This is a genomic window from Dactylosporangium sp. NPDC051541 (assembly GCF_044454505.1).
GTDB lineage: Bacteria > Actinomycetota > Actinomycetes > Mycobacteriales > Micromonosporaceae > Dactylosporangium.
Genome location: NZ_JBITDU010000001.1, coordinates 1146125 through 1202575 on the forward strand (window position 1 = coordinate 1146125; position 56451 = coordinate 1202575).

52 protein-coding genes (2 of these 52 only partly in view) are annotated in these 56451 nt (G+C 72.2%); 33 read left to right on the forward strand and 19 right to left on the reverse strand.

Going from position 1 to position 56451, the window contains the following annotated elements:
* Together ACIA8L_RS05245 and ACIA8L_RS05250 are read left to right on the forward strand one after the other, a co-directional pair.
* A protein-coding gene (locus tag ACIA8L_RS05245) for a M48 family metallopeptidase (RefSeq protein WP_395900596.1) crosses the window boundary here: on the forward strand, nucleotides 1–512 show its 3' portion. The gene continues 571 nt to the left of window position 1, outside the view; 512 of the gene's 1083 nt are visible here — the last part of the coding sequence; its start codon lies off the left edge, out of view; it ends in the stop codon at nucleotides 510–512.
* A 576-nt stretch (nucleotides 513–1088) separates the two neighbouring features.
* On the forward strand, nucleotides 1089–2444 hold the full coding sequence (locus tag ACIA8L_RS05250; protein ID WP_395900598.1) for a dipeptidase: 1356 nt from the start codon (nucleotides 1089–1091) through the stop codon (nucleotides 2442–2444).
* 671 nt (nucleotides 2445–3115) lie between these two features.
* Here ACIA8L_RS05250 and ACIA8L_RS05255 read toward each other — a convergent pair.
* Genes ACIA8L_RS05255 through ACIA8L_RS05265 form a run of 3 tightly spaced genes read right to left on the reverse strand, consistent with a single transcriptional unit; the run spans nucleotide 3116 to nucleotide 6374 of the window.
* Nucleotides 3116–3568, reverse strand: a complete 453-nt coding sequence (locus ACIA8L_RS05255; RefSeq protein ID WP_395900600.1) for a response regulator — start codon at nucleotides 3566–3568, stop codon at nucleotides 3116–3118.
* Nucleotides 3565–5139, reverse strand: coding sequence for an ATP-binding protein (locus ACIA8L_RS05260; protein WP_395900602.1), 1575 nt, complete (start codon nucleotides 5137–5139; stop codon nucleotides 3565–3567). Before ACIA8L_RS05260 ends, ACIA8L_RS05255 begins: the two co-directional genes overlap by 4 nt.
* Nucleotides 5136–6374 (reverse strand): PP2C family protein-serine/threonine phosphatase, encoded by a 1239-nt coding sequence (locus ACIA8L_RS05265; protein ID WP_395901736.1) that lies wholly within the window; start codon nucleotides 6372–6374, stop codon nucleotides 5136–5138. The genes ACIA8L_RS05260 and ACIA8L_RS05265 overlap by 4 nt, the downstream gene beginning before the upstream one ends.
* A gap of 246 nt (nucleotides 6375–6620) precedes the next feature.
* On the opposite strand from ACIA8L_RS05265, the gene ACIA8L_RS05270 reads away from it, so the two are divergent.
* The 3 genes from ACIA8L_RS05270 (at nucleotide 6621) to ACIA8L_RS05280 (ending at nucleotide 9454) form a co-directional block, all read left to right on the forward strand.
* The gene (locus ACIA8L_RS05270) at nucleotides 6621–8192 is read left to right on the forward strand and encodes a Na+/H+ antiporter (RefSeq protein ID WP_395900604.1); all 1572 of its coding nucleotides are present in this window, start codon (nucleotides 6621–6623) and stop codon (nucleotides 8190–8192) included.
* Nucleotides 8189–8446: a UBP-type zinc finger domain-containing protein gene (locus tag ACIA8L_RS05275; protein WP_395900606.1), complete on the forward strand. Its 258-nt coding sequence runs from the start codon at nucleotides 8189–8191 to the stop codon at nucleotides 8444–8446. Before ACIA8L_RS05270 ends, ACIA8L_RS05275 begins: the two co-directional genes overlap by 4 nt.
* 168 nt (nucleotides 8447–8614) lie before the next feature.
* On the forward strand, nucleotides 8615–9454 hold the full coding sequence (locus ACIA8L_RS05280; RefSeq protein ID WP_395900608.1) for a DedA family protein: 840 nt from the start codon (nucleotides 8615–8617) through the stop codon (nucleotides 9452–9454).
* Between the two features lie 509 nt (nucleotides 9455–9963).
* Here ACIA8L_RS05280 and ACIA8L_RS05285 read toward each other — a convergent pair.
* Nucleotides 9964–10887, reverse strand: a complete 924-nt coding sequence (locus tag ACIA8L_RS05285; protein ID WP_395900610.1) for an AAA family ATPase — start codon at nucleotides 10885–10887, stop codon at nucleotides 9964–9966.
* Nucleotides 10888–11068: 181 nt separating this feature from the next.
* Between ACIA8L_RS05285 and ACIA8L_RS05290 the strand changes: the two genes are divergently transcribed.
* The 6 genes from ACIA8L_RS05290 to ACIA8L_RS05315 are packed head-to-tail and all read left to right on the forward strand — an operon-like array spanning nucleotide 11069 to nucleotide 15398.
* Complete coding sequence (locus ACIA8L_RS05290) at nucleotides 11069–11371, forward strand: urease subunit gamma (protein ID WP_395900612.1); 303 nt, start codon at nucleotides 11069–11071, stop codon at nucleotides 11369–11371.
* Nucleotides 11368–11673, forward strand: a complete 306-nt coding sequence (locus ACIA8L_RS05295; protein ID WP_395900614.1) for an urease subunit beta — start codon at nucleotides 11368–11370, stop codon at nucleotides 11671–11673. Before ACIA8L_RS05290 ends, ACIA8L_RS05295 begins: the two co-directional genes overlap by 4 nt.
* Complete coding sequence (locus tag ACIA8L_RS05300) at nucleotides 11670–13379, forward strand: urease subunit alpha (RefSeq protein WP_395900616.1); 1710 nt, start codon at nucleotides 11670–11672, stop codon at nucleotides 13377–13379. Before ACIA8L_RS05295 ends, ACIA8L_RS05300 begins: the two co-directional genes overlap by 4 nt.
* Before the next feature lie 3 nt (nucleotides 13380–13382).
* A complete protein-coding gene (locus tag ACIA8L_RS05305) occupies nucleotides 13383–14021 on the forward strand; it encodes an urease accessory protein UreF (RefSeq protein WP_395900618.1) in 639 nt (212 codons plus the stop codon).
* Nucleotides 14011–14694 (forward strand): urease accessory protein UreG, encoded by a 684-nt coding sequence (gene ureG / locus ACIA8L_RS05310; protein ID WP_395900620.1) that lies wholly within the window; start codon nucleotides 14011–14013, stop codon nucleotides 14692–14694. Before ACIA8L_RS05305 ends, ureG begins: the two co-directional genes overlap by 11 nt.
* Nucleotides 14691–15398, forward strand: coding sequence for an urease accessory protein UreD (locus tag ACIA8L_RS05315; protein WP_395900622.1), 708 nt, complete (start codon nucleotides 14691–14693; stop codon nucleotides 15396–15398). The genes ureG and ACIA8L_RS05315 overlap by 4 nt, the downstream gene beginning before the upstream one ends.
* 25 nt (nucleotides 15399–15423) lie before the next feature.
* On the opposite strand, the gene yidD is transcribed toward ACIA8L_RS05315, so the two are convergent.
* Nucleotides 15424–15849, reverse strand: a complete 426-nt coding sequence (gene yidD / locus ACIA8L_RS05320; protein WP_395900624.1) for a membrane protein insertion efficiency factor YidD — start codon at nucleotides 15847–15849, stop codon at nucleotides 15424–15426.
* 34 nt (nucleotides 15850–15883) lie between these two features.
* Nucleotides 15884–16462, reverse strand: coding sequence for a TetR/AcrR family transcriptional regulator (locus ACIA8L_RS05325; RefSeq protein WP_395900626.1), 579 nt, complete (start codon nucleotides 16460–16462; stop codon nucleotides 15884–15886).
* Between the two features lie 86 nt (nucleotides 16463–16548).
* Here ACIA8L_RS05325 and ACIA8L_RS05330 point away from each other — a divergent pair, with 86 nt between their 5' ends.
* Nucleotides 16549–18012 carry an MFS transporter gene (locus tag ACIA8L_RS05330; protein ID WP_395900628.1) on the forward strand — a complete coding sequence of 488 codons (1464 nt, stop codon included), beginning with the start codon at nucleotides 16549–16551 and terminating at the stop codon, nucleotides 18010–18012.
* An 87-nt stretch (nucleotides 18013–18099) separates the two neighbouring features.
* Here ACIA8L_RS05330 and ACIA8L_RS05335 read toward each other — a convergent pair whose 3' ends face one another.
* A complete protein-coding gene (locus tag ACIA8L_RS05335) occupies nucleotides 18100–18531 on the reverse strand; it encodes a hypothetical protein (RefSeq protein ID WP_395900630.1) in 432 nt (143 codons plus the stop codon).
* Nucleotides 18532–18710: 179 nt separating this feature from the next.
* Here ACIA8L_RS05335 and ACIA8L_RS05340 point away from each other — a divergent pair, with 179 nt between their 5' ends.
* Nucleotides 18711–19253, forward strand: a complete 543-nt coding sequence (locus ACIA8L_RS05340; protein WP_395900632.1) for a DUF4240 domain-containing protein — start codon at nucleotides 18711–18713, stop codon at nucleotides 19251–19253.
* A gap of 23 nt (nucleotides 19254–19276) precedes the next feature.
* On the opposite strand, the gene ACIA8L_RS05345 is transcribed toward ACIA8L_RS05340, so the two are convergent.
* Nucleotides 19277–19924: a permease prefix domain 1-containing protein gene (locus tag ACIA8L_RS05345; protein WP_395900634.1), complete on the reverse strand. Its 648-nt coding sequence runs from the start codon at nucleotides 19922–19924 to the stop codon at nucleotides 19277–19279.
* Between the two features lie 142 nt (nucleotides 19925–20066).
* Between ACIA8L_RS05345 and ACIA8L_RS05350 the strand changes: the two genes are divergently transcribed.
* On the forward strand, nucleotides 20067–21530 hold the full coding sequence (locus ACIA8L_RS05350; RefSeq protein WP_395900636.1) for a multicopper oxidase family protein: 1464 nt from the start codon (nucleotides 20067–20069) through the stop codon (nucleotides 21528–21530).
* A 178-nt stretch (nucleotides 21531–21708) separates the two neighbouring features.
* On the opposite strand, the gene ACIA8L_RS05355 is transcribed toward ACIA8L_RS05350, so the two are convergent.
* Nucleotides 21709–23070 (reverse strand): FAD-dependent monooxygenase, encoded by a 1362-nt coding sequence (locus ACIA8L_RS05355; protein WP_395900638.1) that lies wholly within the window; start codon nucleotides 23068–23070, stop codon nucleotides 21709–21711.
* A gap of 129 nt (nucleotides 23071–23199) precedes the next feature.
* On the opposite strand from ACIA8L_RS05355, the gene ACIA8L_RS05360 reads away from it, so the two are divergent.
* From ACIA8L_RS05360 to ACIA8L_RS05380, 5 genes are all read left to right on the forward strand, one after another.
* The gene (locus tag ACIA8L_RS05360; RefSeq protein WP_395900640.1) at nucleotides 23200–24549 is read left to right on the forward strand and encodes an MFS transporter; all 1350 of its coding nucleotides are present in this window, start codon (nucleotides 23200–23202) and stop codon (nucleotides 24547–24549) included.
* Complete coding sequence (locus tag ACIA8L_RS05365; RefSeq protein WP_395900642.1) at nucleotides 24521–25189, forward strand: response regulator; 669 nt, start codon at nucleotides 24521–24523, stop codon at nucleotides 25187–25189. Before ACIA8L_RS05360 ends, ACIA8L_RS05365 begins: the two co-directional genes overlap by 29 nt.
* Before the next feature lie 432 nt (nucleotides 25190–25621).
* Nucleotides 25622–26329 (forward strand): DUF2306 domain-containing protein, encoded by a 708-nt coding sequence (locus ACIA8L_RS05370; RefSeq protein ID WP_395900644.1) that lies wholly within the window; start codon nucleotides 25622–25624, stop codon nucleotides 26327–26329.
* A gap of 71 nt (nucleotides 26330–26400) precedes the next feature.
* On the forward strand, nucleotides 26401–27507 hold the full coding sequence (locus ACIA8L_RS05375; RefSeq protein ID WP_395900646.1) for an FAD-dependent oxidoreductase: 1107 nt from the start codon (nucleotides 26401–26403) through the stop codon (nucleotides 27505–27507).
* Between the two features lie 13 nt (nucleotides 27508–27520).
* On the forward strand, nucleotides 27521–30589 hold the full coding sequence (locus tag ACIA8L_RS05380; protein ID WP_395900648.1) for a BTAD domain-containing putative transcriptional regulator: 3069 nt from the start codon (nucleotides 27521–27523) through the stop codon (nucleotides 30587–30589).
* Between the two features lie 523 nt (nucleotides 30590–31112).
* Here ACIA8L_RS05380 and ACIA8L_RS05385 read toward each other — a convergent pair.
* Complete coding sequence (locus tag ACIA8L_RS05385; protein WP_395900650.1) at nucleotides 31113–32351, reverse strand: RNA polymerase sigma factor; 1239 nt, start codon at nucleotides 32349–32351, stop codon at nucleotides 31113–31115.
* Nucleotides 32352–32360: 9 nt separating this feature from the next.
* Nucleotides 32361–32714: a YciI family protein gene (locus ACIA8L_RS05390; protein WP_395900652.1), complete on the reverse strand. Its 354-nt coding sequence runs from the start codon at nucleotides 32712–32714 to the stop codon at nucleotides 32361–32363.
* Between the two features lie 85 nt (nucleotides 32715–32799).
* Here ACIA8L_RS05390 and ACIA8L_RS05395 point away from each other — a divergent pair, with 85 nt between their 5' ends.
* Nucleotides 32800–33885 carry a glycosyltransferase gene (locus ACIA8L_RS05395; protein WP_395900654.1) on the forward strand — a complete coding sequence of 362 codons (1086 nt, stop codon included), beginning with the start codon at nucleotides 32800–32802 and terminating at the stop codon, nucleotides 33883–33885.
* Here the strand turns inward: ACIA8L_RS05395 and pepN are convergent.
* Complete coding sequence (gene pepN, locus ACIA8L_RS05400) at nucleotides 33882–36290, reverse strand: aminopeptidase N (protein WP_395900656.1); 2409 nt, start codon at nucleotides 36288–36290, stop codon at nucleotides 33882–33884. The genes ACIA8L_RS05395 and pepN overlap by 4 nt on opposite strands.
* A gap of 162 nt (nucleotides 36291–36452) precedes the next feature.
* On the opposite strand from pepN, the gene ACIA8L_RS05405 reads away from it, so the two are divergent.
* Entirely contained in the window at nucleotides 36453–36809 is a 357-nt protein-coding gene (locus tag ACIA8L_RS05405) for a hypothetical protein (protein ID WP_395900658.1), read from the forward strand.
* Between the two features lie 39 nt (nucleotides 36810–36848).
* Here the strand turns inward: ACIA8L_RS05405 and ACIA8L_RS05410 are convergent, their stop codons facing one another.
* A complete protein-coding gene (locus tag ACIA8L_RS05410) occupies nucleotides 36849–37706 on the reverse strand; it encodes a helix-turn-helix transcriptional regulator (RefSeq protein ID WP_395900660.1) in 858 nt (285 codons plus the stop codon).
* A gap of 86 nt (nucleotides 37707–37792) precedes the next feature.
* Here ACIA8L_RS05410 and ACIA8L_RS05415 point away from each other — a divergent pair, with 86 nt between their 5' ends.
* Entirely contained in the window at nucleotides 37793–38575 is a 783-nt protein-coding gene (locus ACIA8L_RS05415) for an SDR family NAD(P)-dependent oxidoreductase (protein WP_395900662.1), read from the forward strand.
* Here the strand turns inward: ACIA8L_RS05415 and ACIA8L_RS05420 are convergent.
* Nucleotides 38572–39543 carry a helix-turn-helix transcriptional regulator gene (locus ACIA8L_RS05420; RefSeq protein ID WP_395900664.1) on the reverse strand — a complete coding sequence of 324 codons (972 nt, stop codon included), beginning with the start codon at nucleotides 39541–39543 and terminating at the stop codon, nucleotides 38572–38574. The two genes, ACIA8L_RS05415 and ACIA8L_RS05420, sit on opposite strands and share 4 nt — an antisense overlap.
* A gap of 62 nt (nucleotides 39544–39605) precedes the next feature.
* On the opposite strand from ACIA8L_RS05420, the gene ACIA8L_RS05425 reads away from it, so the two are divergent.
* Nucleotides 39606–40625 (forward strand): alpha/beta fold hydrolase, encoded by a 1020-nt coding sequence (locus ACIA8L_RS05425; RefSeq protein WP_395900666.1) that lies wholly within the window; start codon nucleotides 39606–39608, stop codon nucleotides 40623–40625.
* Here ACIA8L_RS05425 and ACIA8L_RS05430 read toward each other — a convergent pair.
* Entirely contained in the window at nucleotides 40591–42171 is a 1581-nt protein-coding gene (locus tag ACIA8L_RS05430) for an IPT/TIG domain-containing protein (protein ID WP_395900668.1), read from the reverse strand. The genes ACIA8L_RS05425 and ACIA8L_RS05430 overlap by 35 nt on opposite strands.
* Nucleotides 42168–42902, reverse strand: a complete 735-nt coding sequence (locus ACIA8L_RS05435) for a hypothetical protein (RefSeq protein WP_395900670.1) — start codon at nucleotides 42900–42902, stop codon at nucleotides 42168–42170. The genes ACIA8L_RS05430 and ACIA8L_RS05435 overlap by 4 nt, the downstream gene beginning before the upstream one ends.
* A gap of 190 nt (nucleotides 42903–43092) precedes the next feature.
* Here ACIA8L_RS05435 and ACIA8L_RS05440 point away from each other — a divergent pair, with 190 nt between their 5' ends.
* Together ACIA8L_RS05440 and ACIA8L_RS05445 are read left to right on the forward strand one after the other, a co-directional pair.
* Complete coding sequence (locus ACIA8L_RS05440; protein WP_395900672.1) at nucleotides 43093–43689, forward strand: hypothetical protein; 597 nt, start codon at nucleotides 43093–43095, stop codon at nucleotides 43687–43689.
* Nucleotides 43690–43764: 75 nt separating this feature from the next.
* Nucleotides 43765–45633 (forward strand): LamG-like jellyroll fold domain-containing protein, encoded by a 1869-nt coding sequence (locus ACIA8L_RS05445; RefSeq protein ID WP_395900674.1) that lies wholly within the window; start codon nucleotides 43765–43767, stop codon nucleotides 45631–45633.
* 76 nt (nucleotides 45634–45709) lie between these two features.
* Here ACIA8L_RS05445 and ACIA8L_RS05450 read toward each other — a convergent pair whose 3' ends face one another.
* A complete protein-coding gene (locus ACIA8L_RS05450) occupies nucleotides 45710–46585 on the reverse strand; it encodes an N-acetylglucosamine kinase (RefSeq protein ID WP_395900676.1) in 876 nt (291 codons plus the stop codon).
* Between the two features lie 93 nt (nucleotides 46586–46678).
* Between ACIA8L_RS05450 and ACIA8L_RS05455 the strand changes: the two genes are divergently transcribed.
* The 7 genes from ACIA8L_RS05455 (at nucleotide 46679) to ACIA8L_RS05485 (ending at nucleotide 53899) form a co-directional block, all read left to right on the forward strand.
* A complete protein-coding gene (locus tag ACIA8L_RS05455) occupies nucleotides 46679–47596 on the forward strand; it encodes a MurR/RpiR family transcriptional regulator (RefSeq protein ID WP_395900678.1) in 918 nt (305 codons plus the stop codon).
* A gap of 2 nt (nucleotides 47597–47598) precedes the next feature.
* Nucleotides 47599–48345 carry a sugar isomerase domain-containing protein gene (locus tag ACIA8L_RS05460; protein WP_395901738.1) on the forward strand — a complete coding sequence of 249 codons (747 nt, stop codon included), beginning with the start codon at nucleotides 47599–47601 and terminating at the stop codon, nucleotides 48343–48345.
* A 19-nt stretch (nucleotides 48346–48364) separates the two neighbouring features.
* On the forward strand, nucleotides 48365–49789 hold the full coding sequence (ngcE, locus tag ACIA8L_RS05465; RefSeq protein WP_395900680.1) for an N-acetylglucosamine/diacetylchitobiose ABC transporter substrate-binding protein: 1425 nt from the start codon (nucleotides 48365–48367) through the stop codon (nucleotides 49787–49789).
* The gene (locus ACIA8L_RS05470; protein ID WP_395900682.1) at nucleotides 49789–50697 is read left to right on the forward strand and encodes a carbohydrate ABC transporter permease; all 909 of its coding nucleotides are present in this window, start codon (nucleotides 49789–49791) and stop codon (nucleotides 50695–50697) included. Before ngcE ends, ACIA8L_RS05470 begins: the two co-directional genes overlap by 1 nt.
* A gap of 23 nt (nucleotides 50698–50720) precedes the next feature.
* Nucleotides 50721–51509: a carbohydrate ABC transporter permease gene (locus ACIA8L_RS05475; RefSeq protein ID WP_395901740.1), complete on the forward strand. Its 789-nt coding sequence runs from the start codon at nucleotides 50721–50723 to the stop codon at nucleotides 51507–51509.
* A 36-nt stretch (nucleotides 51510–51545) separates the two neighbouring features.
* Nucleotides 51546–52769 carry a glycosyl hydrolase gene (locus ACIA8L_RS05480; protein WP_395900684.1) on the forward strand — a complete coding sequence of 408 codons (1224 nt, stop codon included), beginning with the start codon at nucleotides 51546–51548 and terminating at the stop codon, nucleotides 52767–52769.
* A 62-nt stretch (nucleotides 52770–52831) separates the two neighbouring features.
* Complete coding sequence (locus ACIA8L_RS05485) at nucleotides 52832–53899, forward strand: winged helix DNA-binding domain-containing protein (RefSeq protein ID WP_395900686.1); 1068 nt, start codon at nucleotides 52832–52834, stop codon at nucleotides 53897–53899.
* Here ACIA8L_RS05485 and ACIA8L_RS05490 read toward each other — a convergent pair.
* The gene (locus tag ACIA8L_RS05490; protein WP_395901742.1) at nucleotides 53896–54702 is read right to left on the reverse strand and encodes a DUF72 domain-containing protein; all 807 of its coding nucleotides are present in this window, start codon (nucleotides 54700–54702) and stop codon (nucleotides 53896–53898) included. The genes ACIA8L_RS05485 and ACIA8L_RS05490 overlap by 4 nt on opposite strands.
* Before the next feature lie 101 nt (nucleotides 54703–54803).
* Nucleotides 54804–55322: an LPXTG cell wall anchor domain-containing protein gene (locus ACIA8L_RS05495; protein WP_395900688.1), complete on the reverse strand. Its 519-nt coding sequence runs from the start codon at nucleotides 55320–55322 to the stop codon at nucleotides 54804–54806.
* Between the two features lie 410 nt (nucleotides 55323–55732).
* On the opposite strand from ACIA8L_RS05495, the gene ACIA8L_RS05500 reads away from it, so the two are divergent.
* Nucleotides 55733–56451, forward strand: the 5' end (the start) of a protein-coding gene (locus ACIA8L_RS05500) for a helicase-associated domain-containing protein (RefSeq protein WP_395900690.1). Its footprint extends 1156 nt past the window's final position; 719 of the gene's 1875 nt are visible here — the first part of the coding sequence; its start codon is at nucleotides 55733–55735; its stop codon lies off the right edge, out of view.

Here is a 56451-nt window from a genome sequence, read left to right on the forward strand (position 1 = left end):
AGCTGTCCGCCGACCGCGCGGGCCTGCTCGCCTGCCAGGACCCGGCCGCGTCGCTGCGGCTGGCGATGAAGCTGGCCGGCGGCGGCGACCTGTCCGAGGTCGACACGACGGCGTTCCTGGAGCAGGCGGCCGAGTTCGACCGGGCCGGCGACCTCCGCGACAGCCTGATCAAGATCCGCATGGTGACCGCTCGGTCCCACCCGATGCCGGTCGCGCGGGCTGCGGAGGTGCGGGCGTGGATCGACAGCGGGGAGTACGCGCGGATTCTGTCCGGCGAGTACCCGCGGCGGGACGACGACGGCAACGCCTCGGTGACCGACGAGATCAAGGCGGCCGCGGCGTCGTATCGGGAGGCGTTCAGCCGGTCGCAGGACCCGCTGGTGTCGCTGCTGCGGAAGCTGGGCGACGGGGCGGCGGACGTCGGCGGCTGGGTCGGGGCGGGTGCGGGCCGGATGCGGGGCTGGATGCGCGGGGACAGCTCGGACGGGGGGAACGGGCGGGCGGAGGCCTAGACGCTTCGAGGGACGGGCGTAGGCCTCGACGCTTCGACGGGCGGGCGGGCGGAAGCCTGAACGCTTCGGCGGTCGGCGGTCGGCGGTCGGCGTTGGGCGTTGGGCGTTGGTCGTTGGGCGGTCCGCGTTAGGCGTTGGGCGTTCCGGCGGGGAATTGTCGCGCCGGAACGCTCGGATTCTTGGCGGGCGTGTGGCCGGCTGCTTCGGGCTGGGCGGCGGCCGAGTGCTGGGTGCTGAGTGCGGCGCGGTGCGGCGCGGCGGTGGGTCTGCGGGTGGCGGGGTGCTGTGGGCTGGCGGTGGTCGGGTGCTGGGTGGTGAGTGCGGCGCGGCGCGGCGGTTGGTCTGCGGGTGGCGGGGTGCTGTGGGCTGGCGGCGGTCGGGTGCTGGGTGGTGAGTGCTCCGCGGCGTGGCGGTGGGTCTGCGGGAGCGGGTGCCTTGGGCTGGGGCAGCGGCCGGGTGTTGAGTGTTGAGTGCTTTGCGGCGCGGCGGTGGGCGCTGGGGGTGGTTGATGGCGGTGTCCTCGGTGGGAATGGGGCACCGGCGGCGGGGGAGGGCGGTGCGCAGTAAGTTCTGGCTATGACAGTGCGAAGTGAGGAAGAGCTCCGTGCCGCGATCCGGCGGGAGATGCCTGGGGTCCGTGCCGATCTCGAAGCGCTGGTCCGGATTCCCGGGATCGCGTTCGCCGGGTTCGACCACAGCCACGTCGAGCGGTCCGCTGACGCTGTCGCGGAGCTGCTCCGGGGCGCCGGGCTGCCGGACGTGCGGATCGTGCGCAAAGGTGGGCAGCCGGCGGTCATCGGGCGCAAGCCGGCGCCGGCGGGGGCGCCCACCGTGCTGTTGTACGCGCACCACGACGTCCAGCCCGTCGGGGATCTGTCGCAGTGGCGCAGCGACCCGTTCGAGCCCGTCGAGCGGGACGGGCGGCTCTACGCGCGGGGTGTGGCCGACGACAAGGCCGGCGTGATGGCGCACGTCGCCGCGCTGCGCGCCTTCGGGGACGACCTGCCCGTCGGGGTGGTGGTGTTCATCGAGGGTGAAGAGGAGTACGGGTCGGAGTCGCTGGAGGACCTGCTCCGGGAGTACCGCGACGACATCGCCGCCGACGTCATCGTCATCGCCGACTCCGGCAACTGGGACATCGGGCAACCGGCCCTGACCACCGGCCTGCGGGGGATCGTCAACGGGTTCGTCGAGGTGCGGGTGCTCGAGAACGCCGTACACAGCGGGCAGTTCGGCGGGGCCGTGCCCGACGCGTTGATCAGCCTGTCGCGGCTCATCGCCAGCCTCCACGACGACAACGGCGACGTGGCCGTCGAAGGGCTGCTGAGCACGCCCTCCGCGCCGCTCGACTACCCCCTCGAGCGGTTCCGGGAAGAGGCCGGCATGCTCGACGGGGTCGAGTTCATCGGGTCCGGGCGGCTGGTCGAGCGGCTCTGGACCCGGCCCTCGATCTCCATCCTCGGGATCGACGCGCCCGCCACCGCCGGCGCGCCCAACGCACTCATCCCGCGGGCCAAGGCGAAGTTCAGCGTGCGGATCGCGCCCGGGGACTCGGCGCAGCGGGTGTACGAGGCGGTCACCGACCACCTGCAACGGCACGCGCCGTGGGGGGCGCAGGTGACCATTGAGCTCGAGCAGCTGGGTGAGCCGTGCACGATCGACGCCACCGGGCCGGCGTACGACGCGGCGCGGGCCGCGTTCACGGCCGCCTGGGACGGGGCCGAGCCGGTCGACATGGGAATAGGGGGTTCGATCCCCTTCATCGCGACGTTCCAGGAGATGTTCCCGAAGGCCGCCATCCTCGTGACCGGTGTCGAGGACCCGGAAACGATCGCGCACGGGCCGAACGAAAGCCTGCACCTGGCCGAGTTCGAGCGGGTTTGTATTGCCGAGGCGCTGCTGCTGTCGAAGGTCTCGCAAATCGCGGCGTGACGCTCAAGCTGACCTTTTGAAGGTCTGACCCGGCCGGTGCGCATACCGCTCGCCGGCCGGGACAAGTATGCATAAGAAACCGGTAGGAGAGCACGAAATGCGTGTATCCCCCGTCGGGGTATAAATCCGATTTGTCGGGCTAGCGGAGCGCCCGACAAATCGAAGCTGGCTCGCGTGCGCGGCTGGCTCGCGTGCGCGGCTGGCTCGCGTGCGCGGCTGGCTCGCGTGCGCGGCTGGCTCGCGTGCGCGGCTGGCTCGCGTGCGCGGCTGGCCCGCGTGTACGGCTGGCTCGCGTGCGCGGCTGGCCCGCGTGTACGGCTGGCCCGCGTGCGCGGCTGGCCCGCGTGTACGGCTGGCCCGCGTGTACGGCTGGCCCACGTGTACGGCTGGCCCACGTGTCGGCTGGCCCGCGAGCGCGAACACGATCGGCCCGGATCCGCGTGGGAAGCGCCCGACATATCGAAGCTGGCCTAGAGGCACCATCTGGCCGAGGAGCACAAAAACGATTGGCCTGATCGGCGGGCAAGTGTCCGCCGCGCAAGGCGAGCCGATCGCGGGCGAGCAACGGAATCAGCGCAGGTCACCACCTGTGGCCCGGCGCGGTGGGCGGAGATCATGAGGGGGTGTGGGTGGAGACGTGTCTCCCCCTCAGGCTTCTGGAAAGTACAGTTTCAGCTGCGCGGGGGGAGCTTCACGACGGAGACGAAGAATTCGTCGATTTGGCGTACCACGGCGATGAAGCTGTCGAAGTCGACCGGCTTCGTGACGTAGGCGTTGGCGTGCAGGGAGTAGCTGCGCAGGATGTCCTCGTCGGCCTGGGAGGTGGTCAGGACTACGACCGGGATTCGGCGTAGGTCCTGGTCCTCTTTGATCACGCCTAGCACCTCGCGGCCGTCCACGCGGGGGAGGTTGAGGTCCAGCAGGATCAGGTCGGGGCGGGGGGCGTCGGCGTACTTGCCCTCGCGGCGCAGGTAGGCCAGGGCCTCCTCGCCGTCCTGCACGACGTTGAGCTTGTTGCGGACCTTGTGCTCCTCGAACGCCTCCTGCGTCATGAGTACGTCGCCCGGGTCGTCCTCGACCAGCAGTACCTCGATCGGCAGGGACGACTCCATGGGGGCGGTCATGCGGCGGGCTCCTCAGCAAGGGCGGGAACGGGGGCGGGCACAGGCAGCGTGAACCGGAACAGCGTACCTTCGCGATGGTCCGGATCGATCCAGATGCGGCCGCCGTGATACTCGACGATCTTCTTCGCGATCGCCAGGCCAATGCCCGTACCCGGATACGTCTCTTTGGCATGCAGACGCTGGAAGATCACGAAGACCTTGTCGGCGAACTCGGGCTCGATGCCGATGCCGTTGTCCTCCACGGTGATCTCGAACTCGGTGTCGTCCAGTGGCTTGCTGTCGATCACGATCCGGGGCGGGACACCCGGGCGGCGGAACTTGATCGCGTTGCCGATCAGGTTGCTGAACAGGGCGCCGAGCAGGGGCTCCTCGCCGCGTACGGCCGGGAGGTCGGTGAAGATGATCTCGGCCTCGGTGGCCTCGCGCTGGGCGTCGAACTGGCCCGACGCGTCGAGGACGACCTTGTTGAGGTCGACCTCGGTGAAGCCGTTCGTCAGCCGGCCGATGCGGGAGAACGCGAGCAGGTCGTTGATCAGCCGCTGCATCCGCTGGGCGCCGTCGACCGCGAAGCCGATGTACTGGTCGGCGCGCTCGTCGAGCTGGCCCGAGTATCGCCGCTGCAGCAGCTGGCAGAAGCTCGCCACCTTGCGCAGCGGCTCCTGCAGGTCGTGGCTGGCGACGTAGGCGAACTGCTCGAGGTCGCGGTTGGACCGGGTCAGCTCGGCCGCCTGCTGCTCCAGCATCCGGTTGGCCTCCTCGACCAGCCGCCGCGCTTCCTGCACGTCGGTGAGGTCGGCGTTGATCCGCCGGCGCATGGCGTCGACGTCGCCGGCCAGTTCCGCCAGTTCCGGGGGTCCAGAGCTGCGGATTTGGTACTCGTAGTCGCCGCCCGCCACCCGCCTGACCTCTTTGGCCAGGTCCGTGACGGGGCGGGTGATGAGCCGCCGGAGCAGCAACGCCAGCACCACGCCGGCCACCACGACCACGACGGCGGCGAAGATGAGCAGCAGGACCAGCAGGTTGCCGGAGGTGCGGACCTGCCCGGTGACCTCGTCACGGCGCCGCTCGAGCTGCCCCGACAGCGCGTTGATCCGCCCGGCCGCCTCGTTGTAGACGGCCCGCGACTGGTCGGTCGGCGCGGCGGTGTCCTGGTTCACCCCTTCGGTGCGGGTCCGGTTGATCAGCGGTTCGGTGATTTCGCGGCGGTACCGTGCGGTGGCGGCGGCGATGTCGTCGACGGCGGCGAGCAGCCGGGTCTCGCCCGTGAGCTGTCCGCGCGTCGCGGTGAGGATCGCGGCCTCCTGCGCCTGCCCGTCGCGGTAGCTGTCGAGGTCGGAGTCCTTGCCGGTGAGCAGGTAGGTACGGACGCTGGACTGCTGGCGCAGCAGCTGCGAGTAGAGCCGCTCGGCGTTGACCAGGGCCGGCGTCAGGCGGTCCATCACCTGCTCGGTCTCGCTGCGGTTGGCGGCGGCGGTCCCGGTGGCGCCGATCGCGATCACGACGAGCAGGCCGGCGACGACCGCGCACAGCGAGGTGATGCGCCGCCAGAGCGACCAGCCGGACGGGTTCATGCGGTCCTCGATGAGTTCGGCGAAGAGGAGGGGGTCAGGACGAGTACGGCGATGTCGTCGGAGACCGGGCCGCCGTTGTGTGCCTCGGCCTGCAGGGCGAGCCAGCCGGGCAGGTCGCGGGGCTCGGCCCGCAGCGGGGTCTCGAGCACCCGGCACAGGCCCTCGACGCCGAGGCGGTCGCTGGGGTCGGCGTCGGGACCGGCCATGCCCTCGATCAGGCCGTCGGTGTACATGAGCAGGGACCACTGCCCGGGCGGGCCCAGCGGCACCTCGGCGGCCGGGCGCGGCATGCCCAGGATCACGCCCAGGACCAGGCCCGGGTCGACGTTGCACGGTGCCGCCCGGTCGCCCGACAGCAGGATCGGCGGCGGGTGGCCGGCCAGCCGGATGCGGGCCGTGTTGGCGTCGAAGTCGACGGTGGCCACGGCCACGGTCGCGAACAGCTCGTCGGTGCGCCGCTCGGCCACCAGGACCTGCTCCAGCGAGTCGAGGACCTGGTCCTCGGGCACGCCCGCCAGGACCAGGGCCCGCCAGGCGACCCGCAGCGCGACACCGAGCGGGGCCTCGTCGACCCCGTGCCCGCAGACGTCGCCGATGAGCAGGTGCAGCCGCCGGCCGCCGTCGACCCCGATCGCGTCGAAGAAGTCGCCGCCGAGCAGCGCCCGGTCGCGGCCCGGCCGGTAGATGTTGAACAGCTCGGCCGGCACGTCGCGCATCAGCGGCTGGGGGAGCAGCCCGCGCTCGAGGCGGGACGACTCGGCCTGGCGCAGCTCGGACTCGCGCAGGAGCCGGGCCTGCTCGTCGGCCCGCTTGCGCTCGACCGCGTAGCGCACCGCCCGGGTCAGCCCGGCCCCGTCGACCGAGCCCTTGACCAGGTAGTCCTGCGCGCCCTCGGCGACGGCGGCGGTGCCGAGATGCTCGTCCTCGAGCCCGGTGAGCACGCAGACGGCGGCGCCCGACACGTGCTGGAGCACCTGGCGCAGCCCGTCCAGGCCGCTCGCGTCGGGCAGCCCGAGGTCGAGCAGGATGCAGTGCACGTCGCGGAAGCGGGGCCGGGCCTCGCGCATGGTCTGCGCGATCTCCACGTCGAACGGCGCTGCGGCCTCCGCGAGCAGCTCACGGACCAGGAACGCGTCGCCCGGGTCGTCCTCGACCAGCAGCACGCGGATTCGCTCACCGGCGAACGGCCCGATACGCCGGCCCCGGAGATCCACGGTCGTGCTGACGTCGGCCATGCTCACCGCCGCCCGGAAGGGTCAGCTATTTGCCGCGCGGCACACATGAGGCTGATCCTCCCCTACGTCGCGGCTGGCTGCATGTGCGGGTGAAGTCTCTCAGGCCCGCCCGGGTGAACGCACGCACCGGTCGCTCCCGGGTGACCCCGCCCCGGTCAGGAGGGTGACACGCCGGTCGGCCGCGCGGTCGTGTGGTGGGCGTCACTCGTCATGGCGGCGTTCGGCGGCGTGGATAAGCTTTCGCGCGTGCACGGGCTCGAGAACGTCGTTGGTCTCATCGCGGTTGTGGTCGCCACCTCGGTTCTGGCGCGCCGGATCGGGGTGCTGTCGCCGATCCTGCTGGTCGTCGTCGGCATCGGGATCTCCTTCATCCCGGGGCTGCTGGAGATCGAGCTCGACCCCGAGGTGGTGCTGCTGGGCATCCTGCCCCCGATCCTCTACGTGGCGGCGCTGGAGACCTCGGTGCCCGCGTTCAAGTTCAACCTGCGCCCGATCCTGCTGCTGGCCGTCGGGCTGGTGCTGTTCACGACCGCCGCCGTCGGGTTCACGCTGCAGATGCTGCTGCCGCAGGTACCCCTGGCGATGTGTTTCGCCCTTGGCGCCGTCGTCGCACCACCCGACGCGGTCGCGGCCACCGCGGTCGCCCGGCGGATCGGGCTCCCGCGGCGGGTCGTGACCGTGCTCGAGGGTGAGAGCCTCATCAACGACGCGACCGCCCTGGTCACGCTGCGGGTCGCGGTGGCCGCCGCGATCGGCGAGGCGATGGACGCCTGGTCGATCACCAAGACGGCCTCCATCGCGGTCATCGGGGGCGTCGCGATCGGGGTGGCCGGCGGCCTGCTCGTCGGGTTCGTGCACAAGCGGGTCAGCAACCCGCTCATCGACAACGCGGTGTCGCTGCTCACCCCCTGGGTGGTGTTCCTGCCCGCCGAGTCCGTGCACGCCTCCGGCGTCGTCGCGGTCGTCGTCTGCGGCCTCTCCCTGGGCCACCGCATGCCCACGCTGATGTCGGCCGCGTCCCGGCTGCAGATGGACGCCTTCTGGCGGATGGTGAAGTTCCTCCTCGAAGGGGCGGTCTTCCTGCTGGTCGGCCTGCAGCTGCGGGCGCTCGTCGCGGACGTGGAGCGCTCGTTCGCGTTCACGATGGGCGCGCTGGCCGCGGTCGTCGGCGTGGTGATCGTGGCGCGGATCGTGTGGCTGTTCCCCACCACGTACCTCACGCGGCTCTTCCCGCGCGTGCGCCGCCGGGACCCGTCGCCGTCGCTGGCCGGCCCGGCCGTCATCTCCTGGGCCGGGATGCGGGGCGCGGTCACCCTCGCCGCCGCTCTTTCACTCCCCGCGGCGCTGCCGAACGGGCACGAGTACCCCCGCGGGCTCTTCGTGATTTTGGCTTTTGGCGTCATCGTCGCCACCCTCGTGCTCCAGGGGGCCACGCTGCCCACGGTGGCGCGCTGGCTGAAGGTGCCTGGCGACGACCGGACCGAGGACGCCCTGGCGGAGGCGTCGGTCCAGCACGAGGCGTCGCGGGCCGGCAAGGCGCGGCTGGAGGAGGTCGCCGGCGACGCGCCCGACGGCGTGGTCGAGCGGCTGCGCCAGATGGCCCTGTCGCGCTCCAACATGGCGTGGGAGCGGCTGGGGCGGGCGGACCGGGAAACGCCGTCCGCCGCGTACGCCCGGCTGCGCCGCGAGATGCTGGACGCCGAGCGCGAGGTGTTCCGCACCGCCCGCGACAGCGGCCGGATCCCCGAGGAGACCCTGCGCCAGGCGCAGCGCGACATGGACCTGGAAGAGTCATTGCTGGAGCGAGGAGACCTGTGACCTGCGTGCATCTGTCGGCGGCGGAGCAACTCCCGCCGCCGGTCGTGGAGGGCTGCCCGGAGTGCGTGGAGGGCGGGTTCACCGACTGGGTACACCTGCGCCAGTGCCTGGCCTGCGGCCACGTCGCCTGCTGCGACTCCTCGCCGCGCCGCCACGCCACCCAGCACTACCTGGTCGACCACCACCCGGTGATGCAGTCGATCGAGCCGGGTGAGGCGTGGCGGTGGTGCTTCGTCCACGAGACCCTCGGCTGACACCCGACCGTTTCCCACCTGCGGGTATGCGTGTTCACAGCATTCTCAAAGGAGACCCGGGACACAATCGTCTGCAGTTGGGCATGGAGTCGGGTGCGGCCGTGTTGCCATGGTCAACGGGGGAAGCGTTCGTTTCGGGGTAGGGGGCCGGGCCATGGCGTGTCCGAGATGGTGAGCACGGTGCTGGACCTGGTGTCCGCGCCGGGTGTGCTCTACGCGACGGTGCTCGTCCTGCTCACGGTCGACGCCTTCATCCCGGTCGTACCGGCGCAGGCCCTCATGATCGGCGGCGGCATCCTCTCCTCCTCCGGCCACGTCCAGCTGCTCCTGCTGGTCCTCTCCGGCGCCGCCGGCGTCATCGCCGGCGACCTGCTGGCCTTCCTCGTCGGCCGCCGCCTGGCCCGCCGCGGCGAGCGCCGCCCCAGCCGCCTGCCCCGCCGCGCGGCCAAGATCACCGCCCGCCTCAACGACGCCATGCAACGCCACATCTTCCTGGCCGTCCTCTTCTGCCGCTTCGTCCCCGCCGGCCGCATGATCACCGCCGTCTACGCGGGCCGCAACGGCGTCTCGACCCGCCGCTTCGCCTCCTACGACGTGGTCGCGGCGGTCCTCTGGGCCAGCTACGGCGCGCTGCTCGGCCACTTCGGCGGCGAGGCCATCGCCGACTCGTCCTGGCTGCCGCTGCTGCTGATCGCCGCGGCCGCGCTGCTGTTCGTGGCCGGCGCGCCGCTGCTGGGCCTGGCCGCGCGACTCTGGAAGCGCCACGCCGCCTCCGCCGCTGCCGCTCGCGATGCTGCTGACGTCGTGGTTGTCGACGTCGTGGCGGTGGAGGCGCTTGGGGCGGCTGAGCCTCGGCGGGCTCGGATCTGCCGTCGGCGCACGGCCATGGAGACCCTCGCGGCGGTCGAGCCGCTGGCCGCGATCGAGGTCATGGTGGCCGCGGAGGCCGTGGCCGCCGCCGAGTCCGTCGTGGTCGAGGTCAACGGGCTGGAGTCGGCGGCGCAGTAGGACGCGCACAAACCCCGGCGGCCCACGAGTTGAGCGGGTCCCCGACTTGGTCCGGAAGCTTCGCAGCGTGCCGAGCTCCTACTCGCGCGACGAGTTGGCCGGGTGATGCGCCGCCACGTGACGTCGGTGCCCTTCTCTTCACGGTGCGTGTAGGAGCGCGTGAACGTGGCGTCAGGTCGACGTTGTGGGCCGCGACCAGCGCCTTTGAGGTAGACGATGCGGTCAATGCCGTCGCCTGCCAGTGGGCTTGATCGGCTACTACACGCTCGGCTACTGCGCGCAGGTTCGAGCCAGCGCCGGCCGGGCGTTCCGCGATCGCACAAGCCACGCGCGCCGTTATGACTCGCTGAGTTGACGAAATTTCGGGCTTCAGTCCGAAATGTCGGGCGCTTCGCTAGTTTGTCATTTCGGACTTGTCGCCCAGCGCCGGATAAATCCGATAAGTCGCGGCGCGAAGCGCCCGACTTATCGGGGGGCGCGCTGAAGGACGGTGCGGAGCGTGGCCGGGATCAGGCGGAGACGGGGACCGGGAGGGCCATCTTGTGGACCCGCTCCCAGGTTTCGACGACGTCCGGGGTGACGTGGGTGCGGAAGTAGTCGTTCGCGCTGAGGCGGTTGGTCACCGACTCCTCGTTCTCCGCGAGCAGGAGCCCGCAGACCAGGTGGGAGCCGTTCTGCACCGCGGCGCTCAGGCGGCGGTGGCCGTCGATCACGTAGTAGTCCTGGCCGCTGTGGCCGATGGTGAGTGGCTCCAGGTCGGCGGGGGCGGCGCCGGCCAGCTCCTGGGCCAGGGTCTCGTCGGCGAAGTCGATGCGGCGGGTCGGGTAGACCCGCTTCGGGTCCAGCAGGAGCAGCGGCGGGCGCTCGCGGAGGATCTCGGAGCCGAGGCGGCCCTCGAAGGCGGCCTGCACGGCGGAGACGACCTCGTCGGGGGTGGCGCGGGTGCTGTCGGCCACCAGGTCGTAGTTGCGCAGTTTGTACTTGTCCGCGCCGTATCGGGTCAGGAAGCGCATCCGCTCGCTCTCGCTGCGGCTGTGCAGGTTGCGCTTGGCCTCGTCGAGGGAGGCGTAGTTCTCGACGTCGGAGTGGGGGCGGCCCAGGACGCGGCGGGCGGCCTCGGTCGGCTCCGTGATGAGGTGGACCTTGAACGCCTCGTGGAAGAAGAACCAGGCCAGCCGGCTGTCGACGATGAGCTGCTCACCGGACTGCGCGATCTCGGTCTGGAGGTTGTCCACGGCGCTGTCGATGGCGTCGTCGAGCTCGGCGTGGAGGTTGAGCTGCAGGGCGGTCATGCCGCGGCGCTGGGCCATCTCCCGGTACATGTCGCCGACGCTGATGCGGCGCAGCCCGAGCCTGGTCGCGAGCTCGACCGAGACGGTGGACTTGCCGCTGCCGAGGTCCCCGTTGATGACGACCGACCGGTGATTGCTCATGCGCCAACTCTCCAGGTAGTGAGGCGTCGCGAGCCTAACACGCCCTTGTTGCACCGCCTTTTGCCGTTCAACCCCAGGCAGTACGCATCGGATTCACCCGAATGCGCTGCGCGGGGCGGTAATCCGGAGGAAACATCGGACTGGCAGCATCGGCCGCCACCGCCTCGAACGGGAGGGCACGTTGTTCCTGAGCCGCCATGAACAGGAGCGCCTGCTGATCCACGTCGCCGCCGACGTGGCCCAGCGCCGCAAGGACCGCGGGCTCACGCTGAACTACCCGGAGGCCGTCGCGATCATCACCGCGTTCCTGCTCGAGGGCGCGCGGGACGGGCGGACCGTGGTCGACCTGATGGAGGCCGGGCGGCACGTGCTCGGCCGCGCCGACGTCCTCGAGGGCGTCCCCGAGATGCTGGTGGAGGTGCAGGTGGAGGCGACGTTCCCGGACGGCACGAAGCTCGTGACCGTTCACCACCCGATCCCGTGATCCCGGGCGAGGTCATCCCCGGCGACGGGCCGGTGGAGATCAACGCCGGGCGGGAAACCCGGACGCTGACGGTGCGCAACACGGGCGACCGGCCGGTGCAGGTCGGCTCGCACTATCACTTCGCTGAGGCCAACGACGCTCTCGAGTTCGATCGCGAGGCCGCCTGGGGCCACCGCCTCGACGTTCCCGCGGGCACCTCGGTCCGCTTCGAGCCGGGCGTCGCAAAAGCCATCACATTGGTACCGCTGGCCGGCAACCGCATCGTGCCCGGTCTCCGTGGTAGGGCCGGGGGAGCGTTGTGACCCAGATCGAGCGACAGCGGTACAAAAACCTCTACGGCCCCACGACCGGTGACCGGGTGCGGCTGGCCGACACCGATCTGTTCATCCAGGTGGAGCAGGACCACTGCGCCGGCGGGGACGAGGCCGTCTTCGGCGGGGGCAAGGTCATCCGCGAGTCCATGGGACAGGCCCGGGCCACCCGTGCCGACGGTACCCCCGACACGGTCATCACCGGAGCGATCATCCTCGACCACTGGGGCATCGTGAAGGCCGACGTCGGCATCCGGGACGGGCGCATCACCGGGATCGGCCGGGCCGGCAACCCCGACATCATGGACGGCGTCGACCCGGCGCTGGTCATCGGGCCGTCGACGGAGATCATCGCCGGCAACGGGCGGATCCTCACGGCCGGTGCGATCGACTGCCACGTGCACCTCATCGCGCCGCTGATCCTGGAGGAGGCCCTGGCCAGCGGGATCACCACGATCGTCGGCGGCGGCACCGGGCCGGCCGAGGGCAGCAAGGCGACCACGGTCACGCCCGGCTCCTGGCACCTGGCCCGGATGCTCGAGGCCCTCGACCCGTGGCCGATCAACGTGCTGCTGCTGGGCAAGGGCAACACCGTCTCCGAGGAGGCGATGTGGGAGCAGCTGCGCGGCGGGGCCGGCGGGTTCAAGCTGCACGAGGACTGGGGTACCACCCCGGCCGCCATCGACGCCTGCCTGCGCGTCGCCGACGCCTCCGGTGTCCAGGTCAACATCCACACGGACACGCTGAACGAGGCCGGCTTCGTCGAGGAGACCCTGCGCGCGATCGCGGGCCGGAGCATCCACGCCTATCACACCGAGGGCGCCGGCGGCGGGCACGCGCCCGACATCATCACGGTCGCCTCGCACCCGAACGTGCTGCCGTCCTCGACCAACCCGACCCGCCCGTACACGCGCAACACGCTCAGCGAGCACCTCGACATGCTCATCGTCTGCCACCACCTCAACCCGAGCGTCCCCGAGGACCTGGCCTTCGCCGAGAGCCGCATCCGGCCGTCGACGATGGCGGCCGAGGATCTCCTCCACGACCTCGGCGCGATCTCGATCATCGGCTCGGACTCGCAGGCGATGGGCCGCGTCGGCGAGGTCGTGCTGCGGACCTGGCAGACCGCGCACGTCATGAAGCGGCGCCGGGGTGCCCTGGCGGGCGACGGGGCGGCCGACAACGAGCGGGCCAAGCGCTACATCGGGAAGTACACCATCTGCCCGGCCGTCGCTTCCGGCATCGACCACGAGGTCGGCTCGGTCGCCGTCGGCAAGCTCGCCGACCTGGTCCTGTGGGACCCGGCGTTCTTCGGGGTGCGGCCGCACGTGGTCATCAAGGGCGGCGCGATCGCGTGGGGGGCGATGGGCGACGCCAACGCCTCGATCCCCACCCCGCAGCCGATCCTGTCCCGGCCCATGTTCGGCGCCTACGGTGCGGCGGCCCCGGCGACCAGCCTCGCGTTCGTCGCACCGGCGGCGATCGAGGACGGCCTGGCCGAGCGCCTGGGACTGCGAAGGAGACTCGCGCCCGTCGCCGACACGCGCTCCATCGGCAAGGCCGACCTCCCGCGCAACGACGCCACCCCGCGCATCGAGGTCGAGCCGGACACCTTCACCGTGCGCATCGATGGCGAGGTCGTCGACCCGGACCCGGTCGAAGAGCTTCCGATGGCGCAACGGTACTTCCTGTTCTGAGCCATGCACACGAGTTTCCTGCTCCTCGCCGACGGCCGCTTCCCCTCCGGCGGCCACGCGCACTCGGGAGGCCTGGAGGCCGCGGTGGCGCGCGGCCGCGTCGCGGACCTCGACGACCTGCGCGCGTTCCTGCGCGGCCGCCTGCACACGGCGGGCCTGGTCGCGGCCGCCTTCACCGCGGCGGCGTGCGCGCGCCCGGACGCGGTCGAGGTCCTGGAGGAGGAGCTGGCCGCCCGGACACCGTCACCGGCCCTGCGCCTGGCCGCCCGCCGGCAGGGCCGCTCCCTGGGCCGGGCCGCGGCGGTGGTCTGGCCCGATGCGGACGCGCGCAGGGCCGCGCAGCCGATCGCGCTCGGCCTCGCCGCCCACGCGGCCGGACTGACGCCCGAGGAGGCCGCCCTGATCGCCGCGTACCACGCCATCTCCGGCCCGGCGAGCGCCGCGGTGCGCCTGCTGGGCCTCGACCCGTACCAGGTCAACGCGCTCCTGGCCCAGCTCGGCGCCGAATGCGACGAGGTGGCCCGCGAGGCCGCGTCATCCGCCCGTGGCCCCGTCGAAGACCTGCCGGCGGCATCGGCGCCGCTGCTCGACGTCTCCGCCGAGGACCACGCCGCATGGGAGGTAAGGCTCTTTGCCAGCTGAACACGAACACACGCATCCGCACCCCGACGGCGACCCGCACCACCCGCTGCCCCAGACGCGGCGGGCCGTGCGCATCGGGATCGGCGGCCCGGTCGGCTCGGGCAAGACGGCGCTGGTCGCCGCGCTGTGCCGGTCGATGGCCGGGGATCTGCGCCTGGCGGTGGTGACGAACGACATCTACACCACCGAGGACGCCGACTTCCTGCTGCGCAACGGCGTCCTGCCGGCCGAACGCATCCGCGCGGTCGAGACCGGCTGCTGCCCGCACACGGCGATCCGCGACGACATCTCCGCCAACCTCGACGCGATCGAGGAGCTGGAGGAGAGCCTCGGCCCGCTCGACGTGATCCTGGTCGAGAGCGGCGGCGACAACCTCACGGCCACCTTCAGCAAGGGCCTCATCGACCGGCAGATCTTCGTGGTCGACGTGGCCGGCGGCGACAAGGTCCCCCGCAAGGGCGGCCCCGGCGTCACCGCCGCCGACCTGCTGGTCATCAACAAGACCGACCTGGCCCCGCTGGTCGGCGCGGATCTGAGCGTCATGGACCGCGACGCCCGGGCCCGCCGCGGCGATCTGCCGACGGTGTTCCTGTCCCTGGTCGAGGACCGCGCGGCCGAACCGGTGCAGGCGTGGGTCCGGGGACTGGTCGGTCTCGTCGACGACCGGCGATGAAGGCCGCCGCCCGCATCGTCGCCGAACTGTCGGGCGGCCGCACGGTCCTGCGCGTCCTCAAAGGCGAGGCGCCGCTCCTGCCCAGGCTGACCGGCCCCGGCGAGGTCCACCTGGTCGGCGGCGCGGCCGGCCCGCTGGGCGGCGACGACCTGAGTCTGGAGATCGAGGTGGGTCCAGGAGCCAGACTTCGCGTGGGTACTGTCGCCGCGTCGATCGCGCTCCCCGCCCGCTCGGGCGCGGAGTCGACCCTGTCGGTGCACGCGGTCGTGGGGGAGGCGGCCTCCCTCACGTACCTGCCCGAGCCCATCGTGGCCGCCGCCCGCTGCCGGCACCACAACCTGTCCATTGTGGACCTCGCCGCGGACGGCGCTCTGCTCTGGCGCGAGGAGGTGGTGTTCGGCCGGTTCGCCGAAGCATCCGGAAACATCCGGTTGTCCACGACGGCCCGCCGCGCCGGCCGCCCGTGGTACCGCAGCGACGTCACTGTCGGCGCCGATCCGTCCGCGCTGAGCGGCCCCGCCACCCTGGCCGGCGCCCGGGTCCTGGCCTCACTGCTGACCACCGCGCCGGCCGAACCGTTCGCCACCCCCACCGCCGCCGTGATGCCCCTGGCCGCCGGGGGCGCGGTGGCGACGGTACTGGGCTGCGACCTGGAGCCGACGCGGACCGTCACCGACCGGCTGATCGCGGCGGCCGCCTGGTAGGCGGCGGTGCGAGACGCGGCCGGTATCAGGGCACGGGGTCGACCGTCCCGCGCGGGGTCGACGGGTTGCACCGCCTGATCCGGGCCGCGGTCAGCCGGGAGCCCTCGACGAGGCCGTAGCGGCGGACCGCCTCCAGGCCGTAGTTGCTGCACGACGGCGCCTGGCGGCAGCGGATCGGCAGGTGCGGCGAGATCATCCGCTGGTAGCCGCGGATGGCCGCGATGCCGGCCCGGCCGGGCCCGGTGGTCGTGCGTTTCGGTGCGCTGCGCGGCGCGGAGACCGCCATCAGCGACAGCAGCGAGCCGAGCATGAACGGGCTGCAGTCGCAGTCGCAGAAGTCGCAGTCCGGCAGGCAGTCGTTGTCCCGCCGGCGCCGGCGGTTGTGATGCTCCTGCATCCGCCGGTGCCGCCGCCGCGCCCGCCACATACCGACGTACTCGCCGAGACCCATGGCGGTGATTGTGAACCATCACCACCGGGCGTGATCAAGGATTGGTCGAGCTTCCGACGGTCAGACCGTCGACGAGGAGGCTCACGAACCGCTCCGCCCGCGCGTCACCGGCGGCGTCGGGCTCGCACACCATGCCGGCGCCGTGGCCGAGGCGCAGCAGATCCGAGGCGTCGATGTCGGGGCGCACCCGCCCCGCCGCCCGGGCCCGGCCCAGGAGCTCGCCGACCGACCAGCGCAGCAGGTCCCGGCTCTCGATCATCAGCTGGTCCCCGTGGTCGTAGATCGCTTTGAGGGCGTCGGAGAGGCCGCGGTACCGCTGCAGATGCTTGATGAACGCCCGCAGCCAGGTGGCCAGGGCGGCGACCGGGTCGGCCTCCTCGTCCAGGAGCCGGGCGGCCTCGTCGCGCAGCCGGACGATCCGGTCGTGGAAGACCGCGTCGAGCAGGTGCTGGCGGGTCGGGAAGTGCCGGTACAGCGTGCCGGGCCCGACGCCGGCCTTCTTCGCGATGTCGTCGAGGGACGCGTCGGCGCCCTTCTCGGCCACGGCTTCGCTGGCCACGGCCAGGATGCGCTCGTAGTTGCGGCGTGCGTCGGCCCGCTGCGGCGGCGGCATGCGTCCTCCCGGGTGTTGCTAACCGGAGACTGTCTCCGTATGGTTCGTGTTGGAACGGAGACAGTCTCCAGTTTAGGAGCTTCACCATGCCCGGACAATCAGGCGACACAAGCCTCGTCGGCGGCAGTGCAGTCGGCCGGCGGCGGCATCGCCTCGCTCTCGCGCTCATTGTGTCGTGCCAGCTGCTGCTCGGCATCGACAGCACGATCGTCAACGTCGCCCTCCCGCGCATTGCCGGGGACCTGCACTTCGAGGCCGCGGGGCTGGCGTGGGTGCTGAACGCGTACACGATCGCCTTCGCCGGTCTGCTCATGCTCGGCGGCCGCCTCGGCGACGCGCTCGGACGCCGCCGGGTCTTCATCGCCGGCGTCGTCGTCTTCACCGCCGCGTCCCTCGCGGCCGCCCTGGCCCAGAACCCGGGGCAGCTCCTCGCCGCGCGGGCGGTCCAGGGCATCGGGGCCGCGCTCGCGTCGCCGAGCACCCTGGCCCTGATCACTGGCACGTTCGCCGCCGGGCCGGAGCGCAACCGGGCGCTCGGCATCTCCTCGGCGGTGATCAGCGGCGGCGCCTCGCTCGGCCTGGTCCTCGGCGGCGTCGTCACCGCGGCCGTCAGCTGGCGCTGGGTGTTCCTGGTCAACGTGCCGATCGGGGCCGCCATCGTGCTGCTGGCCCGGCGCCGCCTGCCGGAGACGCCCCGGCACGCCGGCCGGTTCGACGTCGCCGGAGCGTTGACGGTCACCGCGGGCATGCTCGGCATCGTGTACGCGCTCATCCGGGCGGCCACCGCCGGCTGGACCGACCCGAAGGTCCTCGCCGGGCTGGCCGCCGGGGTCGTGGCGCTGGCCGGGTTCATCCTGATCGAGCGGCGGGCGGCGGCACCGATCGTGCCGCTCGGGCTCTTCCGGGACAGAAGGCGGGCGTCGGGGTACTCCGCGCTGCTGCTCATCGGCCCCAGCCTGATCGGCCCGTTCTTCTTCCTCACGACCTACCTGCAGCAGGTGCGCGGCCTCGGCCCGGTCGCGACCGGACTCGTGTTCCTGCCGATGACGCTGGGCCTGTTCGCCGCGGCCCGGACCGTCGCCCGGCTGCTGGCCCGATTCGGGCCCCGCCTCGTCATCGGCGGCGCGCTGACCGGCCTGATCGCGGCCGAACTGCTGCTGGCCCGGGTCGGGCCGGCGACCTCATACCTGGCCGTCCTCGGGCCGCTCGCACTCGTCGGGATCGGCGGCGGGCTGTCGTTCGTCCCCATCTACACGCTGATCTTGTCGCGTGTGGACGGTACCGATGCCGGCTCCGCTTCCGGGGTTTTGCAGACGGTGCAGTGGCTCGGCAGCTCACTGGGGCTGGCGGTCCTCGTGGCGACCGGCCGGCCCTATGTCGCGGCCGCGGTCCTGGCCGCCGGCGCGCTGATACTCATGGTCTTCTTCGCGCTGGCCGGACATGCGCAAACGCACCCGGATGTCCGACTTCGCGCGGGCGGCCGGGAACGTCCGGACGGTCCCGGACACCCGGACGAAGTCGAACAACCGAGTGCGTCGCGTGCGAGCTGAGGTTTGCGCGTGTGGGGTGGGGCGCCGGCCCGGCGGGGCTGAACCGCCGAGCCGCGCGAAGCCACACCATGGTTTGAGCGCTTGGACTTACTTGGCCGCGATCTCGGCCTCGCCGCCACCGGCGTGGTACTCGGTGCCGTCGACGAACGCGGCGTCGAAGCGCTGCTGCAGGGCGTCGAGCTCGGAGAACTCGGCCTGGTGCGAGGACTCGCTGCCCTCGGCGGCGAAGACGTGGTCGTCCTCCGACGCGTCGTGGCTGAAGTTCGTGTAGTTGTCCTGCTCGTAGTGCGCGCCGTAGGGCTGGTCGACCTCGACGTGGTTGCCCTGCGCGAAGTCCGTGGACTCCTGCGCGTGGTGGTCGTTCTCGTACACCTTGAACTGGTTGTCGTAGTCGGCCTCGGAGCCGTGGGCCTGGTGGAGCTGGTCCAGGGCGTCGTGCTCCTGGCCGGCCGAGTACTGGCCGTAGTCCACCTCGTGGCCGCCGTCGTAGCCCGTGTCGCCGGTCTCGTAGTCGCTCATCGCTGCTCTCCCCTTGGGATGTGGTGTGGTTGGCCTTGCATTGAGAACGTTACGGAAGCGGCCTTGACATCGAATCCCGGAAACGTGCCACTGCTCGCCGGGCCGTTCTACGGCTCTTGTCCGGCTTTCGCACCGTGGATGTGGCCGCGGTGGGCGTCGGGGTGCAAGACTTCGTGGCCGTGGACAGCGATACTTTCTGGTCGATCATCGACGGAGCCCGGTCCGCCGCCGGGGAGCGCGTCACCCCCGGCTTCGCCGGCCGCTTCACGGCCGCGCTGCGCATGCGGCTGGCCGACCTGGACAAGAGCGAGCTCCTGGACTTCGACGTCCATCGCACGCAGCTCCAGGCCCGGGCCAACTCCTCCGCCATGTGGGCCGCCGGCCGCGTGGTGGCCCGCTACGCCGACGCCTTCGTGGACGGCCTGATCGCCCGCGGCCGTGACCACTACGAGCGGGCTGTGGCCTCCCCCGACTCCCTGGCCGACGACCCGGCGGTGCGAGCGGTGGCGGCGGGCGACCTGCCGGCCCACGAACTGGCCCCGCGCGAGGTCGAGGACCTGGCCGAGGAGCTCTACGGCGAGACCGACGACTACCCGATGCTCCTACGGGCCCGGACCGGCCAGGTAGCGCCCCAGGTGCAAGACGACTGGGACGACGAGAACGACGAGGACGTCCGCAAACACCTCCCGAGGATCGCGGCCCTGTTCCTCCCGCCCCGCTGACATCGCCGAGGGGTGTTGCGGTGCTAGGCCGATGCGCGCACGCAGCGCAGCCCCGAATACACCATCCAGGCCGGTAACGACAGGGTGATCGCCGACGCCGCCAGCGACAGCGGTGACCCGGTGCCGCCGGTGTGCGGGCTGAACAGCGTCAGCAGCGCGCCGCCGGCGATGAAGAACGTGACGACCGCGATCGCGGCGAGCCCGGTCGCGCGGACGAACGCGCGGCCGACGTCGACATAGCGGCTGCCGATCCCGCAGGCGGCCGCGGCGAGGACGGCCGCGAGCACGGCCGCGTAGCTGGCGTAGTCGACGGCCCCGGCCAGCCACAGGTAGGCCCGGCTGGGCTCCCAGTGCCAGCCGGTGGCCGCGCTGCGCCAGGCGACCTCGGAGACGATCGACTGGGTGGCCACCCCGGCCCCGACGAGCAGCGCCGTGCGCCGGCCCTGGGCCAGGGCGAGCTCGCGCTGAAACTCGGGCGCGAGCGCGGCGACGGGCCCGAACTCGGCGACCGCGGCCCGCTCGGCCTCGGCCCGGTCCAGGCCGTCGGACTCGTGGTGCTCGGCCGCGTCGACCAGCCCGTCGCGGGCCTCGGCGAGCAGGTCGGCCTTGGCCCGGCGGGGGCCGCGCAGGGCGCCGCCGAGGGCGTTGACGTAGACGTCGATGGGTCCCACCGGGTCAGTTTTGCGCAGGCGGCGGCCCGGGGCAGTCGGGGGTGACCCTGAGCTTTCCCGGGGTTCGGCCCGCGGGCCTGGCGGCCCGGCCTCGACGCGGTGCAGCCTATGTGTAGCCGTTCTACATGTAGGGAGACTTGACGTGCGCAAGTGGCTGCTGGGGACCGTGGCCCTGGTCCTCGTGCTGTGCGGGGGCGGGGTCGCCGCGCTCGTCTACTACTTCACGCGCCCGCCGCTCGATGTGCGGGCGGACTTCGACCGGCCGCTGGCCGTACCCCCGATAGCGGTTGGGAAAATCGACGCCGAAGGCCGTCGGGTCTTCGATCTGCGGGCCCAGCCCGGGGACTCGGACTTCGGGCACGGTACGACCCGCACGTGGGGCTACAACGGGGCGTACCTGGGGCCGACGCTGCGGGCCGAGCGGGGCGAGGCGGTCGCCGTCAACGTGCGCAACGACCTCGGCGAGACCACGACCGTGCACTGGCACGGCATGCACCTGCCGGCCGCGATGGACGGCGGGCCGCACCGGCCGATCCCGACCGGCGGCTCGTTCCGGGCGGCGTGGACGGTCGACCAGCCGGCGGCGACGCTCTGGTACCACCCGCACCCGAGCGAACGCACCGAGACCCAGGTGTACCGGGGCCTGGCCGGCCTGTTCATCGTCGACGACGACGAACCCGCCCAGCGGGCGCTGCCGCACGACTACGGCGTCGACGACATCCCGGTCCTGGTGCAGGACAAGGAGTTCAGCGGCGGCCAGCTCAGCATGGGCGGGCGGTTCGGCAGCGACATCGGCGTGCTCGGCGACGAGATCCTGGTCAACGGCACCCCGCGCCCGTACCTCGACGTGCGCTCCGGCCTGGTCCGCCTCCGCCTGGTCAACGCCTCGACCGCGCGGATCTACAACTTCCGGCTGGCCGGCGGCCGCCCGTTCGCGCTCGTCGGCACCGACGGGGGGCTGCTCGACCGGCCGTACATGACCGAGCACGTGCGGCTGTCGGTCGGCGAGCGGGCCGAGATCGTGGTCGCGCTGGAGCCGGGCGAACGGCTGACCCTGCGCAGCGAGCGGTCCCTCGGCGGGGACCTGGAGAGCCGGTTCAACGGCGGCCAGGACGCCTTCGACATCCTGCAGCTGCGGGCGGCCGCCACGCTCACCCCGGCCACGCTGCCGAAGACCCTCGTCGCGACGCCCCGGCTCGACCCGGCGCGGGCGGCGCAGACCCGGGACTTCGTGTTCCAGGGCCGCGAGATCAGCGGCCGCGGCATGGACATGAGCCGCGCCGACGCCGTCGTCGTCAAGGACACGACCGAGGTGTGGAACGTCGCCAACGGCCACGACACGCCGCACAGCTTCCACATCCACGACGTGCAGTTCCAGGTGCTGCAGGTGAACGGGCAGCCCCCGCCGCCGGAGCTGTCCGGCTGGAAGGACACCGTGTTCCTGGAGCCGAAGCAGCGGTACCGGATCATCGCGCGGTTCGCCGACTACGCCGACCCGACGACCGCGTACATGTTCCACTGCCACGTCCTCAAGCACGAGGACGAGGGGATGATGGGGCAGTTCGTCGTGGTGGAGCCGGGGCAGCAGCCGCGACTGCACGGATGAGAAGGTGCCGGGCCCCCCGTGGCGGCGCGGGGCCCGGCACGTCTCCCAAGCGTTCTGTTGTCCCCGTGCGCGTCTGCCGTATGGCGAATTGCAGCTCAACGAGAACGGCTCTGTGACGGGCATGACACATCGATCAACGCTCCCATGTCAAGAGTCAGACATATCCAGGTGTCCTGGATCACCGGGAGTCTCCGAGATGGGTGCGCACAGCAACGGCAAGGTCTCCGTGGGTACCGTTCCAGGCCGTGTAACCGTCCGGGCGTACCAGGACGCAGTCGGCGTATGGCACGTGCACGAGGCGGTCGGAGTACCCCCGCGGCGGTTGCGGTGACAGGAGCACGTGACGCCCTTCGCGCAGCAGCTCGTAGAGGCGCTTGTCGCCCAGTGCGATGTCCGCCTGGCGGGGCGCGTGCGGGTAGTCGATGCCGATCCCCGACACCGTCCCGGTCAGGGCGCGCTGGGCCGGCGGCAGGTGCAGGGCCAGGTTGGCCAGGACGTCCCGGCCGAGGCGGGCCGCCCGCGACTGCAGCAGCGCCAGGCGGATCAGGCCGTCGCTGGAGCGCAGCACGAGCTTGCCGACCGCGTGGCGCTCGGTGTGGTAGGTGTCGAGCAGGCCCTCCGGCGCCCAGCCGGCCCCGGCCGCGGCCAGCTTCCAGCTCAGGTTGGCGGCGTCCTGCAGGCCCGTGTTCATGCCCTGCCCGCCGGCCGGGGAGTGCACGTGCGCGGCGTCGCCGGCGAGGAAGACCCGGCCGGTGCGGTACCGCGCGACCTGCCGCTCGTCGCTGTGGAAGCGCGACAGCCAGCGGCACTCGCCCATCCCGAAGTCGGTGCCGAACGCGGCCCGCACCGTGGCCCGCACCTCCGCGAGGTCCAGGGGTGTGTCGTCGGCGACCTGGTGGCCGCGGTCCCAGGCGAACACCCGATACCACCCGTCGCCGAACGGCGCGATGAACGCGAACGCCGAACCGACCGCGTTGACGGTGATCGCGTCGGCCGGCGGGTCGCTCATCCGCACGTCGGCGAGCATCAGCGACCGGACCGCGCTGCGACCCGGGAAGTCCAGTCCGAGGGCCTGGCGGACCCCGCTGCGGGCGCCGTCGGCCCCGACCAGGTAGTCGGCCGCGTAGGAGCCCTGGTCGGTCTCGATGTGCACGCCGTCCTCGTCCTGGCGCAGGCCGGTCACGGCGGTGCCGCGCACGATTCGGGCGCCGGCCTTGAGGGCGCGCTCCTCGAGGACCCGCTCGACGTTGTACTGCGGGGTGATGAGCACGTAGTCGAACCGCGACGGCAGCGCGCCGAGGTCGACCGAGACGTGCCCGAACAGCCGCAGCCGGGTCACCTTCGTGCCGGTGGCGATGACCTCGTCGGCCAGGCCGCGGGCGTCGAACTGCTCGAGGGTGCGGGCGTGGACGGCGAACGCCCGGGTCAGGTTCGACTCCCCGGCCCGGCGCTCCAGCACGGTCACGTCGGCGCCGGCCGCGGCCAGGTCCCCGGCGAGCAGCAGCCCCGTGGGCCCGGCGCCGGCGATGACGGTCTTCATGGCTCCTCCTCGTTTTGCCAACACACGTTGGCAAACAATTGTTGGCATACGCTCCGGACGATGTCAACGGGTGCTGAAATCTGATCACGGCTTGACCTGAACACGTGTTGAGGTGCGACGTTGGGCGGTGTGGAGAACCGACGCACGCTCACGTTCGGCATGGTGACCCTGGTCACGCTGATCGCCTTCGAGGCGGTCGCGGTGACCTCGGCGATGCCGACCGTCGCCCGGGCCCTCGACGGCCTGCCGCTCTACGGGTTCGCCTTCGGCGGCGCCCTCGCCACCAGCGTCGTCGGCACGGTGCTCGGCGGCTCGTGGTGCGACCGCGCCGGGCCGGCCCGGCCGACCGCGGTGGGGGTGGGGCTGTTCTGCCTCGGCCTGCTCGGTGCGGGCCTGGCGCCGCAGATGTGGGTCCTGGTCCTCGGGCGTCTGGTGCAGGGGTTCGGCGGCGGCCTGGTGAACGTGGCCCTCTTCGTGATCATCGGGCGGGCCTATCCGGCGTCGCAGCACGCGCGGGTGATCTCGTTCATCTCCGCGGCCTGGGTGCTGCCGGCGATCCTCGGCCCCGCCGTTGCCGGTCTCGTTGTGGACTGGCTCGGGTGGCGGTGGGTGTTCCTGCTCGTCGTGCTGGCCGCTGTACCCGCTTTTTTTGGTATTTGGCGGCCGATTTCGAATATTTCGGATTTGTCCGGGCGGGCGGCTTTTTCGCAGGCTTGGTGGGCCGCCGGGGCGGCGCTCGGTGCGCTCGTGTTGTTTGTCGGCGGGCACTGGTGGCTGCTGGTGGTGGGCTTCGTGATCGTCGCGGTGTGCGGGGTCCGGCTGCTGCCCCACGGCACGTTCACCCTCGCCCGCGGCCTGCCCAGCGTCGTGCTCCTGCGCGGCCTCGCCGGGGCCGCGTTCATGCAGGCCGACGTGTTCATCCCGCTGCTGCTCACCCGGGAGCGCGGGTTCAGCCCGGCCCTGGCCGGCCTCAGCGTCACCGCCGGCGCGCTGTTCTGGGCGGCCGGGTCGTGGGTGCAGGCGCGGCAGGGGCAGCGGCTGTCCGACACGGTCCGGCTCCGCATCGGCGCCGCCTCGATCGCGGCCGGTGTGCTCTCCGCGATCGTTGTTTCCTTCGCGGGGGTACCGGTCTTCGTCGTCATCGCCGGGTGGTGCTTCGGCGGCCTCGGCATGGGCCTCGTCTCCCCGGTCACCTCGGCGCTCGTGCTGCGCCTGTCCGACCCGGCCGGACAGGGCGCCAACAGCTCCGCCCTGTCCGTGTCCGACGCGCTGCTGACCACCACCGCCCTGGCCGCCGGCGGTGCCCTGTTCGCCGCCCTCCTCGACCGCGGCCCGGTGGCCTACCTGGTCGCGTTCGCCGTCGCCCTCGTCCCCGCGGCCGCCGGGGTCCTCGTCGCCGGTCGTACTTTCGGCGGATCTGAGGACGGGGGCGCGCCCATAGCATTGGCCGGTGAGCGTGCGGGTGCTGGTCGCGGATGACCAGGAGATCGTCCGGACCGGACTGACGATGATCCTCAACGCCCAGCCCGGCATCGAGGTCGTCGCCGAGGCCCCCGACGGCCGCCGCGCCGTCGACCTGGCCCGGCAGCTGCGCCCCGACGTCTGTCTCCTGGACGTGCGCATGCCGGAGATGGACGGCCTGGAAGCGACCCGGCTGCTGGCCGGCCCCGACGTCGCCGACCCGCTCGCCGTCGTCGTCATCACCACGTTCGACCTGGACGAGTACGTCTACGCCGCCCTGCGCGCCGGGGCCCGCGGCTTCCTGCTCAAGGACGCCGGCCCGGCCCTGCTCGCCCAGGCCGTCCACGCCGCCGCGAACGGCGACGCGCTCATCGCCCCCAGCGTCACCACCCGGCTCCTGCGCACGTTCGCCGACACCGGCCCGGCGCGCCCACCCCGCCAGCCGATCGACCCCCTGACCGACCGCGAGGAACAGGTCCTGACCCGCGTCGCGCGCGGCCGCACGAACAATGAGATCGCCGACGAGCTGTACATCACCTTGAGCACCGTCAAAACGCACGTGACCGCACTGATGCTCAAACTCGGCGTCCGCAACCGGGTCGAGATCGCGATGTGGGCCTACGAAACCAACCGCGTCCGCCCTGGTAGTACTTCCTAAAAGCGGCTGTATTTCCTAAAAGCGGCGGGGAGACAAGCCTCCACCGCACCCCTCACAATCCGCGCCGCCCGTTGCGGCCTCAAAGGGTTGAGCCACCGGCCGCGCCCTCCGCTCCGGCCGTGCGGGGCTGAGCTTGAAGCCACGCCTTCCGGGCCAGCCCTCAATGGGGCTACGCCACCCGGCCGCGCTCTTCCTGGCGACCGATATGTCGGGCGCTTCGCGCCACGCTCCGCTCGACATATCGGATTTTTCGCCTGACGGGGTATTCGCGAAGATTGGCGACCGAGTGGATCTGTTGCCGGTGGCCGCAGTCGATCGGGGAGTCGACGATGCAACGCTCTGGTCCGACCGGTGAGTCGTTCTTTCGGCCAGGTTTGGAGCCGGTCCGCAGACGGATGATTCGGGGCGCGCCGAGCACCACCATCGGTAGCCATGACGACCGCGACCGCACCGCCGCAGCGCCGCCGCCGGCGCCGCGACTGGCCCATCATCACCGGCCTGATCCTGCTCGCCTTCGTGCCCTCGATCGCCGGGGCGTTCCGGGTCGCCCAGCTCACCGGGGGCGTCGAGCGCACCGCCGCCAACGCCCGGTTCGTCGACATGCCGGCGCCGGTGATCGTGCACATCTTCGGCGCGATCATCTATGCGATCCTCGGCGCCCTGCAGTTCGCACCGAACTTCCGGGCGCGCCACCGCCGGTTCCACCGGGTCAGCGGCCGGCTGGTCGCGGCGGCCGGGGTCGCCGTCGCCCTGTCCGGCCTGTGGATGACGACGTTCTACGACCTGCCGGCGAGCGACAACATCGTCGTCAACGTGACCCGGTACGGCATCGGCGTCTACATGCTCGCCGCGATCGCGCTCGGGTTCGTGGCCATCCGCCGCCGGGACTTCCACACCCACAAGGCGTGGATGATCCGGGCCTACGCGATCGCGATGGGCGCCGGCACGCAGGCCATCACCAGCATCCCGCTGCTGCCCGTCGACGTGCACAGCCCCGCCTACCCGGGCTGGCGGGCCGTGGCCATGCTCGCCGGCTGGGGCATCAACGCGCTCGTCGCCGAGATCATCATCCGCCGCTCAACCCCACGCCGCCGACCCGGCCGATCGCTCGCGCCCGATCCGCGACCCGCAACTCCGTGAAGGATGGCCCGGTCGGCGCGGTGTCGGTGGCGTATCGCCGCCGTGTCAGCGGGGGCGCGCAGCCTCGGAGCATGAGCACTCCAGTGACCATCATCGGGGCCGGTCTCGGCGGTCTCACCCTCGCGCGTGTCCTGCACGTCCACGGCATCCCGTCCGTCGTCTACGAGGCCGACGCCTCCGCGGCGGAGCGGCCGCAGGGCGGCATGCTCGACATCCACGACTACAACGGCCAGGCCGCCCTGGCCACGGCCGGCCTGACGGACGAGTTCCGGGCCATAGTCCTGCCGGGCCGCGAAGCCATGCGTGTCCTCGGCCGCGACGGCACCGTCCGCTTGGACAAGGCCGACGACGGCACCGGCGGGAGCCCGGAGGCCCAGCGGGGCGCGCTGCGGCAGCTGCTGCTCGACTCCCTCCCGGCCGGTACCGTCCAGTGGGGCCACAAGGTGCGCTCCGTCCGGGCCCTCGGCGACGGGCGCCACGAGGTCGCCTTCGCCGGCGGGACCTCGGTGGTCACGAGCCTGCTGGTCGGCGCGGACGGGGCCTGGTCGCGGGTACGTCCACTGCTGTCCGGCGCCGTCCCGCAGTACACCGGAAACGGGTCCTTCGAAACGTTCCTGTTCGATGCCGATCGGCGGCATCCGGCCACGGCCGCGGCGGTCGGCGGCGGGTCGCTGTTCGTGTTCGACGAGACGGCGGGCAAGGTGTTCCTCGCGCACCGGGAGAGCGACGGGAACCTGCACGCGTACCTGTGGCTGGTCCGGCCCCTCGACTGGTTCGCGACGGCCCGGCCCGCGGCCGAGGTCGACGGGTGGGCGCCGGAGCTGGCCGCCCTGATCACCGCCAGCGACACCGAGCCCGTCCACCGCCCGCACTACACGCTGCCGACGGACCACCGCTGGGACCGCGCCCCCGGCGTCACCCTGCTCGGCGACGCCGCCCACCTGCAGCCCCCCAACGGCGAGGGCGCGAACCTGGCCATGCAGGACGCCGCCGAGCTCGGCACGGCCATCGCCGCCCACCCCGGCGACGTCGAGGCGGCGCTGCACGAGTACGAGCGGGCCATGTTCCCCCGCAGTACCGCCGCCGCCACCGCGGGTCTGGAGATGCTCGACCTGCTCCTCGGCGACAACGGCGCCGACAACCTGATCAACGTGTTCGGCGGTGGCGTCCTGGCGTGAGCGATGATGGGGCGTGCGGATCACGACCCTCGGCCCCCTGGCGGTGGACGGCCGCCCGGTGCGGGGCGACCGGCTCGCCGCGGTGATCCGGGAGCTCGTCGACGCCCGCGGGCGCACCCTGTCCACCTGGGCCCTCGTCGACGCGGTCTGGCGGGGCGCGCCGCCCGACGACGCCCCCGGCGCGGTGCAGGCCCTCGTCTCCCGGGTGCGCCGGCTCGGCGTGCCGGTCCTGGCCGCGCCCGGCGGGTACCGGATCCCGGTCGACGGGGTCGAGATCGACGCGGTCACCGCCCGCGGGCTGGTCGAGCGGGGCCAGGCGGCGCTGCGGGCGGGCGACGCCGGCCGGGCGCGCGGCTCCGGCGACGCCGCGCGGGCCCTGTTCCCCGAGGTGCCGGAGCTGGGCGACACGGGCCGGGCGAGGCTCTTCAGCGACATCGTCGCCCTGCGCGCGGAGGCGGCCCTGGCCGGTGGCGGGCCGCACGACGAGGCCGACCTGCGCCGGCTCGCCACCCGGGTCCCGCCCGACGAGCCCGCCGCCGCGCTGCTCGTGCGGGTGCTGGCCGCCCAGGGCCGCGACGCCGAGGCCCTCGACCTGGTCGAGCGGGTGCGGGCGGAGCTGGCCGACCGGTACGGCGCCGACCCCGCGCCCGTGCTCGCCGCCGCCCACGTCGCGCTCCTGCGCGGCCAGCTGGCGGTGGTCCGCCCACCCCGGGCCGAGGGCCTCCCGGCCGGGTGGCGCCGGCCCGCGACCCCGCTCGTCGGCCGCGAGCCGGACCTGGCCGCCGTCCACCGGGCCCTCGGGGACGCGCCGGTCGTGACCGTCGTCGCGACCGGGGGCGCGGGCAAGACCCGGCTCGCCGCCGAGGTCGCCCGGGCCGTCGACGGCGCCCGCCCGGTCCGCGTCGTCGAACTGGCCGGGCTGCGCGCGCCGGCCGAGGTACGGCCCGCGGTCCTCGCCGCCCTGCCCGGCCTCGAACCCGGCGGGCTCCTGGCGTTCGACGGGCTGCTGGTGCTCGACAACTGCGAGCACGTCCTCGACGCCGCGGCCGCCGTCGTGACCGAGCTGCTGACCCTGGCCCCGCCCGGATTCGGCGCCCTCGCCACCAGCCGGGCGCCGCTGGGCCTGGCCGGCGAGGTCGTCCACCGGCTGCCGGCACTGCCCGACGCCGACGCCGTGGCTCTGCTCGAGGCCCGGGCCCGGGCCGGGGGAGCGGTCGCCGCGGGCCCGCCCGAGCGGACGCTGGAGCTCTGCCACCGGCTCGACAACCTGCCCCTCGCCCTCGAGCTCGCCGCCGCCCGCCTGCGCCACATGCCGATCGACGACGTCCTGGCCGGGCTCGCCGACCGGTTCGCGCTGCTCGACGACGCGCTGCGCGGCCTGCCCGACCGGCACGCGAGCCTGTGGGCGATGGTCGACTGGAGCCGCGAACTGCTCGACCCGGCCGAGCGGCAGGTCCTCGAACGGCTGGCCGTCATCCCGGCCCCGTTCACCGCCGAGCTGGCGGTCGCCACCGCCGGGCCCGCCGTCGCCAACGCCGCCGTCGCTCGCCGGGCCCTGGCCGTCCTGGTCGAGCAGTCGCTGCTGCGGCTCGAAGCGGGCGCGGACGCGCCCCGGTATCGGATGCTGGAGACCGTCCGCGAGTACGGCGAGGCCCGGCTGGCCGCCGCCGGCGACCGCGCGGCCGCCATGACCGGCCTGGTCGGCTGGGCCCGGGAGCGGGCGGTGGCCCTCGCCGCCGACTTCGTCGGCCCGAACCAGATCCCGGCTCTGGAGGCGTGCGCGGCCGACCAGGACAACCTCGCCGCCGCCCAGCACTGGGCCCAGGAGCACGCCGACGAGCCGGCCGTCGTCGATGTCGCTTTGGCGTTGTTCCAGCTGTGGACCGTACGAGGGCAGCATCTGGAAGCGAACGCGGCCGCCCGGACACTGTTGCACGCCGATGAACCGGCGGCCCGGCGCCGCTCTTCGATCCTGCACGGCGCCGCCGCCGGCCGCCCCCTCCCGCACGCCGACCGCCTGGCCCGGCTGTGCATCCTGATCTCCGTCAACGGCGGCAACGGCGGCTCGATGCGCCTCACCGCCCTGGCCCGCCGCGCCCTGCGCACCGTCCTGCGGGAGCGCCCCGCGGAGGTCTCACCCCGCAACACGGCCCTGGCCGCCGTCCTGCCGGGCCTGGAGCAGGCCGACCCCGACCGCAGCCGCGCCGACGCCGCGACCCTGATCGCCCACCCCGACCCGTACGTGCAGGGCATGGGCCACTTCATCCGCGCCGTCCTCGCCGACGACCCGCAGACCCAGCCGGTCGACGCCGAGCTGGCCTACCGCCGCTTCGAGACCGCCGGCGACCACTGGGCGATGGGCATGGCCGCCCACGCCGCCGGCCACACGACGAGCACCGGCGAATGGCTGCGCCGCAGCGAACGGCACCTGGACCTGGTCGGCGCCGCGCGGGACGCCCGCTCGACCCAGGTGCTGCTCGACACCCACCTGGCCCTGACCGGCGACCCGGACGCCGAGCGGCGCCTCCGGGAAACCACCACCACCGACGACGCGAATGTGGCCGCCCAGGCGCACCTGGGCCTGGCGGAACTGGCGTGGCAACGCCACGACCCCACCGAGACGTCGTCCCACGCGGACGCCATCCTCAGAACAACAGCCCTCGCCGGTACTGCCACAACCCCACAATCCCGAGCCGAACTCCGCATCGCGGCCGCCGTCATCCACCTCTGGACCGCCACCACCGACCCGCCCGCCGCCGCGAAAGCCACCAACGCCCTCCGCGACGCCCGCGACGACGTCCTCACCGCCCACGATCGCCCCCTCCTGGGCACCTGGGCCCTGGGCGGCGCCGAACTGGCCGCCTTCCGAGGCGACACCGCAACCGCCCGCGAACTGTGGTCCCTCGGCACCCGGGTCGGCGCCAACACCAGCCGCTTCGCCCCCGCCGGCCGCGGCGAACCCTTGACCGCCGCCCTGACCGACCACCAAACTCGAACCCGCCTCCTGACCCAAGCCGCCGCCACCCCCGGAACCGCCGCCTACACCCGCATCGCCACCCTGATGACCACCCTCCTCGGGTGACCCAGCGCATCCCCCGGCGGCGGAACCGTCGTCGGCCGCGGCGATCGTGGACGGGCCCCGCCACCGTTCGGCCCCGAACACCGCCGACAGCCCCACCGCCGACATCGACGAGCGGCCGGACAGCGCAACCGAGATCCTCGTCGCGCGTGCGCGGGAGCGTCCCAACCGGCCGCCGGTCGAACGTGCGAGATCAGCCGCGGTCAAGCCGGCGCCGACCCACCGACACCGAGCGCCGGCCCGAGCGCGTCGATGGCCGTCTCCACAACGCGCCTCGGTTTCCGCGGCCGAGCCTGTGCACTGCACGCAAGCGCCGTCAGGTCCGACCTGGACGAGTGCGCCACGCCTTTCGTCGCGGGGGTGTCGAGCGGTCCTGGGCCGGAAAGGAGGCGACCGCGGGAGACCTCCGGTGTGGGTGGGGTCGAGTGCGTCCGATCCGGGAACTGGTGCGCGGCGGCGACATCAGCGCCGCCGGTGTCCGGGCCGGCCGGTCGGCGCCGTGACCGTCAGCCGGGCGGTGGGGGCTTCAGTCGCAGGAGTCGGCCCGGGTCAGCAGGAGGGTGCGTTCGCGCTCGTTGCGGGTCATGGCGGCGGCCCGCTCGAACTCGGCCCTGGCTTCGTGGCGGCGGCCCAGGCGGAGGAGGAAGTCGGCGCGGACGGCCGGCAGCAGATGGTACCCCCGCAGCGTCTTGTCCTTGAGCAGTGGTTCCAGGAGGGCCAGGCCGGCCGCCGGGCCGTCGGCCATGGAGACGGCGACCGCGCGGTTCAGTTCGACGATCGGGGACGGCGTCAGCGACGCCAGCTGGGCGTAGCGGGCGGCGATGTCGGACCAGTCGGTTTCGGCGGCGGTGCGGGCGCGGGCGTGGCCGGCGGCGATCGCGGCCTGGAGGGTGTACGGGCCGCCGCCCAGCTCCTCGGCCTTCGCCAGGGCCTTCAGGGCGCGGGTGATCAGCAGGCGGTCCCAGCGGCGGCGGTCCTGGTCCAGGAGCATGATCGGTTCGCCGTCGGGGGCGGTGCGGGCGGCCGCGCGGGAGGCCTGGATCTCCAGCAGCGCGGTCAGGCCGTGGACTTCCGGTTCGGCCGGCATCAGGGCGGTCAGGACGCGGGCCAGGCGCATGGCCTCCTCGCACAGGGCCGGGCGCATCCAGTCGTCGCCGGCCGTCGCGGAGTACCCCTCGTTGAAAATCAGGTAGATGACCTCCAGGACGGAGGCCAGGCGCTCGGTGCGGGCTTCGCCGGTGGGCAGCTCGAAGGGGACCCCGGCGTCGGCCAGGGACTTCTTGGCCCGGCTGATGCGCTGGCCCACGGTGGCGTCGGGGACGAGGAACGCGCGGGCGATCTCGTCCGTGGACAGGCCGCCGAGCATGCGCAGGGTGAGCGCGACCCGGGCCTCCGGTTTCAGGACCGGGTGGCAGGCGGTGAAGATGAGCCGGAGCACGTCGTCCTCGATGGGCTCCGGCTCCAGTACCGAATCGAATTCCGGGTCTTCGAACCGCTCCTCGGTGGCCAGCGCCGGCAGATGCTTGCGCAGCACCTGCTGCCGCCGGATGGTGTCGATGGCCCGCCGCTTCGCGGTGGTCGTCAGCCAGGCCCCGGGGTTGCGCGGGACGCCCTCGGCCGGCCACTGTTCCAGGGCTGCGACCAGGGCGTCCTGCGCCAGTTCCTCGGCCAGTCCGACGTCGCCGACGAGCCGGGCGACGCCCGCGATGACGCGCGCCGCCTCGATCCGCCACACTGCCTCGACCGCGGCGTGCGCATCAGTCACGCATGCAATTTATTCGTACTCGGAGACCCGCCGCACCTCGATCTCGATGTCGTAGTCGAAGAGGTCCGCGAAGCGGGTCGCCCACTCGACGGCCTCGGCCTGGTCGCGCACCTGCACGATGCCGAACCCGCCGATGACCTCCTTGGCCTCGGCGAACGGCCCGTCGACGACCGTCGTCTCGCCGTCCTTCTTCGTGACCGTGGCGGCCCCGGCCGAGCTGGGCAGCAGCCCCTCGGCGGCCAGCAGGACCCCGGCCTTGTTGACCTCGTCCATGTACGCTGCGAACTTCGCGATGAACTCCGGCGTCGGCGTCCAGTGCACGGGGTTCGAGTCGTTCAGCTTGTGCATCATCATGTAGCGCATCGCGGGGTTCCTCCTCGGTGAGTGCCTTCACTATCGCGTCGAGCGAGCCTCGGCGTCTTCGACACACTCGTTGGAGATTTTTTCCATGCGCCTCCTGTTCGCCTTCGCCGGTGGCCGCGGCCACCTCAACCCGCTGCTCCCGCTGGCCGAGGCCGCGACCGCGCGCGGCCACGCGGTGGCGTTCACCGGCCGCCCCGGTGGCCTCCCGCCCGGCTACCCGGGCTTCCCCGCGGGCGCCGACGACCCGGGTGAGCGCCGCCCGCTGCAGCGCCTCGACCGGGCCCGCGAGGAGCACGACTTCCTGCACGGCTTCGGCGGCTGGATCGCCCGCGAACGCGCCGCGACGACGCGCACCGCCGCCGTCGAGTGGCGCCCCGACCTGATCGTGTGCGACGAGGCCGACTTCGGCAGCATGATCGCCGCGGAGTCCTTCGGGATTCCGCACGTCTCGGTTGTGGTGCTGGCCGCCGGTACCTTCGGAAGGCCTTCTGGTCTGTCATCGCTGCTGGACGAGACCCGGGCCCAGCACGGCCTGCCCGCCGACCCCAAGCTGGAGATGCTCGACCGGCACCTGGTCATCTCCCCGGTGCCGCCGACGTTCCGCCCGGCCGCGTCCCACATGCGCCCGATGGAGCTGACGCCGCCCGCGCCGACCGACCCGCCCACGGTGTACTTCACCCTCGGCACCATCTTCAACACGGAATCCGGCGACCTCTTCACCCGCTTCCTGACCGGCTTCAGCCGCCTGCCGATCCAGCTCGTCGTGACCGTCGGCGCCGCGATCGACCCGGCCGAGCTGGGCCCGCAGCCGCCGCACGTCCACGTGGAGCGGTACGTCCCCCAGGCCGCGGTCCTGCCCCGCTGCTCCGCCGTCGTCACCCACGGCGGCTCCGGCACGCTCGTCGGCGCCCTGGCCCACGGCCTGCCCCTGGTGGTGGTGCCGATGGGCGCCGACCAGCCGGCCAACGCCGACCGGGTCGCCGAGCTCGGCCTGGGCCTCGTCCTCGACGCCGTCGACGCCACCCCGGCCGACGCGGCCGCGGCCCTGCACACGGTCCTCACCGACCCGGCGTACACGACGAGGGCCGCGGCGCTGCGCGCGGAGACCGAGTCGATGCCCGCCCCCGACGAGGTCGTCGCCCGCCTCGAAACCCTGGTCCGCGGAGCCTAGGTCCAGCGGCGCAGTTCGTCGGCGCCGTCGGCGATCTCGCGGCGCAGCAGCGGGTCGAGGTCGGTGCGGCGGAGCATCGCGTCGGCCGGGGCGAGGGCGGCCGGGCTGTAGACCGGGAACGCGAACCGCACCACCTTCAGCGCGGCCAGGGGGTAGCGGCGCTCGAGCATCGCGGGGACGTCGGTGAAGTAGCGCTCGGCGTAGCCGGCGGTCAGCGCCTCCTGCCCGGCCTGCCAGAACGTCTCCGCGTTGGCCGTCGCCAGCCGCGGGTTGGGGTCGTGGACGAGGGCCTCCCACGCGACCGCCTTCGCCTCGGCGGTCGGGAGGGCGGCGCGGCAGGCGGCCGCGCGTTCCAGGCCCTTCGCGCTCGGGTCGCGGCGCTCCTCGGCGGCGATCTCGGCCGGGTCGGCGGAGCCGAGGGCGGACAGCCGCAGCAGCAGCGACCAGCGCAGGTCGGCGTCGATCACGAGGCCTTCCGGGGCGTCCCCCGAAAGCCACAGACGCAGCAGTGGTACTCCCGCCACGCCCGCGAGTGCGCGAGCCGTCGCGAGCTGGCGGCCCGAGCCGGGTGCGGCGGCACCGAGGGCGGCCGCGCACACCTCCTCCAAGGGGTCGAACGGGATCAGGCCGCGCCGGGCCAGCGACTCCCGCGCGAACGTCAGGACCTCCTCGAAGATGCCCTCGTGGCGCTCGGCGGGCAGCGCGGCGACGAGCAGCGTGAGGAACTCCGACGGCGGGATCGCGGCCCCGTCACGGACGGCGTCGATGACGGCGGTCCAGATGACGGCCCGGGCGAGCGGGTCGTCGAGGTCGGGCAGGACGGCGGGCAGGGCGGCCCGGCTGAACGGGTCGAAGCGGATCTTCGCGTAGGTGTCGTCGGCGTCGTTGAGCAGCACCACCGTGCCGGTCGGGGCGGCGGCGATGCCGGGGACCGCCGTCGTGCCGGCGTCGATGGTGAACGGCACGCGCAGTACCGAACCGTCGGAATTGAACGCCGAAACCGTCAACCGGTGCGGGCGCAGGGGCCGGCCCGACTGCTCGACCGTGAGCCCCTCGGCGGCCCCGCGCGACGGCAGCGGCCGCAGCGTGTTGGCCCCGGTGCTGCGCAGCCACAGCTCGGCCCAGCCGGTCAGGTCGCGGCCGGCCGCGTCGCCGATGACGGCGAGGAAATCGGCGAGGGCGGCATTGCCGAAGCGATACCGGTGGAAATACTCCCGGAGCCCGTCGAGAAAGACCGGATCCCCCAGGTGTACCGCGAGCTGCCGCAGTGCCGCGGCGCCCTTGGCATAGGAGATGCCGTCGAAGTTCTGGAACGCGACCGCGGTGTCGGCGACGTCCTCCGGCGCGATCGGATGCGTCGACGGCCGCTGGTCGGCGAGGTAGCCCCAGCGTTCCCGCCAGATCGCGAAATCGGCGGCCGCGTCCGGGTGCCGGCCCGTCTCCCCGGCGACCCGCCAGCCCATCAGCTCGGCGAACGCCTCATTGAGCCAGACGTCATCCCACCACCGCAGCGTGACGAGATTGCCGAACCACATGTGCGCCAGCTCGTGCGCCATCACCACGAACCGCCGGTGCCGGTCGCTGTCGGTGGCCCCCGCGCGGAACAGGAACTCCTCGCGGTAGTTCACCAGGGCCGGGTTCTCGACCGCGCCGCCGGAGAACTCTGGGACGAACGCCTGGTCGTACTTGCCGAACGGGTACCGCACCCCGAACAGCTCGTGATACCGGTCGAACGCGGCCGCGGTGGCGGCGAACAGCTCCTCGGCGTCGGCGTCGAGCCCGGCCGCGAGCGTCCGCCGGCACAACAACGCCATCGGAATCCCGTCGTGCTCGCGCTCGACGATGTGCCAGGGCCCGGCGATGAAACTGAACAGATACGTCGACAGCGGCGGCGTAGGGGCGAACTCCCACCGCCCCTCCTCCTGCCGCGCGACCGCCGAGTTCCCCCGCACCGTCCACCCCACCGGCGCGAGCACGGTGAGCGTCATCGGCGCTTTCAGGTCCGGCTGGTCGAAGCAGACGAACATCCGCTGCGCGTCGTCGAGCGGCGCCTGCCCATAGAGGTACGTCTCCCCGTCCTCGGGATCGACGAACCGCAGAATTCCTTCCCCACTAGGCGAGTACCGCGAGGTGAACGACGCCTCGAGCCGATTCGACGCCGCGAGCCCTTCGAGCACAACCCGCCCGTCAACGACGGGGACTTCAACGCCATTGAGCGTCACGTGTACGTCCTGAGCCCCTTTGACCTCAGCAAAGCTAGCCGCACCAGGCTCAGCACACGCGAACTCCACCACGCTCCGCGAACGAAACGACTCAGCCGCGGTGAGATCCAGCTCGATACCGTACGAGCGCACGCTCACCAGCCGCGCACGCTCCACCGCCTCCCGGCGAGTCAGACTCGACATGATCGAAACGCTACCCGCCACCCCCACCCCACCGCCCGCGCCCCCGCGACGATCGGCGGATTCCAGGGTGGCCAGGGCGGGCTCAGCATCTGTGGATGCCGTTGTATTCGCGGCCCGGCGGGGCGGCGGGGCGGCGGGTCGACGATCGCCTCCTCCGCCGCCGTGCCCGCGACCGCGGCGACCCCGGTGCCGGCACTGATCGTGCGGACGTCCGCGGCATCGGAGTCCACCGCGTGGAAGCAGCAGGTCCACGACGCCTGTGCCGCCGTGGTACACGAGCCGCTCGCAGCCGGCCCGGTGGCGCTGCGCGTGCACTGCACGGTCGCGCGGCGGCGGAACTGGGCGGCGTTGTGGAAGCCGGCCATCGACGCGCTCGGACCGGTGCTCGGGGTCCGGGACGCGCGGCGGCCGTTCCAGCCCGACGACGACCGGATCGTGGACCTCGAACCGCACCGGACCGTCGACGACTCGGTCGGTGACGCGGTGGTCATCGAACACTGGTGGTCGACGCCGGCCTGAGCTCCGGCTGCTACCGCCCCTGCTGCACGGCGGCCTCGGTCAGTGTGGGTCGCGTGCGGGCGCGTAGTCGGCGCCGATCACGGTGAGCAGGGCCAGCGCCTGCGCGTCGTGTGAGCCCGGGGGTGCGCTGTACAGCACGAGGTGCTGGTCGCTGTCGTCGAGGGTGAGCCCGTCGCAGTTGACGGTGATCTCGCCGACGACCGGATGGTGGAAGGTCTTGGTGAGCATCGGCGCGGTCTGCACGTCGTGGCGGTCCCACAACCGCGCGAACTCGCGGCTGTCCCGGCGCAGGTCGTCGACCAGTTCGGTCACCGCGGGGTCACGGGGGTAGCGCGCTGCGGTGGCGCGCAGCTTCCGCACGACGTGGTGGCGGAACTCGGTGGCGTCGGAGATCCCGTACAGCGGCATGTCGTCGTGCGGCGATTCGCGGAACGCCCGGCGGGCGAGGTTGCGGTCGCGGACGCTGAGCGGGCCGAAGTCCTCCATCAGCGCGGCCGCCAGATCGTTCCAGGCGAGCACCTCGAACATCGCGGAGGTCACGAAGGCGGCGGTCTGCGGCAGCCGGTCGAGCAGGGCGAGAATGCTCGGGCGCACCTCGCGGCGGTGCCGGCCGCCCCGGGCGGGTGCGGTGCCGGCGAGCACGTGCAGATGGCCGGACTCGGCGTCGGTGAGCCGCAGCGCGCCGGCGACGGCGGCCAGGACCTCGGCCGACGGGCGGGGCGCCCGGCCCTGTTCGAGGCGCAGATAGTACTCGGTGGAGATGTGGGCGAGGACCGCGACCTCCTCGCGGCGCAGGCCCGGTGTCCGCCGCCGCGGCCCGGCGGGCAGGCCCACGTCGAGCGGGTGGAGCCGCTCGCGGCGGCTGCGGAGGAACGCCCCGAGCTCCTGCTTGTCCATGCCTGCCAGTCTGCCCGCTCGTGCCCCGGTCATCCTGGTACCAGCTGTACCTGCATGCGGTGGCGGTACCGAGCCAGGCTGACCGCATGACCAATGACATCGTGTCGACCCCGATCGGCCTGCTGAACGGCAAGGTCGTGCTCATCACCGGCGCGAGCCGCGGCATCGGTGCGGCCGCGGCCCGGCTGTTCGCCCAGGAGGGTGCGGCGGTCGTGCTCGCCGCGCGTGGCCTCGACGCCCTCAACGGCCTTGTCGAGCAGATCCGCGCCGGGGGCGGCGTGGCCGACGCGGTCGCGCTGGACCTCGCCGACCGCGCGAGCATCCGCGCCGGCGTCGAGCGGGTGGCCGAGCTGCACGGCCGGCTCGACGGAGCATTCAACAACGGTGCGGTGGTCCAGCGTCCCGGGCCGCTCGACGCGACAAGCGACGAAGACGTCGACCGGCAGTTCGCGGTGAACTTCCGCGGGCACTGGACGGCGATGAACGCGGAGTTCGCGCTGATGACCCGCCACGGCGGCGGCGCGATCGTGAACACGTCGAGCATCGGCAGCCGCCGCGCGAATCCGCAGCTGCCGGCGTACGGGGCGATGAAGCGCGCCTTGAACAGCCTCACCGAGACCGCCGCCGTGACCTGGGCGCGGCAAGGGGTACGGGTCAACGGCATCACACCGGGTGGCACCGCCACCGCGATGATCGAGGAGTGGGAGGCGGCGTCCCCCGGCGTGAAGGACCGGATCAACGCGTCGGTGCCCCTGGGCCGTATGGCCGAGCCGCGTGAGGTCGCCGAGGTGGCCGCTTGGCTGCTCAGCGACCGGGCCGCGATGGTGACCGGCGCGATCGTGCCGGTCGACGGGGGCGCCGGCGCCTAGCAGGGCGATCGCGGCCGGTCCGGGCCGTATCGTTTGGCGAGCGTGTTGCCGATCGCGGCCAGCTGGTCGCGCACCCCCGCGGGTCCGGCCACCTCGAGGTAGTCGACGAGCCCGGCCAGCTCGCCCGCGAGGATGCGTTCGTCGGTGCCGCGGATCACGACCTCGATGCGGCCGTCGGCCGTGGCCCCTCCCACTTCGAGTCGAGGACCGAACGCCATGCGGAGCACGGCTATCGCGTGGGGCGCGCACATCGCCCGGGCTTCGAGGGGGGTTCGCCGGCGTTCGACCTCGTCGGCGATCTCGCGCCAGCTCTGGGCGAGGTCGAAGTCCGCGGGGCGGTGCACGGGATCGGCGGTCGGGCCGACCGACGACACGCGGTCGATCCGGAAGGTCCGCCGGCCGGTTCCGGTGCCGGCGACGAGGTACCACGACGGGCCTTTGGCGACGATGCCCAGCGGGTGGACGGTTCGCTCGGTTTCGGTGCGTTCGCGGTCGACGTAGCCGAGCCGGACCTGGACGCCGCGGATCACCGCGTCCTGGAGCTCGTCGAGGAAGCGCGGCGGCCGGGGCTCGACCCGGCTCGCCCCCCATCGTTGCGGGTCCGTGACGAGCGACGACGCCGCCGCCTCGGCCTGCACCCGGAACGGCTCCGGCAGGGCGTGGACGAGCTTGCGCAGCGCCGCTCGCACGGCCGGCGTGACCGCCGCAGCCGGCCCGGCGACCAGGAACAGCGCGCGGGCCTCACCCGCGGTCAACCCGGACAGGTCGGTGCGGGCGCCGCCCACGAGGCGCCAGCCGCCGCCCCGGCCCCGCACGGAGTACACCGGCACGCCGGCCATGCCCAGGGCGTCGAGGTCGCGGCGGGCGGTGCGCTCGGAGATCTCCAGCTCCCGGGCGACCTCCGCGGCGGTCACCCGCTCGCGGTGTTGCAGCAGCAGGAGGACGGCCATCAACCGGTCAGCTCGCATCCGGCAACACTGTCACCGAAACCGGTCAGGAGGTGGCCGGTATCGCTCGGCACGATGCCGGCATGACAATCGACTTTCCGGAGCCCACCCGCATTTCGGTCAACGGTGTGGAACTCGAGGTCTTCGAAGCCGGCCGGCGCAACGCGGGCAACCCCATCGTGCTCTGTCACGGCTGGCCGGAGCACGCTTTTTCGTGGCGCTATCAGGTGCCGGCCCTCGCGGCGGCGGGCTACCACGTCATCGTCCCGAACCAGCGGGGGTACGGCAATTCGTCCCGCCCCACCGAAGTGACGGACTACGACATCGAGCACCTGTCGGGTGACCTGGTCGCCCTCCTCGATCACTACGGCTACGAAGACGCCACCTTCGTCGGCCACGACTGGGGCGCGTTCGTCGTCTGGGGCCTGACCCTGCTGCACCCGGACCGGGTCAACGGCGTGGTCGCGCTGAGCCTGCCCTACCAGGAGCGCGGGGAGCGGCCCTGGATCGAGGTCATGGAGGCCGTGCTCGGCGCCGACTTCTACTTCGTGCACTTCAACCGGCGGCCGGGCGTCGCCGACGCGGTGTTCGCGGAGCACACGTCGCGGTTCCTCCGGAACCTGTACCGGAAGAACGTGCCCCTCGCCGAGCCGCGGCCGGGCAATGCGTTGATCAACCTGGCCAGAGCGGAGACCCCGCTCGGTGAGCCCGTCATGAGCGACAGCGAACTGGCGGTCTTCGTCTCCGCCTTCGAGTCGACCGGGTTCACGGGCGGTATCAACTGGTACCGGAACCTGGATCGCAACTGGCGCCGGCTGGCGGACGTCGACCCGATCATCCGGCAACCCGCGCTCATGATCTACGGCGACCGCGACACGGTCGCGAAGGCGGCGAGACTGACGCAGTTCGTGCCGAAGGCGGAGGTGATCAGTCTGGACTGCGGTCACTGGATCCAGCAGGAGCGGCCGGAGGAGACGACCGAGGCGATCCTGCGGTGGCTGTCCGCCCGGCCGGCGGGTCGTGCGGGCGGTCCACGGCCGGACCGCCCGCACGATGAACCGAGGCGCTTCAGGCCCGGCGGCGGCGCGGCCGGCCGAGGGTGATGAGCGCGGAGCCGGCCGGAATCAGCGCCACGCCGGTCGTGACGAGCGCGAGCACGTTTAACCCGGTGACGGCCAGGGTCGCACCCCCGACGACCGCGGTGTAGCTCGCCTCGGCGGCCTGGCCGTAGGCGTCGACGACGACGTACCGCACCGCTGTGGCGCGGCCGGAGAAGCTCGCCTCCGGCACGAAGGTTATCGTGCCGGTGTTCGGTTGCAGGACGTACACACCCTGCCGCGCGATGCTGACCAGGGTGGCGGCGTGGCCGCGGGCGTCGACCAGGTGGATGGAGCCGCCTTCGGGCACCGGCACGCTGGTCGTCTGCGTGCCGTCGACGCCGCCGGTGGTCGTCTTCGACGGCGGGGCGGGCGGGGCGGGGATGGACACGGCGGGGGTGTAGGTGGCGGTGTCGGTCTGGCCGTAGGCGTCGGTCACCGTGTAGTTGATCGGCGGGAGCATGCCGTGGAAGCCGAGGACCGGTGTGAACGTGACGACCGCGGTGCCGGCCTGGTCCGACGGGTTGGGCAGGGCCACCGTTGCCACCGACAGAGCCTGGCTCTGACTGAGGCTGAGCGTGTAGGTGCCTTTCTGCGGGATCAGGAGCGAGGTGGTCGGGTTGCCGTTCTCGTCGAGCAGCGCGATGTTGCCTTTCGGCGGCACCGGCAGGGTCGCCGTCTGCGGTGCCGTGCCGACGCCGCTGGTAGTGCGGTCCGGCGCCGTGGGCGGCGGCGGAACGGTCACGCTCGGCGTGTAGACGGCGCTGCCGGACTGGCCGTACGCGTCGGTGACCCGGTAGTGCACCGGCTGCGCCGTACCGTGGAAGCCCGCGACGGCGGTGAACGTGACGGCGCCCGTCTGCGGGTCGAGGGTGTAGGTGCCCTCCTGGGCGTCCACCGTCACGGTCGTGGCCGGGGAACCGTTGCTGAGCAGGGTGACGGTCCCTCCGTCCGGCACGTCGAGGGTGACGCTCTGCGGGTCGGTGCCGGCGCCGGTGCTGGTCCTGGCCGACGGTGCGGGCGCCGCCACGTAGGTGTGCGCACCGGCGAGCGTTCCGGCCCCGCCGGGCGTCGTCACCTGGACCGCCGCGGCGCCCGCGCTCGACGCGGACGGCAGCACACAGGTGATCTGGGTGGCGCTGTCCACTGTGTACGACGTGCAGGCGGTCCCGCCGACCGTCACGGCCGTCGCGCCGGTGAGGCCGGTGCCGGTGATGACGAGGTTGCCGCCGCCCGCCTGCGGGCCGGACGTGGCCGCGACCGACGTGAGCGTGGGTGCCGACGGGATCAGGTCGAACGTCAGGACCACCTGGCCCGTGCCGCCGTCACCGGCGGGAATGGGCGCGAAGTTCGGAATGCCGGCACCGCCGGCGCCGGCGCTCGTGCTCGACAGGGCCGTGCTCGCGTTGCTGACGAGGGCATTGTTGACGTAGGAGGAGCCGCCGCCGCCACCGCCGTTCACCCACTGGATGCTGCTGACCCACCCGACGGCGCCGCCCGCGCCGCCGCCGTACCCGCCGCCGCCGTTACCGCCGCGGCGGTAGCCACTCATCGACGCCCGGCACCGCCCGCGGCGATCGTGCCCGAACCGGGCACCCGGCTGTCGCCGGCGGTGCTGCTGGCCCCGCCGAGGTTGCCCGAGCCGGTGGCCGCGGCGCCGCCGGCGCCGGACGGATCACCGGGCGGGCCGCCCTGCGCCATGTAGTACCCGGGGTAGCCGGAGTCGGCACCGGCGGCACCGGCGTTGCCGCCGCCGCCGTTGACCGTGCCGTTGATGTCCCGGCCCCCGGCGCCGCCACCGCCGCCGGCGACGATGACGTCGGCGAGGAGCGTGTTGCCGGCGTCGTAGGCGAAGATGCCGGAGCCGTCGCCGCCACCACCGGGGCCGGTCGTGTTGAACGGGGAGGGGACACCGGCGACGCCACCGGCGCCGACGATGACCTTGAGGTAGCCGGTGTTCGCGGGCGGGGTGACGTCGCCGGTGACGACGGCGCCCTTGCCGCCGGCGGACCAGAAGGTGTTCGACTTGCTGCCGCCGCCGCCCGCGCCGGTGACCGCCACGTGCACGGTCGGGAGCACGCCGGCCGGAATCGAGATCTGGTCACTGCCGGCCGCACTGCACACGACCTGGATCGTGGTCGAGCCGGTGGTGGTGACGCAGCCGGCCGCCGCGTATGCGGGCGTCCCGGACACGGCGGCGTGGCCGAGCGACAGCAGGGCCGCGCTCACGGCGGCGCCGGCCAGCCGGCGGGTCTGGTGTCTGGACAGGGGAAACGTGCGCATGGTGCTCCCAATTACGGCGACTGAGGGCGACACACCTCCCCATGGCCGCATCCGGAGTCTTCCACACAGCATCTGACAAATGTGACGCTTTGCCATCGCATGGGCACTGAACGTGATGTACGGGACGGGCGAATTCTCGGGTTCGGGTGGGTGTCAGCGGAGCTTCAACTCGCGCCGGTAGCTTCGCGGCGTGAACCACGTCGATGGGTACTGCGAGCGCGTCGGGCCGGCGCTCTGGGCGGAGCCGCTCAACGCGGTGTCCAACGTGGCGTTCCTCGTCGCCTGCGCGGTGTTGCTCATCCGGTCGCGGCACAGGACGCTGCCCATCCTGCTGGGGGTCGTCGGGCTCTGCAGCCTGTCGTTCCACACCTACGCGGTCGGGGTGACGGCGGCGCTCGACTCGTTGTCGATCCTCGTGTTCGTGCTGGTGGCGGTCGTGGCGTTGACGCGGTACGGGCTTGGGGTGCGGGCCGGGCTCGCCTGGATCGCAGCACCGGCGTTCGTGGTGTTCGCCGTGTTCGTGGACGTTCTGCTGGCGCTCGCCGGGCGGCAGTACACCCTGGGAGGTTATCTTCCGGCGGCGCTCGCACTGGCCGGGTTTGCGGTCGCCCTGCGGTCGCGGGGCCTCGGGGTGGCCACCGGCGTGTTCGCGGTGTCGCTCACGCTTCGCACCCTTGACGGGCCGCTCTGTCATGCCGTGCCGGTGGGGCTGCACTGGGGGTGGCACTGCCTCAACGCTGTGGTGCTGTACCTCGTCGCCCGGGACGTCGACCGGCGGATTCGGTAAAGGTTTTTATCGAGCGGCGTCGCTCGTTCGGCTGGGCGGCACCTGGGCGTCAGGTCCGGGGCCGAGGGTCCGGGCATGACTGCAGTCGATAATTCCGGGCCGGTCGGGCGGCGCTCGCTGCTGCGGGCCGCGGTGGCGGTGCCGGCGGCCGGGGCCGTGCTCGCCGCGACGGCCGAGACCGCTTCCGCCGCCGAGTCGCAGGGGGGCGGCAAGTCCGACGGCTCCGTCCCGCGCTTCGCCCTGGCGGTGCTGCCGGACACGCAGTACCTGTTCGACGAGGACAGTTCGCGGCCGGAGCCGCTCAAGGAGACCTTCAAGTATCTGCTCAGCCGCGAGCGGACCGACTCGAACATCGTGTTCATGGCCCACCTCGGCGACGTGACCGAGCACGGCAGCGAGCACGAGATCGGGCTCGCCTCCGACACGTTCCAGGACCTCGACGGCCGGCTGCCCTACAGCGTCCTGGCCGGCAACCACGACATCAACGGCGGCACCGACGACCAGCGCGGCGACTCCGCCTACCGGCGGGCGTTCGGCGCGGCGTCGCCACGGTTCACGCAGATGCCGACGTTCGGCGGGGCCTCGCCGGACGGGTACAACTCCTTCCACATTCTGACCGCGGCCGACCGGCAGTGGATCGTCCTGGCCCTGGACTGGCGGGTCTCGGCCAAGGGCCTGGCCTGGGCGCAGGGCGTGCTCGACGCGCACCGGACGCTGCCGGTCATCCTCACCACGCACGAGCTGGCCTGGTCCGAGGACAGCGGTCAGGCGCACCTGTCCGACTACGGCCAGCGGCTGTGGGACACCTTCATCAAGCGCAATGACCAGATCTTCCTGACCCTCAACGGCCACTTCTGGCCGCCCGGCCGGACCGTGCTGCGCAACGACGCCGGCCACGACGTGCACGTGCACATCACGAACTACCAGGACCGTTACTACGGCGGTGCCGGGATGATCCGCCTGTACCACTTCGACCTGGCCCGCGACGTCATCGACGTCGAGACGTTCTCGCCGTGGTTCCTCAACCACGACCCGCGCAAGCGCAACCGGCTCGAGGCCGAGACGATCGAGCTGACCGGCGATACCGACCGCTTCAGCCTGTCGATCGACTTCGCGGCCCGCTTCGCCGGCTTCGCCCCCGCCACCCCGCCGGGCCCCCGCCCGGCCTCCGCGGTCATCGGCCGCGACACCGCCGCCTACTGGCGCTTCGACGGCCTCGGCCGGCAGAACGGCGCCGCGGTCACCGACGGCACGGTGGTCAGGGACCTCACCGGCAAGGGCAACGACCTGGTCGTGCAGCGCCTGCACGCCAGCGCGGCCAGCGCCCTGGTCACGTCGGCCGAGCACCACGCCGGCGCCCCGGCCCACGCCAGCCTGCGCTTCGACGGCGGCAAGTCGCCGGACCGCGGCGCCATCCTGGAGGCCGTCCGGTCGGCGCCGATCAACAGCGACCGCTTCGAGCGCGGCTACACCATCGAGGCGTTCGTGAAGTTCCCCGCGCCGTTCGAGGGCGACCACGCCTGGATGGGCATCCTCAGCTGGGAGGGACGCAACGGCGACGCCGGCAAGACCAGCGGCTGGTCCCCGGAGGAGCCGACCTGCAGCCTCAACCTCTCCCCGGAGCGGTTCCTGCAGTTCGTGGTGTACCCGACCGACCGCGACGCCGACCCGACGTCCTGGAGCCACGCGCTGCCGGTGGGCCGCTGGATGCACCTGGCCGTCGTCAACGACGCCCGCAAGACGGTGGTGTACGTCGGCGGCTCGCCGATCGCCCGCAACCCCACCCAGCCGTCGAAGGGCATCACCACGTTCGGCAAGCCGTTCGTGCTCGGGGCGACCCAGTTCGCGGAGCAGTTCGGCCAGGGCTTCTACGGCTTCATCGGCGACGTCCGCATCACCGCGGCGGCCCTGCAGGCGCGGGACTTCCTGACGACCCGGTTCTGATCCCGGCGGATACCCCGTCGGGCGATAAGTCCGACATGTCGCGGCGCGCCAGCGCCCGACATGTCGGCGGCGGTCGTCAGCGAACGAGGCGCGCAGCCAGCCGCGCGGCGCCGAGCGCGGGGTCGGCCGCGGTGCCCACGGTGGTGCCGCGGCCGGCCAGCTGGGCCAGGACGGCGCGGCGGACCGGGGTGTCCGCGGTCAGCAGGCCGCCGCCCAGGACCACCGGGGCCCCGGGGGAGTCCAGCTCGTCGAGGGTCGCCACCAGCCTGGCCCCGGCCTCGGTGACGATGGTGGTCGCGTCGGGGTCCCCGGACTCGGCGAGTGCGCAGACGACCGGGGCCAGGGCGCCGAACGGGGGCAGCGCCTGCGCCCAGCGGACGAGCGCGTCCGGAGTCGCGGCCGCGGCGTGGGCGGCGACCCGGCGGGACAAGGGTGCTTCCCATTTTCGGGCCGCCAGTCGTACCGCCCGCAGGCCGAGCCACAAGCCGGAGCCCTCATCGCCCAGGAGCCAGCCCAGGCCGTCGGCGACGCGAACGACCTCGAGGCCGTCGACCAGGGCCGCGACCGCGCCCGTGCCGCTGATCAGGACGGCGCCGGCCGGCCAGTCGCCGCCCGCGGCGAACGCGGTCACCGCGTCGCCGACGATGCGCGGTTCGGTGGTCAGGCCCAGGTTCGCCCATTCGGCCTTGAACTCGGCGGCGATCGCGGGGTCGGCGAGGGCGCTGGCCCCGGCGACGCCGACCACCCCAGAGGTCACCGCCGCCGGGTCCGGCACCCCGGCCGCCCGTAACGCCGACCGCAGCGCCGACCCGATGGCGCGTACGGCCGCCGCCCCCGTCGCCGAGGGGTTCCCCGGGCCCGCGCGGCCGCGGCCGAGTTCGTGGCCGGCCTGGTCGAGGACCACGGCCTTCGATGCGGTCCCGCCCGCGTCCACTCCAACCACCACAGCCATGGCGTCGATGGAAACATAGAAAGTTCTTATTGACTAGAAGTTGAAGTGGTCGTAATTTTCATCGCCAAGGCAGAACGATGAAAAGGATGACCGGTGACGGGTGAGAGTGGCGGGCTGCTCGGGCGGCTCCGCATCGAGGGGCCGACCATGCCGGAGGCCCTGGCGAAGATCGCGGAGACGATCCTCGAGGATCCCGAGACGGCAGCGCACGCCAGCATCGTCGACCTGGCCGAGCGGTCGGGGACCTCGACGGCGACGGTCACGCGGTTCAGCCGGACGCTTGGCTTCAAAGGGTACGCCAACCTGCGGGTGGCCATCGCCACCGAGACCGGGCGGGCCGAGCAGGCCCGCTGGGAGACCGACATCAGCGGCGACATCGCACCCGGTGACCCGCTCGCCGACGTGCTCGGCGTGATCACCGCGGCCGACACCCGGGCGATCCAGACGACCGCGGCCGGGCTGGACGTCGCCGCGGCCGAGCGGGTCGCGGCGGCGATCGCCGGGGCCGGGCGCGTCGAGATCTTCGGGCTCGGATCCAGCGGTACCGCCGGAAGGGAAATGGCGTTTCGCCTCGAACGGATCCGGGTCCCGGTCTGGTATCGCTCCGACAGCCACACCGCGCTCACCAACGCGGCGCTGCTCGGGCCTGGCGACGTCGCGATCGGGCTGTCGCACTCCGGGCGCACCCGCGAGGTCATCGAGACGATGGCCGAGGCCGCCGACCACGGGGCGATGACGGTGGCGGTGACCTCCTACGGGCGCTCGCCGCTGGCCGAGGTCGCCGACGTCGTGTTCACCACCTCCGTCCACGAGACCACCTTCCGGGTGGCGGCCCTCTCCGCGCTGCACTCGCAGCTGCTGGTCCTGGACCTCATCTACGTCGCGGTGGCGCAGCGCACCTACGAGCGCACCGCCGAGGCCCTCGAGCTCACCGTGCGCGCCGTCGACGCGCACCGGGTGCCCGACACGAACAGCAACCGCAAGCGACCACGGAGGGAAAAGCCGCTGTGACCATCAGAAGTGCCGACTACGTCGAGGTGATCCGGGCCGCCATCGAGCGCGTCGGGACCACGCAGGGCGACCGGGTGGCGCACGCCGCCGACCTGATGACCGCGACGATCCAGGCGGGCGGGGTGATCCAGGCGTTCGGCTGCGGGCACTCCGAGGCGCTCGCCATGGAGATCGCGGGCCGGGCCGGCGGGCTCGTCCCGACCAACCGCATCGCCCTGCGCGACATCGTCCTCTACGGCGGCGAGCCGCAGAGCGCCCTGGCCGACCCGCAGCTGGAGCGCACCCCGGCCGTCGCGCACAAGCTCTACGACCTGGCCCCGGTCAAACCCGACGACACGTTCGTCATCGCCTCCAACTCCGGCGTCAACGGCGCCGTCGTGGAGATGGCGCAGCTGGTCAAGGACCGCGGCCACGCCCTCATCGCGATCACGTCGCTCGAGCACTCCGCGCGGGTCGACTCCCGGCACGCGAGCGGGCTCAAGCTCAGCGACCTCGCCGACGTGGTCCTGGACAACGGGGCCCCGTATGGCGACGCGTCGCTGCCGTTGCCGGGCGGCGGCGCCGTCGGTGCCGTCTCCTCGATCACGGCGGCGCTGCTGGCCCAGCAGATCGTCACCGAGGTGGTGGCCCGCCTGCTGGCCCTCGGCGTCACCCCGCCGATCTACCTGTCCGACAACGTGCCGGGCGGACGGGAGCACAACGCAGCACTTGAAGCGCGGTACGCCGGGCGCATCCGGCGTACCGCATAAAGGGAGAGCGAGCCTTGCCATGAACCCCTCACCTTCCACGCCAACCTATCCCAGCCGCCGCGCGCTGTTAAAGGCAGGCGCCGGTGTCGCCATCGCCGCGCCGCTGCTCAGTGCCTGTGTGACCAGTGGTGACAACAGCAGTGACAAGCCCGCCGCGAACGGCGGTGCGAAGAGCGCCGAGAACCCGCTCGGGGTCAAGGACGACGCCCCGCTCGAGGTCGTGATCTTCAAGGGTGGGTACGGCGACGACTACGCCAAGCACGCCGAGGACCTCTACAAGGGCAAGTACAGCAAGGCCGCCATCGACCACAAGGGCATCCAGAAGGTCGGCGAGGCGCTGCAGCCCCGGTTCGTCGCCAACACGCCCCCGGACGTCGTGGACAACACCGGCGCCGGCCGGCTCGACCTGGCCACCCTCGTCGGCGCGAAGCAGCTGTCGGACCTCACCGCGCTGCTCGACGCCCCGTCGTTCGACGACCCGAACACGAAGGTCCGGGACACGCTGCTGCCCGGGGTCATCGACGACGGTACCTTCGACAAGCAGGTCCTGACCCTGAACTTCACCTACACGGTGTGGGGTCTGTGGTATTCGAAGCCGCTGTTCGCGAGCAAGGGCTGGGCGTATCCGAAGACCTGGGACGAGATGCTGGCCCTGTGCGCGACGATCAAGGCGGCCGGCATCGCACCCTGGACCTACCAGGGCAAATACCCGGAGTACATCAACGACCCGCTGCTGAGCATGGCGGCCAAGGTCGGCGGCGAGGCGCTGCTGAAGAGCGTCGACAACCTCGAGCCCAACGCGTGGAAGGCCGACGGGCTCAAGGCCGCCGCCGAGGCGTTCGCCGAGCTGGCCGGCAAGGGCTACATCATGAGCGGCTCCGAGGCCCTCTCGCACACCGAGTCCCAGGCCGCCTGGTGCCAGGGCAAGGCCGCGTTCATCCCGTGCGGCTCCTGGCTGGAGAGCGAGCAGAAGGGCGTCGCCCCGAGCGGTTTCGACATGGTCATGGGGGCCGTGCCGGCCCGCACCTCGAGCGACAAGTTCGGCGCGGCCGCGGTGCAGGCGGCCAGCTCCGAGTCGTTCATCGTGCCGTCGAAGGCGAAGAACACCGCCGGGGGCATGGAGTACCTGCGGATCCTGTTCTCCAAGCAGTCGGCGAAGGCGTTCGCGCAGACCGCCGGCACGCTGCCCGCGGTGGCCGGTGCGACCGACGGGCTGACGCTGAGCAGCGGCCTCGGCTCCACCCGCGACGCGATCAAGGCGGCCGGCAAGGAGGCCTTCACGTTCCGGTTCCGCACCTGGTACGCGGAGCTGGCGAAGGCCGTCGACGACGCGACCGGCGAGCTGGTGAACAAGCGCGCCACCGCCACCGAATGGGCCGACCGGATCCAGAAGGCCGCCGACGCCATCGCGAAGGACTCCGGCGTCAAGAAGTACACCCGCTGATGAAACACGGTCGGCTCCGGTTCCTGTTCGGTGCGCTGTTCCCCGCACTGGTACTGCACGTGGTCTTCGTGCTGTCCCCGTACGGGCAGGCGTTCTACCTCTCGCTCACCGACTGGACCGGCGTGGCCGGCGAGGCGCATTTCGTCGGGGCGGGCAACTATGCCCGCCTCGGCGGCGACTCCCTTTTCCTCGACGCGGTGCGCAACAACGCGGTCATGCTCGTGGTGATTCCGGTCGCGACGATCGCGCTCGGCTTGTTTCTCGCGAGCATGCTGCACCTGGGTGGCCGGGACGGACGGCGCGGGATCGCGGGCTCCCGGGTGTACCAGATCGTCTATTTCTTTCCGCAGTTGCTGTCCCTGGTCGTCATCGCCGTGCTCTGGCAGTTCATCTACAACCCGAACACCGGCCTGCTCAACGGGGCGCTGCGGGCGGCCCATCTCGGGTCGCTGGCCCGCAGCTGGCTGGCCGAGCCGAATCTGGCCCTGCTGTCGGTGATGGCGGTGCTCGTGTGGTCGTCGGTCGGGTTCTACATGGTGCTGTTCAGCGCGGCCATCGACTCCATTCCGAAGGAGCTCTACGAGGCCGCACTGCTCGACGGGGCCAGCAACTGGGCCACGTTCCGGAAAGTGACACTGCCACTGGTCCGGGACACGGTGCAGGTGGCTTTCGTGTACCTCGGGATCGGTGCTCTGGACGGTTTCGCCGTCGTGCAGGTGATGACCGTGGGTCCCGGCGGCCCCGACGGCGCGACCGAGGTCATCGGCCTTTCCCTGTACCGCAACGCCTTCACGTTCGGCCGGTTCGGCTACGCGTCGGCGATGGGGGTCGCGCTGTTCTTCGCCACGCTGACGCTCGCCGTGCTCGCCCTGCGGGCCGGCCGCAAGGAAAGGGTGGAGCTGGCGTGAGAAGGGTTCTGCCGCATTTCGCGATGCTCGCCTGGGGCGTGGTGACCGCGCTGCCGTTGCTGTGGGCGGTGATGAGCTCGTTCAAGACGGACAACGAGATTCTCAACTCGCCGTGGTCCGTTCCGGCGAAACCGCAGTTCGGCAACTGGTCGCGGGCGTGGAATCAGGCCGACATCGGGCGGTACTTCCTCAACAGCCTCATCGTCGTGGGCGGCGCTTTGATCCTCACGATGCTGCTGGGTGCGCTGGTCTCCTACGCGCTGGCGCGGTATGAGTTCCGGGGCAACCGGCTCATCTACTACACGTTCGTCGCGGCCATGTTCTTCCCGGTGTTCCTGGCCCTCGTCCCGCTGTTCTTCGTCGTGCAGCAGCTGCATCTGCTCGGCACCTATCAGGGACTCATCCTGGTGTATGCGGCGTACGCGGTACCATTCACGGTTTTCTTCCTGCATTCGTTCTTCCGGACCCTACCCGGCGAGGTCGCCGAGGCCGCGTTCATGGACGGGTGCTCGCACGCGGGCGTCTTCTTCCGCGTGATGCTGCCGATGGCCCGCCCGGGCCTGGTCGCCGTCGGCATCTTCAATTTTCTCGGGCTCTGGAACCAGTACCTGCTCCCGCTGGTTCTCAACCCCGACCCGGACCGGTACGTCCTGGCGCAGGGATTGGCCTCCCTGTCGGTCAGCCAGGGGTATCGCAGCGACTGGAGCGGACTGTTCGCCGGCCTCACGATTGCCATGCTGCCGGTGCTCATCGCCTATGTCGCGTTCCAACGGCACATCCGCGCCGGAATGACCGCCGGCGCGGTCAAGTAGCACTTCCTGACCAAAAAGCTGGGGAGGGTTCTATCCATGTCCTTCGGTAAACGTCGATCAGTAGTGATCGCGTCGGCCATCGCGTTGGCCGGCGCGGTCGGCGGCGTCGCACTCACCGTGGCCGGCGCCGGCACCGCCAGTGCCGCCGCCAACACCTGCGGCTACCTGTTCGACGACTTCAACTACAGCTCGTCCGCCGACTCGTCGCTGACCGCACACGGGTGGGTGCCGCGCACCTACGCCGGCGGCCCCGGCGTCCCCGGCGCCACCTGGTCGGCCAACAGCATCACCTTCCCGACCAACGGTGGCCAGAAGGTCATGCAGCTCACCGCGTCGACCGACGGCACCGGCGGCGGCACCAACCAGGCCGAGCTGTACTCGGCGCAGAAGCGCTACCTGGAGGGCACATACGCCTCCCGGGTCCGCTTCACCGACACGCCGACGTCCGGCGCCGACGGCGACCACATCAACGAGACGTTCTTCACCATCAGCCCGCTCAACGGCGACCTGGACCCGACGTACAGCGAGCTCGACGTCTCCGAGTATCTGCCGAACGGCGGCTGGGGCGAGACCGGCCCGATCAACTACCAGACGACCTGGTACACGTACCGCAACGACCCGTGGTATGCCGACAACGTCCACTCGGAGGAGCGCACCAGCTTCGACGGCTGGCACGACCTCGTCGTCACCGTCGCCAACGGCCACGTCATCTACTACATCGACGGCCAGCAGGTCGGCGACCACTCCGGCAAGTTCTACCCGCGCCAGACGATGACCATCAACTGGAACCTGTGGTTCATCGACACCGCGGCCCACTCCGGCGGCCTCTCGACCTACATCCAGCAGGTCGACTGGGTGCTATACGCGAAGAACCAGGTCCTCACCCCCGGCCAGGCCACGTCACAGGCGGCCGCCTACCGCGGCGCGGGCAACGCGTTCACCGACACGGTGGACTCGTCCGGCCCGTGCGTGACGCCCTCCGGCTCGGCCTCGGCTTCGGCCTCCCCGTCGAAGTCACCGTCGTCGTCACCGTCGCCGTCGACCTCCACGCCCCCGGCCACCAGCTGCGCGGCCGCGCCCGAGTGGTCGATCAACGGCATCTACACGACCGGCCAGACCGTGAAGCACGAGAAGAGCGCCAACGGCAACCCGAACGGCCCGGGCTCCGGCCAGGGCAAGCACCTGTGGCGCGCGAAGTGGTGGACGCAGGGCTCCGAGCCCGGCTGGACCGCCAACTGGGAAGACCTCGGCCACTGCTAGTCACGTGATGGACGGCCGGATGCGGACAGAGGTTGACCGCATCCGGCCGTACCGTTCGGTCTGTGCGGATTTCCAGGCGGGTGTTGAACCGGACCTACCTGCGCCGGCAGCTGCTGCTCGAGCGCGCGGACGCGGGTGTGGAAGACGTCGTGCGGCAGGTCGTGGCGGTGCAGGCGCAGGACGTGGACGCGCCCTACGTCGGGATCTGGGCCCGGTCGGAGGCGTTCACGCACGACGCGCTCAGTGCCGCGCTGCGGGAGCGGGTGCTGGTCCGGGGCGGGCTGCTGCGGGGCACGCAGCACATCACCCACGGGGCTGACTACCGCTGGCTGCGGCCGCTGATCCGGGAGCGGATCGGCAACGGGGGGCTGTCGGCGTTCCGGCGGCAGCTCGACGGGGTGGACCTCGACGAGCTGGCCGAGGCCGCCCGCGCCGCCCTCAACGGCACGACCATGACCCGGCCGCAGCTGGCCAAGGCGCTGAGCAAGCGCTTTCCCGGCCGCGAGGCGATCGCGCTGGCCTGGGCCGCGCAGCACCGGCTGGCGCTGATCCATCCGCCGCCGAGCGGGATCTGGCGGCGGCGCGGGCACGTGCACATCGCCCTGGCCGAGGAGTGGCTCGGGGCGCCGCTCGAGGACAAGCCCACAATCCAAGAGCTGTTTCGGCGGTACCTCCTGAGCTGCGGGCCGGCCTCGGTCGCGGACTTGCAGAACTGGTCGGGGCTGCGGCGGCTCACCGGGGACGTCGAGGCGCTCCGGTCGCAGCTGCGCGTCTACACCGACGACAACGGACAGGAGCTGTTCGACCGGCCCGAGGCGGAGCTGGAGAGCGCGGACGCGGTCGCGCCGGTGCGGTTCCTGCCCGCGTTCGACAACCTGGTGCTCAGTCACGCCGACCGGTCCCGGATCATCGTGGCCGCGGCCGACCAGGCGATCATCTGCCCGGGGCTCTCCGCCGTCCGGCCCACGTTCCTCGAGGACGGGTTCGTGGCCGGCACCTGGGAGGTCAAGCCGGGCTTGCTCGAAGTGTCGCCGTTTCGCGAGCTCCTCGACCCGGCGGCGGTGTACGCCGAGGCCGAGCGGCTCCTGGCGTTCCTGCAGCTGCCCGGCGGTACCGAAATCAGGCTCTAGAACAACGTCAGCAAGGGTGGCTCCGGCAGCGGGGGCAGGGCCGGGACCTCGGCGCGGACGGCGGTGTGGAAGTCACGGGCCAGTCGCGGAGCGTCGGCGTTGTCGGGGGTGTGGATGAAGAACGTGGGGCTGCGGCCCTCGCGGAGCCAGGTGACGGCCTGGGCCACCCAGAACTGCCAGCCGGCCACGGTCTCGGCTTCGTCGTCGCGGCCCAGGTAGCGCACGATCGGGTGGGCCGTGAGGGCCTCACCGCGGCGCGGGGTCCTCGGCTTCTTCGTCCACGCGTCGCGCTCGGCGTCGCTCGTCGGGGCGGCGGCGAAGAACGCGGTCGTGTCGAACGGCACCCACTCGGCGCCGGCTGCTCGCAGTACCCCCGCCAAAGCGAGATCGGTGAAGAGGGCCGGGTGGCGGACCTCGACCGCACAGCGGTACTGCGCCGGCATCCGCCGCAGGAACCGTTCGAGGGTGGGGACGTCCTCCGGGCCGAACGAGGCCGGCAGCTGGACCCACAGGGCGTGGATGCGCGGGCCCAGGGGCTCGACCGCGTCGAGGAACGCGCGCATCTCGGGCATGGCGCCCGTGAGCCGGTGCTCGTGCGTCACCGGCTTCGGGAGTTTCAGCACCATGCGGAAGTCCGGCGCGGTCTGCTCGGCCCACGTCTGGACCGTCGAGCGGGCCGGGGTGGCGTAGAACGTGGTGTTGCCCTCGACGGCGTTGCACCAGCCGGCGTAGGCGCGGAGGCGTTCGGTGGCCGGGAGCGGATGCTCCACGTAGCGGCCCTGCCAGGACTTGAGGGTCCACATGGCACAGCCGACGTGCAACGCGGGTGGGGGCACCCCAGAAGGTTACGAGACGGCGGGAAGGCGCCCGCCGGAGCGGACGCCTTCCCGGACAGCTGGGGCCGTTACTCGGCCGTGAACGTCACCCGGCGCCGGCGGCGGAGGGTGAAGACCAGGGCGGCACCGCCCGCGACCAGGGCCGCGCCCGTGCCCACCATCGGCAGGGTGGTGCTGGAGCCGGTGACCGGCAGGCCGGGGGTCGAGGACTGCGACGGCGTCGGCGTCACCGGGCGGGACGCCTCCGGGGTCGGGGGCTTCGAGGCGGACCTCGACGGCGACGGGGACGGCTTCGGCGAGGTGCCGGTCGGCTTGCAGTCGCCCTTGAGCTTGACCGGGTCGCTGTGGAAGGTCTTCGGGTGGCCGTCCTCAGGCCAGGTCTTGCGCGGCCCGTCCTGCCACAGACCGTCGACGCTCAGGATCAGCTCGGTCTTGGCGTCGCCGGCGTAGGTGGTCTTGAACGAGCTTCCGGCGCCGCCGTCCAGCTTGATCTCGCCCGGGACGTTGCCGTTGCCGGCATTCGGCGTGATTTTGATGTTGCTCAGAGTGACCGGTTTGTTGAAGTCGTTTTTAACCGTCCAGGTCACCGTGTACAGACCGTTGTCACCACAATCCGCAGAGCCAGCGGGACCGGCGCTGTGCGCACTGGCCGGGGTAACGAAGAAGGTCGATAGGCCGATGGCGGCAGCGGCGGCGAAAGTGCCGACGGCAGCCCTCCTGAACAGCGGGTTCTTCACGTCGTCTCCTACGGGGCGGAACTTAGCGACGACACAAGATAGTGCGGATTACTTGCCGCCCGACAGTCGTACGGCCATGAAATTTTCCAAAGCAGGGGCATATGTCCAAATCGTCCACGAAAATAATGAAGATCTATGCTTCTCTTAATCACTCCTCGGTGTGACCCGGTTACAACATAAGAGACGCGTGCCCAATCAATGACACACAGTGATAATGGTGTCACGCAATGAACAAAGCGCTGACAGAATAGGATCGCGCCGTGGAAACGGCGCAGATGCTCCAGCTCGCGTCGCTGCTCACGCTCCCGCAGTTACAGGTGGCCGAGGTCCTGTCACTGCGCGCGGCGGGCACGCGGCGAGAGGACCTGGCGCGAGCGCTGGACGTCGGCCCCGACGACCCGGACCTCACAAAAGCACTGCGGGCGCTGTTCGACGCCGGGCTCGCGCGGCCGGACGGCGACTGGATCCGCACGGTCGGACTGCACAAGGCGATCGCCAACACCTACGGGTTCGGCCGGGCCGCCGAGCACGAGCTCGCCTATCTGCCCCTCGAACAGCTGCAGCGCATCGCGATCGAGCTGGGCCGGCCGGCCTACAAGCTCAGCCAGCCGGCGCTGGTGCGGAGCATCAACGCCGCCCTCGCCGACCCCGACCTGGTCCGGGCGGAGTTCCGGGCGGCGCCGCGGCCGGCCCGCGAGGTCATGCTGGAGATGGCGGAGCGGCGGCCGAAGTACGCCGACGCCGACACGGCGTTCGCGCTGCGGACCAACCGCCGGCACCCGCTGCGCTGGGCCACCGACCGGGGCCTGCTCATCTTCAACGCCTACTACGGCGTCGAGATCTCCATGCCCAGCGAGGTCGGCGCCGCCCTGCGCCCCGGCTTCACCGCCCCGTTCGACCCCGTCCCGCCGGCGCCGCTGTCGGTGCCCGCGCCCGCCGAGGCCGTCGACCGCGGGGGCGCGGCCGCGGCCCGGGCCGC

Coding starts and splice junctions, on each gene's coding strand:
- ACIA8L_RS05335 (WP_395900630.1), bottom strand. CDS start 18,531: ATGAGCGACTACGAGACCGGCGACACGGGCTACGACGGCGGCCACGAG.
- ngcE (WP_395900680.1), top strand. CDS start 48,365: ATGAACCCCTCACCTTCCACGCCAACCTATCCCAGCCGCCGCGCGCTG.
- ACIA8L_RS05450 (WP_395900676.1), bottom strand. CDS start 46,585: ATGGCTGTGGTGGTTGGAGTGGACGCGGGCGGGACCGCATCGAAGGCC.
- ACIA8L_RS05370 (WP_395900644.1), top strand. CDS start 25,622: ATGACGACCGCGACCGCACCGCCGCAGCGCCGCCGCCGGCGCCGCGAC.
- ACIA8L_RS05435 (WP_395900670.1), bottom strand. CDS start 42,902: ATGCGCACGTTTCCCCTGTCCAGACACCAGACCCGCCGGCTGGCCGGC.
- ACIA8L_RS05305 (WP_395900618.1), top strand. CDS start 13,383: ATGCACACGAGTTTCCTGCTCCTCGCCGACGGCCGCTTCCCCTCCGGC.
- ACIA8L_RS05430 (WP_395900668.1), bottom strand. CDS start 42,171: ATGAGTGGCTACCGCCGCGGCGGTAACGGCGGCGGCGGGTACGGCGGC.
- ACIA8L_RS05355 (WP_395900638.1), bottom strand. CDS start 23,070: ATGAAGACCGTCATCGCCGGCGCCGGGCCCACGGGGCTGCTGCTCGCC.
- ACIA8L_RS05255 (WP_395900600.1), bottom strand. CDS start 3,568: ATGACCGCCCCCATGGAGTCGTCCCTGCCGATCGAGGTACTGCTGGTC.
- ACIA8L_RS05250 (WP_395900598.1), top strand. CDS start 1,089: ATGACAGTGCGAAGTGAGGAAGAGCTCCGTGCCGCGATCCGGCGGGAG.
- ACIA8L_RS05285 (WP_395900610.1), bottom strand. CDS start 10,887: ATGAGCAATCACCGGTCGGTCGTCATCAACGGGGACCTCGGCAGCGGC.
- yidD (WP_395900624.1), bottom strand. CDS start 15,849: ATGGGTCTCGGCGAGTACGTCGGTATGTGGCGGGCGCGGCGGCGGCAC.
- ACIA8L_RS05325 (WP_395900626.1), bottom strand. CDS start 16,462: ATGCCGCCGCCGCAGCGGGCCGACGCACGCCGCAACTACGAGCGCATC.
- ACIA8L_RS05475 (WP_395901740.1), top strand. CDS start 50,721: ATGCTCGCCTGGGGCGTGGTGACCGCGCTGCCGTTGCTGTGGGCGGTG.
- ACIA8L_RS05260 (WP_395900602.1), bottom strand. CDS start 5,139: ATGAACCCGTCCGGCTGGTCGCTCTGGCGGCGCATCACCTCGCTGTGC.
- ACIA8L_RS05420 (WP_395900664.1), bottom strand. CDS start 39,543: ATGCGAGCTGACCGGTTGATGGCCGTCCTCCTGCTGCTGCAACACCGC.
- ACIA8L_RS05425 (WP_395900666.1), top strand. CDS start 39,606: ATGACAATCGACTTTCCGGAGCCCACCCGCATTTCGGTCAACGGTGTG.
- ACIA8L_RS05410 (WP_395900660.1), bottom strand. CDS start 37,706: ATGGACAAGCAGGAGCTCGGGGCGTTCCTCCGCAGCCGCCGCGAGCGG.
- ACIA8L_RS05280 (WP_395900608.1), top strand. CDS start 8,615: ATGGTGAGCACGGTGCTGGACCTGGTGTCCGCGCCGGGTGTGCTCTAC.
- ACIA8L_RS05490 (WP_395901742.1), bottom strand. CDS start 54,702: ATGTGGACCCTCAAGTCCTGGCAGGGCCGCTACGTGGAGCATCCGCTC.
- ACIA8L_RS05390 (WP_395900652.1), bottom strand. CDS start 32,714: ATGCGCTACATGATGATGCACAAGCTGAACGACTCGAACCCCGTGCAC.
- ACIA8L_RS05315 (WP_395900622.1), top strand. CDS start 14,691: ATGAAGGCCGCCGCCCGCATCGTCGCCGAACTGTCGGGCGGCCGCACG.
- ACIA8L_RS05470 (WP_395900682.1), top strand. CDS start 49,789: ATGAAACACGGTCGGCTCCGGTTCCTGTTCGGTGCGCTGTTCCCCGCA.
- ACIA8L_RS05480 (WP_395900684.1), top strand. CDS start 51,546: ATGTCCTTCGGTAAACGTCGATCAGTAGTGATCGCGTCGGCCATCGCG.
- ACIA8L_RS05445 (WP_395900674.1), top strand. CDS start 43,765: ATGACTGCAGTCGATAATTCCGGGCCGGTCGGGCGGCGCTCGCTGCTG.
- ACIA8L_RS05375 (WP_395900646.1), top strand. CDS start 26,401: ATGAGCACTCCAGTGACCATCATCGGGGCCGGTCTCGGCGGTCTCACC.
- ACIA8L_RS05395 (WP_395900654.1), top strand. CDS start 32,800: ATGCGCCTCCTGTTCGCCTTCGCCGGTGGCCGCGGCCACCTCAACCCG.
- ACIA8L_RS05415 (WP_395900662.1), top strand. CDS start 37,793: ATGACCAATGACATCGTGTCGACCCCGATCGGCCTGCTGAACGGCAAG.
- ACIA8L_RS05330 (WP_395900628.1), top strand. CDS start 16,549: ATGCCCGGACAATCAGGCGACACAAGCCTCGTCGGCGGCAGTGCAGTC.
- pepN (WP_395900656.1), bottom strand. CDS start 36,290: ATGTCGAGTCTGACTCGCCGGGAGGCGGTGGAGCGTGCGCGGCTGGTG.
- ACIA8L_RS05265 (WP_395901736.1), bottom strand. CDS start 6,374: ATGGCCGACGTCAGCACGACCGTGGATCTCCGGGGCCGGCGTATCGGG.